Origin of the sequence: Frateuria sp. YIM B11624, from assembly GCF_049727805.1 — a bacterium.
GTDB lineage: Bacteria > Pseudomonadota > Gammaproteobacteria > Xanthomonadales > Rhodanobacteraceae > Frateuria_A.
This window is the reverse complement of record NZ_JBCNYA010000021.1, coordinates 1-56,253: the sequence shown is the minus strand read 5'-3', so window position 1 is coordinate 56,253 and position 56,253 is coordinate 1. Positions and strand designations below refer to the sequence as shown.

The window sequence follows — 56,253 nt, the reverse complement described above, 5'->3', positions numbered from 1 at the left end:
CCGAGTCCATCCGCGGCGCGATGATCTCGCTGTACCAGTTGATGATCACCATCGGCATCCTCGCCGCCTACCTGTCCGACCTCGGCTTCAGCTACACGGGCAACTGGCGCTGGATGCTGGGCGTGATCGCGATTCCCGGCGCGCTGTTCCTGGTGGGCGTATCGGTCCTGCCCGACAGCCCCCGCTGGCTGATGATGCGTGGCCGCCGCCCCGAGGCCGAGAGCGTGCTGCACAAGCTGCGCGGCAGCGTCGATGCGATCGCCCGGGAAATCGCCGACATCGAGGAGCAGTTGAAGATCCCGCAGCGCGGCGTGCACATGTTCTTCCAGAACGCCAACTTCCGCCGCTCGGTCGGCCTGGGCGTGCTGCTGCAGGTGATGCAGCAGCTGACCGGCATGAACGTGGTGATGTACTACGCGCCGCGCATCTTCCAGGGCATGGGCTACGCCACCGCCGCGCAGATGTGGTTCACCGTGCTGGTCGGCCTGGTCAACGTGCTGGCCACCTTCATCGCCATCGGCCTGGTCGACAGGCTCGGCCGCAAGCCCATCCTCTACATCGGCTTCGTGGTGATGACCGTCGGCCTGGGCGTGGTAGGCACGATGATGCACCTGGGCATCGACACGCATACCGAGCAGCTCTTCACCGTGGCGATGCTGCTGGTCTTCATCGTCGGCTTTGCGATGTCCGCCGGTCCGCTGATCTGGACGCTGTGTTCGGAGATCCAGCCGCTCAAGGGCCGCGACTTCGGCATCGGCTGCTCGACCTTCACCAACTGGGCCGCCAACTGGCTGGTCGGCGTGTCCTTCCTGCCGCTGCTCAACGGCATCGGCCAGGCGCAGACGTTCTGGCTGTACGCCGCCTTCAACGCGGTGTTCATCGTGCTGACGTTCTGGCTGGTGCCGGAGACCAAGGGCGTCACGCTCGAGCAGATCGAGCGCAACCTGATGCACGGCAAGCCGCTGCGCGAGATCGGTCGATAACGGATCCGTAGGGTGGGCTTCAGGCCCACCAGCCACCCCGCCGGAAGCGGTGGGCTGAAGCCTGCCCTACCGGGTTCCCTGCGCGGCCGCGTTCGCGGCCGTCACGGCGTCCACGAAGCCCCGAAACGGGATGTCGGTGATGCCGACAAGGCCGAAGTGCGCGTTCTCGCCGTCGAGCAGGCGGCCGGTGACCGGCTGGTCGGCGTACTGGAACCAGTGCGCGCCGACGATCGCCGGGTCGGCAGCCGCGGCCTGCACGAATCGCGCATAGGCCTCGCCGCGCTGGGCTTCGTTCCACACCGGCACCGGACCGGCGCCGAACGGGCCACGGTCGGTCGAGCCGAACGAGAACTCGCTGACCAGTACCGGCTTGTCGAGCCGGTGCAGTGCGGCGAGGTCCATGCCGTGCTGCGGCAGGTCGGCGTAGACGTTGATGCTCAGCACGTCGCACCACTGCGCACAGGCGGCCACCGCCTCGGGCGTGCGCACGGCGAAGCGGCCGCCGAGGAACAGGTGGTGCGGGTCGCGTCGGTGCAGCACCTGCGCGACGGTGCGAAAGTACTCATCGGCGTAGGCGCGCAGCCAGGCGCTGTAGTCCTGCGCGATCGCCGGGTGCGCCTCGTTCGGCGCGGGCGCCTGGAAGCCGGCCGGCTGCAGCGCCTCCCAGCGCGTCACGCCGATCCCCCAGGCCACCCCCAGGCGCAACGCGTCGCCGTACTTGCGCTCGAGCATGGCAAGGAAGGCTTGCTTGGCCGGGCTCTGCGGTTCGCCGCGCAGCGTGCCGATGGCCAGCGCCCAGCGACCCTGCGCATCGGGCGCGGCCCAGGCCAGCTCGTTGTCGGCGAAGTAGCCGAGCAGCCACGGATCGTCGCGTACGCCCTCGGTGGCCTTGGCGACCGCGCGTTCGGTGGCGGCCTCGAAACGCGGATCGAACGGGTCGGGCATGCGGCCCCACCAGTCGTAGCCGGTGGCGACGTTGGCGTAGTCGCCGGCGATGTTGATCGGGCGCGTGTAGGCCAGCCGGTGGCCGCGCGCGATGGCCTCGTCGCTCCAGTCGCCGAGCGTGTTGAAACCCCAGGCGCCCAGCCGCCGGCGCGTGCGCGTGCGCCAGGCCTCGTGCCAGCCGGCGCCGTCGACGCGATGGAGGTTGGCGGCGTAGAAGTCGAACCAGCGGCCGTGGTTGTAGCCCAGGCCCGCGGATGCGCCGGTGTCGCGGCGGCTGTCGCCCTGCCCGTAGAACGCCGCCCATGCGCCCGTCGGCGGCGGCAGGCCGGCGAACATCCACTCCCGGCCCTGCACGTAACTGCGCCCGTCGCCGGCCACCACGGCGTTGACGCCCAGCGAGAAGAACGGATGGCCGTCCGGCGTCACCAGTCGCCAGCGGCCGTCGAGCTTCTGCACGTGGAACCAGCCGGTGGCCCTGGCCTGGACGTCCAGGCGTCCGCCGTACGCGTCCCGTTGTTCGGGCTCGCGCGGTTGACTGCCTTCGCGCACATGCGCGCGCAGCTCGGCGTCGCTTTCGATCTTCTCCGGCCAGTGCCCGCGCGTGTACTGGCCGTAGCGGTCGACGATGCCGTCGTAGGCGGCGCGCAGGGTATCGCCCGGACCGGTACCGGACGTGCCGATCAGCAGCGCCTGCTCGGCCTGTGGCGCCGGAATGGAGAACTGCACCGAGCGTATTGTCTCGATCGACGCCGCGCCGTCGACCGTGGTCGCCACCACGATGCGCCGGCCGGCCTGCTCGAACGGCATCGGCGGGCCGGCCTGCATGCCGAAGTCACGCGGCGAGGTCGCATGCAGCGGCACGACGAGCGTCTGTGGCGGACCGGCGGGCAGGCCCACCGTCGCGTGCAGATGGGCGCCGGCGCTGCCTTCGATGTCGATCACCAGCGTGACCGCCCAGGGCATCGCATTCTGCATGCGTATGCGCAGCTCGCCGTTGCCATGCCAGGGCTGCGCGGGCGTCAGCCGCAGGCTCGGTTGCGCGGCCGGTTCGAAGGTATAGCGGCGCAGGGCCTCGCCGTCGGACAGGTGCTCGATCTCGCCACGCCGCACGTGCGCCAACGCCACGTCGGCCGGCGGCGTCGCGCCTTCGTCCGCGCGTGGCACCGCCTGTCCCGCCAGCGGCAGGACCAGGCAGGCCAGGGCCAGGGCGATCGCTCTCATCGGCCATCCTCGTCGCGGTGTGCGCGAAGTATGGCCGAGCCTCCCTGAAGATCAGGCGCCGCTGCGCTCCAGCCAGCGCCAGCCGTAGTAGGCGGGAATGCCGCAGGCGATGATCACCAGGCTCATGCCGGCATCGCCCGGGTTGTGGATGGCGGTGGCGCCGATCACGCACAGTACGGTGACCACGAAGATCATCGGCAGCCACGGATAGAACGGCACGCGGTAGGGCGAGGGCTCGCTCAGGTAGCGCCGGTACCAGAACAGCGTGGCGATGCTGCAGGCATGCGCCAGCCATTCGCCCACGGTGGTGTAGTCGAGCAGTTGGTTGAAGCTGCCCGACACCGCCAGCACGATCGCCCACGCGCCGAGCGTGGCCAGCGCCACCTGCGGCGCGCGGCTCTGCGGCTCGATACGGCCGACCGCGGAGAAGAACATGCCATCGGCGCCCATCGTCTGCAGCACGCGCGCGCCGCCGGCGATGGCGATGTTGCAGTAGCCAAACGTGGAGCAGGCGATACCCAGCGCGATCAGCGTGGCGCCGCGCTCGCCCAGCAGCCGGCGCATCACGTCGGCGGCCGGCGCGGTGCTGAACCCCAGGCCTGCGTGACCCAGGCCCGCCAGGTAGGCGAAGTTGGCCAGCACGTAGGCAATCATCACGCCGGCCATGCCCAGGCCCAGCGCGAGCGGTAGCGTGCGTTGCGGATTACGCACTTCGCCGGCCAGGTCGTTGAGGTAATGGAAGCCACCGTAGGTGAACAGCACCGGCAGCAGCGCCCCGAACAGCGCACCGGTCGGCACGTCGCGCACGGGATCGGTGGCCAGCGTCACGCCAAGGTGGCCATCGGCCAGCACCACGCCGACCACCACCAGCAGCGCGATGGCGGAGAGCTTGAGCAGGGTGAAGATGTTCTGCACCCAGGCGCTGGCGCGGATGCCGAACAGGTTTACGCCGACGATGAAGGCGATCGCGCCGGCGGCCACTGGCTTGATGTACAGCAGCGACAGGCCCAGTGCCGCACAGAAATACTGGGCGAAAATCGTCGCCACCGCGGCGACGCTGCCGGGGTAGTTGATCAGCGCCATCGTCCAGCCGAACAGGAACGCGGGCAGCTGGCCGAAAGCCTCGCGCAGGTAGATGTAGCTGCCGCCGGCCTGTGGCCGGCGTGCGCCGAGCTCGGCGTAGCTCAGCGCGCCGGTCAGGGTCAGCAGGCCGCCGACCACCCACAGGGCCAGCAGCGCCCAGCCCGAACCAGTGCGCTGGGCCAGCGTGGAGGGCGTACTGAAGATGCCCGCGCCGATCACGCCGCCGATGACGATCATCGCTCCGTCCCAGGTACCCAGGCGGCGCAGGTAGGTGTTCGATTCGGTGCTCATGCGTGGGTGGGCATCGTCGGCGGCGGAAGGGGCACACGATAGCGTGAGTTGGCGGCGGCTTCAGCCTGTGCGGTTCGCACCCCCGTCGCGGAAGGAAAGGATGGCGGCGGTCCAGCACTCGCATGTCGACGCGCATCCGGCGTAAGGTCGCGCGGATGTCAGCGCTCTCAACGTCCCTGCTCGATCCGACTCGCCGCCCGCGCACCCGCCGGATGCTGCGCATGCTTTCCTGGCTGGTCTCCGCCGCGCTGCTCGCGCTGGCGGCCTGGCTGCTGCACCGCTACCTGGGCGCGATGCGCTGGCGCGACGTGGCCGCGGCGCTGACGCAGTTGCCGCGCGCGCACGTGGCCGGTGCAGTGGCGGCGACGGCGGTCAGCTTCACGATGCTGGCCACGTTCGACGTGCTGGCCGCGCACCGCGTGGCGCCTGCGCGTGCATCGGCCGGACTGTCGGCCTTCGCCGGCTTCGCTGCGCACGCGTTGTCCAACACGCTCGGCTTCCATGCCTTCACCGGCGGCGCGGTGCGCTACCGGGTCTACGCCACCGCCGGGCTGGGCGCGGGCGACATCGCGCGCGTGGTCGGGCTGGCCAGCCTTGGCGTGGGCCTGGGCTATGCCGTGCTGGGCGCGGCCGGCCTGCTGATGGAACCGGCGATCGCGGCGGGTTGGGGGCGCATCGCGGGCGTCGTCATCGTGCTGCTGCTGGCCGGCCTGGTGCTGTGGCTGGCGCGACCGCGCAGCCTGCGCGTGGGCCGCTGGGCGATCGCCCTGCCGGGCTCGGCTTCGGCGCTGCTGCAGATGCTGGTCGGCGGCGTGGAGATGAGCGCGGCGATCGGCGCGATGTACCTGCTGCTGCCGCCGGCGATCGCTCCGCCGCTCGCCGACTTCGTGCCGATCTACCTCACCGCGCTCATCGCCGGCATCGTCAGTCACGCCCCCGGCGGACTGGGGGTGTTCGAGGCGATCCTGCTCGGCGCCTTCCCCGCGCAGGCGCGCGCGGACGTGTTGGCCGGCCTGCTGTGCTACCGGCTGGTCTACAACCTGCTGCCGTTCGGGCTGGCCGCACTGGGGCTGGCGCTGTTCGAGGCGCGCCGGCGCCGCGCCATCTCCGCGCCGCCGCCCGATGCCTCCTGACGGCGCGGCGCAGGGACGCCGCTAGAGCCCGAACGGCCAGGTCTCGGGTGCGCCGGTGCGCGGCTCCTCGCCCAGCGGCTCCACCGCATGGGTTTCGTCGAACCAGGTGTAGCCGTCGAACTGGCGCGGCATGGAGCATTCCACGTAGTGGCTCCAGCGCTCGGTGTCGGGCCGGTAGATCACGCCGATGAAGCGTTCCAGCCGGCCGCTGGCCAGGCGCCCGCACAGCTCGCGGTGGGCGCCCTCGCGCAGGTCGAGCAGGCAGCGGGGCTGGCCGGCGTCGTGGAACAGGCGCTCGTAGCTGTCCTTGCGCGAGGGATTGACCCGCATCACCTTCATCGGCTCGTCCCAGTCGTCCGCCGCGGCCACCGTGCCGGTGTGCGTGCCGAAGCCGAGCAGCGCCGCATCGGCGCCGAAGCGCTGGCGGCAGAGCTGGCCCAGGTTCAGTTCCTCGCGCACCTGGCCCATCTCGGTGTGGCGCGCGTCGCCGATGTGCGAGTTGTGCGCCCACACCACCGCCTTCGACCGTGGCCCGTTCGCGGCGAGCAGGTGCTCCAGCGTCTCGAACATGTGGCTGTCGCGCAGGTTCCAGGACTCGGCCGAGCCGTAGTACATCGCGCGGTAATAGGCCTCGGCGTTGCTCACCAGGCGCGCGTTCTGCGCCGCGTCCAGGAAGTGCTCGCCGTCGGCCTGGGCGTATTCCATGCGCCGCGAGAGCAGCTCGCGCAGCATCTGCACCACCGCCTTCTCGCACAGCGCGTAGCCGGCATTGAGCGCCATGCGGCCGTACTGTGCCGGCTCCTTGCTCCAGGGCATCAGGCAGCCGTAGCGGTGGCGGGCGACTTGTGCGGTCTCGGGATCGACCTTGTCCAGGTAGTCGATCACCGCGCGGATGGAACTGTCCAGGCTGTACAGGTCCAGCCCGTAGAAGCCGGCCTGCTTCGCCGGCGGCTTGTCGTCGTTGTAGTCGCGCAGCCAGTCGATGAATCGGGCGACGTCGCGGTTGCGCCACATCCAGGTGGGGAAGCGCTGGAAGATCGGTTCCTCGTGCGCCGCCGGGCGTCCGCGCACGTAGCGGTCCAGCACCGCCGCGTCCGGCCAGTCGCCCTCCACAGCAACGATGGTGAAGCCGTGTGCCTCGATCAGCCGCCGCGTGATCGCCGCGCGGGCGCGGTAGAACTCGCTGGTGCCGTGGCTGGCCTCGCCCAGCAGCACCACGCGCGCGTCGCCGTAGCGGTCGAACAGCTGTCCGAACGCCGGATCGTCCAGGTCCGGCAGCGGCTCGGCCGCTGCGCGGATCAGCGCCGGCAGGCCGCCGCCGTCGGCCGGCGCACGCGCGGCGACCGGCTCCGTCCGCGGCGAGGGCGAGGCATCCTGTTCGCTCCAGCCGTAGCTGCCGACCAGCGGCACGAAACGCACCTCGTCCAGTTCCTCTTCCTCGAAGCGGTCCTCGGCCACGCGGGTGACCTTCACCAGCCGCTGCCGATGCAACGTTTCGCCCACCGGCATCACCAGCCGCCCGCCGATCGCCAACTGCCGGCGCAACACGTCGGGCACGGCCGGCCCGCCGGCGGCGGCGAGGATGGCGTCGAACGGCGCCGCCTCCGGCCAGCCGCCGCTGCCGTCGCCCACGCGCAACCGGATGTTGCGGTAGCCCAGCGCATCGAAGCGCTGGCGCGCGAGATCGGCGAGCTCGCCGTGGCGTTCGATCGCATGCACGCTCGCGGCGATGGTGGCCATCACCGCCGCCGCATAGCCCGACCCGGCGCCGATCTCCAGCACGCTGTCGCTCTCGCGCAGGGCGGCCGCCTCGAGCATGCGCGCGACGATGAACGGCTGCGAGATGGTCTGTCCGGCCTCGATCGGCAGCGGTGAATCCTCGTAGGCGAACTCGTGCATGCTGCCGGCCACGAAGGCCTCGCGCGGCACCGTTCCCATCGCCTCGAGCACGCGTGGATCGCGAATGCCGCGTCCGGCCAGCTGGCGCTCGACCATGCGTTGGCGTTGCTGGGCGAAACCGGTCATGGCAAACCTCCCGCAAGTGCCACGCCACGCTAGTCCGGCCGCTATCAACCGCATGTCAAACCGTGCAACCGTCCGTTCCACGGCCGATTGCCGCTTGCCTGCGCCAGTCGCCTAGAATCCCCGGCCAGGCATCCCGGCTTTCCATCGTGTCCCCCACTCCGCGCAAGATCCTGCACATCGACATGGACGCGTTCTACGCGTCGGTCGAACAGCGCGACGATCCCTCGCTGCGCGGCAAGCCGGTGGTGGTGGCGTGGCGCGGGGCGCGCTCGGTGGTGTGCGCGGCCAGCTACGAGGCGCGCGTGTTCGGCGTGCGCTCGGCGATGCCCGCGGTGCGCGCGGAGCGGCTGTGCCCGCAGGCGATCTTCGTGCCGCCGGATTTCGTGCGGTACAAGGCGGTGTCGCGGCAGGTGCGGGCGATCTTCGCCAGGCATACGGACCTGATCGAGCCGCTGTCGCTGGACGAGGCCTACCTGGACGTGACGCAAGGCAAGAGCGGCCTGGCCTCGGCCACCGCGACGGCCGAGGCGATCCGCACCGCCATCCGCGAGGAAACGGCGCTGACCGCCTCGGCGGGCGTGGCTCCCAACAAGTTCCTGGCCAAGATCGCCTCGGACTGGCGCAAGCCCGACGGGCTGTTCGTGATCCGCCCGCATCAGGTCGAGGACTTCCTGGCGCCGCTGGCGGTGGGTCGGCTGCCGGGCGTGGGCAAGGTGATGGAGGGCAAGCTCGCGGCGATAGGCGTGGCCACGGCCGCCGACCTGCGCCGCCTGGGCCAGGCGGAACTGGAAGAGCGTTTCGGACGATGGGGCCGTCGCCTGCACGAGTTGTCCTGGGGTATCGACGAACACGCCGTGCAGCCGGACCGGCCGACCCTGCAGGTGTCCTCCGAGGACACCTTCGAACACGACCTCACGCTGGACGAGCTCGAACCGCACATCCGCCGGCTGGCCGAGAAGACCTGGGCCGGCCACCAGCGCGAGGCAGGGCGGGTGGCGCGCACGGTCGTGCTCAAGCTCAAGACCGCCGACTTCCACACGCTCACCCGCAGCTTCTCGCCGCCCACCCTACCCGGCACCGCACACGAACTGGCCGAACTCGCCTGCGCGCTGCGCGCACGCGTGGACCGCCCGACGGGCACGCGCTACCGGCTGGTCGGCGTGGGACTGGCCGGCTTCGTGGACCGCGACGGCTTCATGGCGCAGCGCGACCTGTTCGACACCGCACCCACGGATTGACCTACCGCACGAGGATTCCACGATGCACCTGGAACTGCCCAAGGCCCGGCTCGACTCGCTCAAGGATTTCCTCAAGCACTATCTGATGATCGTGCTCAGCATCCTCACCGCGCTGGGGCTGGAGGCATGGATCGAACACGCGCACCACCGGCACGCGGCCGAGACAGCGAGCGCCCAGATCGAAGGAGAGATCCGCGCCAACCTCGATGGCGTGCGCTCGGCGCTTGCGCAGGACACGCGACGGGCCAAGGCGCTTGCCACCGTCCGCGTCGCGCTGGAGGAGGACCTGAAGGCCGGCAAGCCCGATGCGGCGATGGCCGCGCACATACGTGAGCTGGTGGCCGCCGGCGGCTTCAACCTCAACCTGCGCTGGCCCACCCTGCGGCAGGAAGCCTGGGACGTGGCGGTCGCCAACCAGTCGGCAAGCTGGATGGACCCGGCGCGCATGCGCCGCTACTCCGTGGCTTACGCCAGCCAGCGCGACGTCATCGCCTCGCTGGGCGCGAACCTCTCGCTGGTGATGAACGGCCCGCGCATGATCGACACGATGACCGATCTGCGTACCGGCAACGTGCAGCCCCGCGAGTTTCTGCACGTGGTCAGCCAGATGGCGGTGATGCTCGACCAGGCCGAGGACAACCTGCGCACGCTCGAGCAGCATCTGCAGGCGGCCCTCGGGACTACGCCCGAGGCGTGATCCACGGCCTCGCTGCGGCGGCCATGCCCGGCCGCAGCCCACCGCCCGTCAATGCGCCACCGGTAGGTGGTAGGACGCTCCCAGCACACAACGGTACAGCGCCAGGGGCATCAGCCCCATGGCCGCACGGCGCGCATCCAGTCCAGCCCGATCCTCGACCGGTTGCATGGTCAGGGCGCCGTGCGCGTCAGGCTCGAACTGCGTGCCGTATCGCTGCGGCTGGCCCTGGGCCAGCAACACGCGGTCGGTCAGCATCGCCAGATCCTGCTTTCGCACGCCCGCCGCCTCGCCTCGCCCCTTTAGCGTGCGCAACATCTGGAGCTGGAACGCGCTGTCGCGATCGGCATGCTGGACCAGCAGCCACGCATCGGCCATGCCTTGCGCCCCTACCTGCGCAATGGTCGGAAAACCCTGCCGCGCGACCACGTCCTTGAGCCAGGCGAGATTGCCGGCGTCGACCTGGAGCACCGCCTGCATCGCAGCCTGGTCCGCCTTGCCCTTGGCCATCGCGGCGTCGCGTACCCGGGTATCCGCCGCCGCACGCTCAGTCAGCGCACTGCGCAACGCCGGCCGGGTGAACACACGGCCGGCGTCCGCCGCCGCAGCGGCGCCATCGCCATGCGGATGCGCTGCCGCCCACACCGCCAGTCCGGGGCAGGCCTTCATCAGGGCCGCGTCCTCGTCGGCCGTGGAGGCGCGGGCCGCCGGTGCCGCCAGAAGCATTGCCAGCAAGAGTCCCGCTCGTATCACGCCTCTTCCTCCATGAAGGCGGCCTTCGCCGCTACTTCTTCTTCGGGATGTACAGGTCGGTGATGGTGCCCTCGTAAACCTCGGCCGCCATCGCCACCGACTCGCTCAAGGTCGGGTGCGGGTGGATGGTCAGCGCGATGTCGGCCGCCTCGGCGCCCATCTCGATGGCCAGGGCCAGCTCGGAGATCAGGTCGCCCGCGTGCGGACCGACGATGCCGGCGCCGACCACGCGGTGCGTTTCCTCGTCGAACAGCAGCTTGGTGAAGCCTTCGGTGCGGTCGATGCCGATGGCGCGGCCGGAGGCCGCCCACGGGAACTTGCCCACGCCGATCTTCAGGCCCTTTTCCTTCGCCTCGCGCTCGGTCACGCCGACCCAGGCGATCTCCGGGTCGGTGTAGGCGACCGACGGGATCACGCGGGCGTCGAAATGGCTCTTCATGCCGGCCACCACCTCGGCCGCGACACGCGCCTCATGCGTGGCCTTGTGCGCCAGCATCGGCTGGCCGACCAGGTCGCCGATGGCGAAGATGTGCGGCACGTTGGTGCGCATCTGCGTGTCGACGTTGATGAAGCCGCGCTCGGTCACCGCCACGCCGGCCTTGTCGGCGCCGATCTTGCCGCCGTTGGGCGAGCGGCCCACCGCCACCAGCACGCGGTCGAACACCGTGGTCTCGGGCATGCTCTCGCCTTCGTAGCGGACCTCGATGCCCTTCTTGGTCGCCTTGGCCTCGACTACCTTCGTCTTGAGGTGCACGCCCTTGAGCTTGCTCCCCAGGCGCTTGGCCAGCGGCTTGACCAGGTCGGCATCGGCGCCGGGGATGAGCTGGTCCATGAACTCGACCACGGTCACTTCGCTGCCCAGGCCCGCGTACACCGTGGCCATCTCCAGGCCGATGATGCCGCCGCCGACGACCAGCAGCTTCTTCGGAATGTCCTTGAGTTCCAGCGCGCCGGTGGAATCCATCACGCGCTCGTCGTCCCACGGGAACATCGGCAGGCGCACGGCCTGCGAGCCGGCGGCGATGATCGCGTGCTCGAAACGGACGAGCTTCGTACCCTCGGCCGTCTTTACTTCCAGCTCGTGCGGCGAGACGAAGCTGCCGGTGCCTTGCACGGTACGCACCTTGCGCTGCCTGGCCATGCCGGCCAGGCCGCCGGTGAGCTTGCCGACCACCTGTTCCTTGAAGTGCCGCAGCTTGTCCAGCTCGATCTTGGGCTTGCCGAAGCTGACGCCGTGGGCCGCCATGGCCTCGGCTTCGTCGATCACCGCCGCGGCGTGCAGCAGCGCCTTGGAGGGAATGCAGCCGACGTTGAGGCAGACGCCGCCCAGGGAGGCGTAGCGCTCGACCAGCACGGTGTCGACGCCCAGGTCCGCGGCGCGGAAGGCGGCGGTGTAGCCGCCCGGGCCGGAGCCGAGGACGACGAGCTTGCATTCGATGTCGGGCTGGCGGCCGCTGGGGCTTGCCGGTTTTGCCTCCTCTCCCCTCCGGGGAGAGGACTGAGGTGAGGGGGCGGGGCTCGCGGGAACGTCTGTCTGTGCCTTCGCTCCGTTGCCAGTTTCGGGCGAGGGTGACCCCTCACCCCGACCCTCTCCTCCGGCCTTGTTTCCATTCGGGGGAGAGGGAGCAGAAGCCTCGGCTTCGAGCGTGAGGATCACCGCGCCTTCGGACACCTCGTCGCCCACCTTCACCTTCACGTCCCTGACCACGCCGGCGGCGCTGGAGGGCACCTCCATGGTGGCCTTGTCCGACTCCAGCGTGATCAGGCTCTGTTCCTTCTCCACGCGGTCGCCGGCCTTCACCAGCACCTCGATCACCGGCACGTTGTCGTGGCCGCCGATGTCGGGGACCTTCACTTCGATCATGTTCGCCATGGCCGCGCCTCCGTCAGAGCAGCAGCCGGCGGATGTCGCCGAGCTGGTTGGCGAGGAACGCGGCGAAGCGCGCGGCGAGCGCGCCGTCGATCACGCGGTGGTCGTAGGAGAGCGACAGCGGCAGCATCAGCCTCGGCGCGAACTCCTTGCCGTTCCACACCGGCTTCATGGACGCCTTGGACACGCCCAGGATCGCCACTTCCGGCGCGTTGACGATCGGCGTGAACGCGGTGCCGCCGATGCCGCCCAGCGAGGAGATCGAGAAGCAGCCGCCGGACATCTCGGCCGGGCCGAGCTTCTTCTCGCGCGCCTTCTTCGAGATTTCGCCGAGCTCGCGGGCGAGGTCGAGCAGGCCCTTCTGGTCGCAGTCGCGGATCACCGGCACCACCAGGCCGTCGGGCGTGTCCACCGCGATACCGATGTGGAAGTACTTCTTGAGGATCAGCTTCTCCCCGGTTTCGTCCAGCGAGGCGTTGAACTGCGGGAAGTGCTTGAGCGCAGCGACCACCGCCTTGATCTGGAACACCAGCGGGGTGACCTTCAGATCCTTGTTCTCGGCGCCGAGCTGCTTGCGGAAGGCCTCCAGCTCGGTGATGTCCGCGTCCTCATGCTGCGTGACGTGCGGGATCATCGCCCAGTTGCGCGCGAGGTTGGCGCCGGAAATCTTCTGGATGCGCGAGAGCGGCTTTTCCTCGACCGGGCCGAACTTGGCGAAGTCGACCTTCGGCCACGGCAGCAGGCTGAGCCCGCCGACCGCGCCGGCCGGGGCGCCGCCCTGCACCGGGCGCGCGCCGGAAGCCAACGCGTGCTTGACGTAGGCCGAGACGTCCTCGCGCTGGATGCGCCCGCCGCGGCCGGAACCCTTCACCTGCGCGATGTCCACGCCCAGCTCGCGTGCAAAGGCGCGGATCGCCGGGCTGGCGTAGGGCGCATCGCCGGGCATCACGATCTTCGCGTCGAACGGCGCGCGCGCCTGTGGGCGCACGTCGCCCTCGGGCACGTTGCCGGGCAGCACGCCGCGGCCGCCGACCGGCGCGGGCTTTCCCTCGCCCTTCGGCCCGCCGCTGCTGACCGGCAGGCCGGTGGCGGATTGGGCATCGGGCGAGGACGGCGCGGCTGCGGCCGGGGCGGGCGCCGCCGCACCGCTTTCGATCAGCGCAATCACCGCGCCCTCGGACACCTCGTCGCCGACCTTGAGCTTGAGCTCCTTCACCACGCCCTCGAACGGCGCCGGCACTTCCATGGTGGCCTTGTCCGATTCCAGCGTGATCAGGCTCTGGTCCTTGGCCACGGTATCGCCGACCTTCACCAGCACCTCGATCACCGGCACGTTGTCGTGCCCGCCGATGTCCGGCACACGCGCCTCGCGCACGCCACCGCCACCAGCCGGCGGCGCGGCGGGCGGCGGCTGCGGCGCGGCCTCGTCGACGGCGCCCTTGCCCGAGCGCGGCTCGGCCGCCCTGGCCTGCTGGCTGGATAGCGGCGCGGCCGCCGGCGATTGCTGCGAGGCCGGCCCCTCACCCCTGCCCTCTCCCCGGCGGGGAGAGGGGGACGCGGAGCCGGCTTCGCCGGCGGTTTCCAGGATGGCGATCAGCGCGCCCTCGGCCACCTCGTCGCCGACCTTGAGCTTGACCTCCTTCACCACGCCGGCGAACGGCGCGGGCACTTCCATGGTCGCCTTGTCCGACTCCAGCGTGATCAGGCTCTGCTCCTTCTCCACGCGGTCGCCGGCCTTCACCAGCACTTCGATCACCGGCACGTTGTCGTGGCCGCCGATGTCGGGGACGCGTGCTTCTTTGAGGTCGGCCATGGGGATCTCCTGCGATGTCGGGGACGCAGCGCCCGGGGGATGGCGCCGCGCAAGGCCTCCCATGATAGCGAACGGCCGCCCGCCGCGTCGTCCCGTCGCGCTCCCGGGCCCGAGGGACTGCCGCCCGCGGCGGGGCATGCATGACCTTGTGCCGATGTGCCCGCCCACCCCGGTGCCTATCCTGAGTCCCGGCGCGCCGCGCGGGGCGGCGCTCGAGGAGCCCGCATGCTGACCATCCGCCACCTGTCCAAGACCTACGCCAACGGCGTGCACGCGCTGCGTGGGATCGACCTGGACATCCCGCAGGGCATGTTCGGCCTGCTGGGCCCCAACGGGGCGGGCAAATCCTCGCTGATGCGCACCATTGCCACGCTGCAGGACCCCGACCAGGGCAGCGTCGAGCTGGACGGGCTGGACCTGCTGGCCGACAAGCCGGCCACCCGCCGCCTGCTCGGCTACCTGCCGCAGGAATTCGGCGTCTACCCGAAGGTTTCCGCGGAGGCGATGCTGGACCACTTCGCCGTGCTCAAGGGCGTCACCGCCCGCGGCGAGCGGCGCGACCTGACCGAGGCGCTGCTGCGCCAGGTCAACCTGTGGGACGTGCGCAAGCGCAAGCTCGGCACCTACTCCGGCGGCATGCGCCAGCGCTTCGGCATCGCCCAGGCGCTGATCGGCAGCCCGAAGCTGGTGATCGTCGACGAACCCACCGCGGGCCTGGATCCGGAGGAGCGCAACCGCTTTTTGAACCTGCTGGCGGAGATCGGCGAAAAGGTGGTGGTGATCCTGTCCACCCACATCGTCGCCGACGTGACCGACCTGTGCCCGCGCATGGCGATCATCGGCCAGGGCCAGGTGCTGCTCACCGGCGAGCCGCGCGAGGCGATCCGCAGCCTGGACGGGCGCGTGTGGCGCCGCTCGATCGACAAGGCGGAGCTGGACAACTACCGCGCCCGCATGACCATCCTCTCCACCCGCCTGGCCGGCGGCCGCACGCTGCTGCACGTGCTGGCCGACGCGCTGCCGGAGCCCGGCTTCGAACCGGTGGCGCCAGACCTGGAGGACGTCTACTTCGGCCGCCTGCGCGCGCAGGCCACGGCGCGGGCGGCCTGACGCCATGCTGGGAGAGATCTTCCGTTTCGAGTGGCGCCAGCAGTGGCGCGCGCCGCTGTTCTGGATCCTCGCGCTGACCTTCGGCGCGCTGGCCTTCGCGGTCGCCAGCACGGATGCGGTGATGATCGGCGGCGCCAGCGGCAACGTGCTGCGCAACGCGCCGATGGTGATCGTGCGGCTGGTCAACCAGTTCACCATCGTCGGCCTGCTGGCCGGCGGCGTGTTCGTCGCTGGTGCGGCGCTGCGCGACTTCGACCACAACACCGCCGAGCTGATGTTCGCCACGCCAGTCGGCCGCGGCGCCTACCTGGGCGGACGGCTGGCGGCCGGCTACGCCGCGACCGTGGCGGTGATGCTGACGGTGATGCTGGGCGTGGCGCTGGGCGGGGCGATGCCGTGGATCGACCCGGCGCGGCTGGGCCCCGCCGACTGGCGCGGCTACGGCTGGGCGTTCGGCGTGATCGTGCTGCCCGACATGCTGTTCGCGGCCTCGCTGCTGTTCCTGCTGGCCACGGTGACCCGTTCGCTGCTGGCCACCTACATCGGCATCATCGCCTTCATCGTGCTGCTGTCGCTCTCGGGCCTGCTCACCCGCGACGTCAACCACCACGTCATTGCGGCGATGCTCGATCCGTTCGGCCACCGCACGCTCGGCATCGTCACGCGCTACTGGTCGGCCGACGAGCTCAACCGCCGCCTGCCGCCGCTGGAAGGCCTGCTGCTGTGGAACCGGCTGCTCTGGCTGGGCGTGTCGGTGCTGCTGGCCGGCGCGGCGTTCGCGCTGTTTCGCACCAACCGCGAGGGCCTGCAACTGCCGCGGCGCAAGCCGCGCGCGGAACCGCCGCTGCTGCGGCCGGCAGCCGGCGCAGCGCGCATCGTTCTGCCACCGGTGGAGCTGGCGCACGACCGGCGCGCCCGCCTGACGCAACTGCGCGCCCTGCTGGCGTTCGACCTGGGCCAGGTGCTGCGCGGCGTGCCGTTCCTGGTGATGCTGGTGTTCGGGCTGGTCAACCTGCTGTTCGCGCTGGCCTTCTCGGGCGAGATCTACGGCACCGCGACCTATCCGGTCACGCACTCGGTGATCACCACGGTGCAGGGCAGCTTCCACTGGCTGCTGGCGATCATCGTGACCTTCTACGCCGGCGAGCTGGTCTGGCGCGAGCGCGACCGGCACACCGCCGAGGTGGTCGACGCTTTCCCGCTGCCGGACTGGCTGCCGCTCACCGCGCGCCTGCTGGCGCTGGTCGCGGTGGTGCTGGTGTACCTTCTGATCGGCGACCTGGTCGGCATCGGCTGGCAGCTCGGCCACGGCTACACGCGGCTGGAGCTCGGCCTGTACCTGGCGACGCTGGGGCTGGACGCGGCGCCGTTCGTGCTGCTGGCGGTGCTCATGCTGCTGTTCCAGACGCTGGCCGGCAGCAAGTTCATGGGCTACCTGCTGGGCATCGTGTGGCTGGTCGTCTCGCTGATCGGTTTCCCGCTGCTGCACTGGGAGCACAACCTGTTCATCTACGGCCACGCCTCGTCGGTGCCGTATTCGGACATGAACGGCTTCGGCCGCTACCTGGCTGGCGCGCTGTGGTTCGACCTGTACTGGGGCTTCGCCGCGGCGGCGCTGCTGGTGGTGGCCGCGCTGTTCAACGTGCGCGGCACCGGCCAGTCCTGGCGCGAGCGCCTGCACGAGGCGCGCGCGCGGCTGCGGCGGCCGGCGGCCATCGCGTTGGGCGTGGCGCTGGCCGGCTTCGTGCTGAGCGGCGCCTGGATCTTCTACAACACCAACGTGCTCAACCACTACGAGAGCAGCGAGCAGGCCACGCGCAAGCGCGCCGACTACGAGAAGGCCTACGCGAAGTACAAGGATCTGGCGCAGCCGCGCATCAGCGCGGTGAAGACCGACGTGGACATCTATCCCTACCAGCATCGGCTCGCGATCCGCGGGCACTACACGCTGGTCAACCGGACGGCCAGGCCGATCGACGCGCTGCACGTGAACTTCGATACGCATTTCACCGTCAAGTCGCTCTCCTTCGCGCCGCACGACACGGTCAACGACGACAAGCGGCTGGGTTACGCCATCTACCGGCTCAAGGCCCCGCTCGCGCCAGGCGCCTCGATGGCGTTCGATTTCGACCTCGAGTACGCCCAGCGTGGCTTCACCAACGAGCCGAGCGGGCAGTTCCTGGCCGGCAACGGCACGTTCTTCAACAGCCAGGTGCTGCCGCGCTTCGGCTACCAGAGCGACGTGCAGCTCACCGACCGCAGCGACCGGCGCAAGTACGGCCTGCCGCCTGACGTGCCACGCATGCCCAAGCTGGGCGACAAGACCGCGCTGGGCGACAACTACGTCAGCAACGACGCCGACTGGATCGACTTCAGCACCACCGTCTCCACCGCCGCCGACCAGATCGCGCTGGCGCCGGGATATCTGACGAAAACCTGGACCGCCAACGGCCGGCGCTACTTCACCTACACCGCCGACCGCCCGATGCTGGATTTCTTCGCCTGGCTGTCGGCGCGCTACGCGGTGAAGAAGGACAGCTTCGAGGGCATCGCCATCGAGGTCTACTACAACCCCGAGCACGCCTGGAACGTGGACCGCATGATCCAGGCGAGCAAGGATGCGCTGGCCTACTACCAGGCCCACTACACGCCCTACCAGTACCGCCAGTTGCGCATCCTGGAGTTCCCCAACTACGCAACCTTCGCGCAGTCGTTCGCCAACACGATCCCCTACTCCGAATCGCTCGGCTTCATCGCCGACCTGCGCGATCCTTCGAAGATCGACTACGTGTACTACGTCACCGCGCACGAGGTGGCGCACCAGTGGTGGGCGCACCAGGTGATCGGCGCGCACATGCAGGGCTCGACCATGTTGAGCGAGTCGCTCGCCCAGTACTCGGCGCTGATGGTCATGAAGCACAAGTACGGCGCCGACCAGATGCGCAAGTTCCTCAAGTACGAGCTGGACAAGTACCTGATGAGCCGCGCCACCGAAAAAGTGGCCGAGGAGCCGCTGGCGAAGGTCGAGAACCAGCAGTACATCCACTACAACAAGGGCTCGCTGGTGTTCTACGCGCTGCAGGACTACGTCGGCGAGGACACCTTCGACCGGCTGCTGAAACAGTTCCTGCTCGCCTGGCGGTTCCGCGGGCCGCCCTACCCGACCTCGCAGGATTTCATGGACACGCTCAGCGAAGGTCTCGATCCGAAGTGGAAGGGCCTGCTGGACGACCTGTTCTGGAAGATCACGCTGTTCGACAACCGCATAAACGATGCCACCGCGAAAAGGCTGCCGGGCGGCCGCTACGAGGTGACGATGAAGGTGCACGCGGGCAAGGTGCATGTCGACGGCACCGGCAGGGAGACGTCCGCCACGCCGGACGTGCCGATCGAGATCGGCGTGTTCGCTGCCTCGCCGGGCAAGGGCCGCGACGGCAAGCCGCTGTACCTGGAGAAGCGCCTGCTGCCGGCGGGCGACAGCACCATCACCGTGACGGTGGACGGCACGCCGGCCGAGGCGGGCATCGACCCGTTCAACGAGCTGATCGATCGTGTGTCGGGCGACAACCGGCGGCCGGTGGTGGTGCAGTAGCAGCGTTCAGCCTTGCCAGGGAACCCGCTCGCTCGCGGCGGGCGTCCCTTTGGGCGTGGCCGAAGCAGCGCCGGTCGATCGGCGGCGGCTGTTGGGCGTCAGCCCACCTGGCGGGTCCCGTCCGGCAGCGCGCCCTGCACCACGGTGAGCTCGCGCTGCGGGAAGGGGATGCTGATGCCCACGTCGGCGAAGCGCTCCTTGATCTTGCGCAGCAACTCGGTCTGGGCGCCCCAGAGGTCCTCGCTGCGCGTCCATGCGCGGACGATCAGCTCGACCGCGCTTTCGCCCAGCGTGCCGGTCACCACGGTGGCCGGCGGCTCCTTCAGGATGCGCACATCCGCCGCGAACAGCTTCTCGATCTCCGCGATCGCCTGGCCGATGTCGTCCTTGTAGCCGATGCCGATCTTCAGCTCGAAGCGGCGCGTGCCGCGGCGGTTGGCATTGATGATCGCATCGCCGCCGATCTTCGCATTCGGCACGATCGCCTCGCGGTTGTCCGGCAGCACCAACAGCGTGTACATCAGGTTGACCGTCTCCACCGTGCCGTCGACGCCGCCGGCATGGATGAAGTCGCCGGCGCGGAACGGCCGGAACACGATCAGCAGCACGCCCCAGGCCAGGTTGCTGAGCGAACCCTGCAGGGCCAACCCGATCGCCAGGCCACTGGCGCCCAGGGCCGCCACCAGTGGCGCGGAAGGTACGCCGGCGGTGATCAGCGCGGTGACCACCAGTACCGCCACCAGCACGCCGTAGATCAGGTTGCGCAGGAAGCCGACCAGCGTGGCGTCCACGCTTGCGCGGTGCATCGCGCGCTGCGTGAGGTTGGCGATGCGCGCGGCCAGCCATGTGCCGATCAACAGGATCAGCAGCGCGACCAGCACGTTGATGCCGAGCCGCGTGGCGTTCTCGGAGAAATGGATCCGGGTGAGCAGGTCGGGCATCGGGGCACTCCGTGTACGAACCGACCTGCAAACCTAGCAGAACCGCGGTGATTCCCGGCGCCCACGCAAAAAAAACACCGCGCCGGTCTGGGGGAAGCCGGCGCGGCGCATGGCCGCTTCGTAGGTGGTCGATATGGGAGAGCGGCCGGACCGCGAGCCGTGGGGGCGGCTAGCGGTCCTCGGGCTTCGTCTTGGCGGAAGCCTCTTGGTGATCCTGGGCCTGGTGGTCGACCAGCGCCAGGCGCGCGCCGTCCTTCAGGCGGAACTCGAACGCCTGCTGCAGCTCGTCGAGCCGCTGCATGCGCGGGCACAGCGCTTCGGCGCGTTCGCCCAGCTTGTCGGCGCGCGCGTCCACTTCCTTGTCGATGCTCTTGTCGAGCGAATCGGCGCGCGCTTCCAGCGCGGCGACCTGGCTTTCATCGCCGCTCAGCGCGGCCTTGACCGCCTTGGCGGTGACCGTGCCGACCAGGGTCGAAACGGCGCCGCCGACCTGGTTCTCCATCAGGTCCTGCATGCTGTGCTGGCGCCACACGCCATGGCCCAGGCCGCTGTCGACCTCGGCCAGCGCCTGCCGGTGCTGCTGGTTGAGTTCGGCGACGAGCCGGCTGCGTTCGGCCGGATCGTCGGCGAAGCTGGCCACCACCGTGGCGAGCGCGTCGAAGCCGATATCCACGCCTTCGCGCGCGATCGAGGCGACCTCGGGCAGCAGGCTGCGTACCTGGCTCTCGTACTCGCGCAGGCGCTTGGCGTCGCCGGCGGACACGGCAACGTCGCGGCCGTCGATGCGCAGCGCGCCGTCGTGCATGAAAACGCTGCCCGGCGTGCCGTCCTGGCGCTCGAAGGTGATGCCGTCGGGCTTGACCAGCACGTCATAGTCGGTGCCGAAGTTGCACTTCTGGTCGTTCACGTGCAGGCCGTGCGCCTGGGCCTGCGCGCCCAGCGTCATGCCGGCGGCAAGTGCGAGGGCGAGGATCAGCGGGCGCATGGTCGTCTCCAGGGTCGACGGGTACGGCACCAGCTTCCCGCGGCCCATACGCGCCGGCATGGGCCAGGCGTCATGCCGTGCCATCGGTCATGGCCGCGCTGCACTCACGGGCGCTGCTCGATCCCGGCCACCTCCCCGTCGACCAGCGTCACGGTGATCTCGCTGCCGTCGCGGCGGTAGAGCCAGCTTTCGCTGGCCGGCGCCAGCACGGCCACGCCGCGGCCGTGGCGGCGGCTGCGATGGTGCGTCACGCGGTCGGGCCGGCCGAGCAGCTCGCGCACCTGCGCGGCGCTGTCGCCGGCCACCAGCAGGCGGCTGCCGACGCGCAGCGTGTCCGAAGCGGAGGCGGTGCAAGCCAGCAGCCAGAGGCTGGCGATGAGGATCCTGCGCATGTCGTTCCCTCCCAAGGATGGAATCGACGACGCGCGGCGGATGCGCCGGCTAGAAGCCGCCGCCTTCGGCCAGGTAGGCCAGTTCGTCCGGCGAGCTGGGCCGGCCGAGCGCCGCGTTGCGGTGCGGGAAGCGGCCGTAGCGCGCGACCACTTCGCAGTGCCGGCGCGCGTAGTCGAGGAAGCCCTCATATTGCCCGCGCCCCTGCGGCGACGCCTGTAGGGAAAGCGCGCGGAACAGCGTCACCGAACGCCACTGCAAGCCGAGATCCTCGGCATGCTCCAGCGGCAGGTAGGCGAACACGCGCTCCAGCGGCGCGAGCGCCTCGTCGTCGCGGCGCTCCAGCCCCTCCAGCACCAGTGCCTGCGCCTTGGTGTCCTGCTCGAAGGCACGCGCCTCGCCGCGGTAGATGTTGCGGCTGAACTGGTCGAGCACGATCAGCAGCGCCAGCCAGCCGTGCGGCGTGACGGTCCAGCTGTCGAGCGCGTCGACGGCGGCGGCCTCCAGGGTGTCGCTGAAACGCTCGCGGATGACCTGGTCGAACCCGGGGTCGCGCACGAACCAGCGCACCGCGTTCTCGTCGGCAAACCAGAACTGAAGGACTTCCTGCGCGCTTGCGATCATGGCCGTTCCCCCACGGAGGCCTCGGGGCCCCAGGGCGCGTCGAGCTTAGCAGCGTCGGGCACGGGCCAGGCTGTGCATGTCCAGGTGGATGCCCTGCAGCCGCGGCAGCTGGCGGCGGAGCACGAGCGCGGCGTCGGGCGTGGCGCGCTGCAGGCCCTGCTCGAAGGCGTGCACCAGCGCCGCCTCGCCGTGCGCCAGCCGGGCGATCCAGGCGACGTCGCGGTGGGGCGTTTCCGGCAGCAGCCACTCGATCAACTGGCGCCGCGCCACGCCACCCAGGCGCCCGCGCCGCGCCGGCGTGCCACCCAGCTGGCTGACCTGGCGCTGCAGGTCGGCGATGACCTGGTCCAGCGCGCCCGCGTTCTCGCCCAGCACCACGCGCAGGCCGGGCTCGTTGGCCTGCGTGGAGGCGTCGCGGTACATCGCACGCAGGTCGATGCCGCGGCGGATCAGCGCGTTGAACAGCGTTTGCGGGCGTGGCGCCACGTGGGCGTTTCCTCGAGGAATCGAAGCGGTGTGCCCATGGTCGGGCTCCCGCACTTAGCCGCGGATTAACTCCGGGCAACGAGGCGGCCTGCGCCGGCACGCCCGTCAGGCGGCATTCGGGATGGTCTGCACCCGTTCACGCCCCTCGAAAACCCGGGACCGGAGCTAGGGGCCGACCTGCAGCAGGTCGATCGGCTGGCCACCGGCACCGCGCACGCCCTGTTGCAGATCCGCCAGGCGGCGAATCGCCGGGCACAGCGCCAGCACCTGCGGACGCAGCGCCTGCATGCGGCGCTGCAACCGCGGCTGCAGTTGCGTGGCCAGGTCCGCCGCCTGGTCGCGCAGGCGCGCGGCCTCGGCCAGGTCGCCGTTCATGGCGGCCGCGAGTGCCTGCTGCCCCAGGTCGGCGGCGACCAGCGGCGCCAGGTCGCCGCCGATGCGGTCGGCGAGTTGCTGCCCCGCATCACCCTGCCAGTCGTGGGTGCTGTTGCTCTGCGCGATGCGCTGCTTGAGTTCGGCCGCGTGCGCGGCGAGCCGGCGGTCGAGTTCGGCCAGCGTGGCGGGCGCCAGTTGCATGCCGGCAGCCTCCTCGTACACCGCGCGCACGGCCAGGTCCACGCCCGCGTCCGCCACTGAGCGCACGCGCGGCACCAGCGCACGCAGCTCGCGCTCGAACAGCACCAGGCGGTCCTGGTCCTCGGCGCGCAGCCGCACCACGGCGCCATCGGTGCGCAGGCTGCCGTCGGCGACCTGAACGTGGAAGGGCGCCGGCTGCGGGCGGTCGAACATCAGGCTGTCGGGCTTGACCGTCAGGTCGTAGCTGCTGCTGGCATGGCAGGTACCCGCCAGGTCCTGCGCATGCAGGACCGACAAGGAGACCAGCATCAGGCTGGCAAAGAGGAGCCGCAGGCGCATCGCATTCCGTCCCGGCATAGGGACGTCAAGCGATACCCGCCTGCGTGTCAACCGCGGCTGAACTGGGCGATCAGTCGTGGACGAGCGGGGTCAGCAGCGACAGGCTGGGCGCTCCGTACACGCCATCGCCGGGAAGGGCGTCGACACCGCCGGCGAGCATCTGGTCGGCATCGAACCACGGCACTGGTTCCAGCGGGCCGGGCACATAGGTTTCCCACTGGCCGTACACCGGCCTCTTCGCGACAGGCCCGCTGCTGAGTTCATAGGACACTGGCTCGATCGCGATGCGGTAAGGCGCATGGTCGGACGCGTCCGCAGGCGTGAAGGTCCATGCCCGCGCCGCATCCACGCTGGCCTCGGTGAACACGTCACGCCAATGCTTCATCTCGTTCTCATCCTCGGTCACCCGCAGGTCGACCTGCCGCGCAGCCACATCGGCGACGTTGCCCTGGCGGTCGATGCGAAGGGCCAGGTAGACCGTGCCCTCCACGCGGCCGCGGATGGCCTGCCTCGGATAGCGTGGCGGAGATGACTTTTCCTGGCGGATGCCCTGGGCCGGGTCGCCGAACCAGGCACTGCGTACGGCTATCTGGAACTTGCCATCGCCCGCGGGCCGGGCAACCAGGCGCAGGCTCATGTTGGCCTTGGCGGCGACCGGCTTGCCGTCGCGCAGCACCGGCTGGAAGGTCCAGCCGGGGATGCTCTTGCCGATCAGGTCGACGATCAGCGGCGGCAGCTTTTCAGGATGGTCGATCGCGTAGGCGTGTACCGTTCCCTGCGGGGTCACCCCGATCGACCCGGTCACCACCATGCTCGCTTCGACCTGCTTCTGCTCCGCACTCGGGCCGCCGGCGAGTGCCGCGCTCGCCAGCAGGCATCCCGCCATTCCTACCAACCAGCGCCTCATCCCTGTTCTCCCCTTGGGTTCGGTGCGCGGAGTGTGCGCCCGGGATCAGCGGTGCGCAACGAACTGCGCGCGCACTGCCGGCCGTCCCAGTTGCCAGGCCAGCCAGAGCAGCAGTGGCACCAGCAGCGCCTTGAGCACCAGGCCGAGCAGGAAGCTGCGGCGGGCCTGTTCGATCACCAGCAGCAGCAGTTCCGGCTGCGGCTGGGCGAGCGCGTGCGCGCGGGCGTCGGCGAACTGGCCCCAGTGCGCCAGCATCAGGCCGCCGGTGGCCAGCGCCCACAACGCCAGCAGCAGCGCGACCACGCGCAACGCCTGGCGCGCCCAGGGGTGGCGCAGGATGCAGCCGGCGCAGGCGACGATCACCGCGAACGCACCAGCCAGGTAGGGCCAGTCGCCGTGGCGCAGGTACAGCACGCCGCCCAAGGCCGCCAGGATCAGCACGATCCAGGTGAGCACCCGCCAGGCGGCGAAGCGTGAGCTTGCCGCAGGGTCGACCGCCACCATCAGGACGCCGCCTTCAGCGCGGCCAGGTCGGCCAGCACCTGGGCGGAGTTCTTCTCCGGATCGACGTCCTGGTAGACCTTGGCGATGTTCCCCTCGGGATCGATCAGGAAGGTGGTGCGCTTCGCATAGTGCATGTCGCCATGGCTCGCCAGCACACCGTAAGCCTCGGCCACCTTGCGGTCGGCGTCGGACAGCAGCGGGAACGGCACGTGGTATTTCTTCGCGAATTCCGCGTGCGACTTGACGTCGTCCAGGCTCACGCCGACCACGTCGGCACCCGCCTTGCGCAGCTTCAGCACGTCGTCGCGGAAGGTGCACACCTCGGTGGTGCAGCCGGGGGTGAAGTCCTTCGGATAGAAGTACAGCACCAGCCAGCGGCCGTGGTGGTCGGCCGGCGTCTGCCAGTGGCCGTGCTGGTCTTGCAAGTGGAAGGCCGGGGCCGGCTGGCCGGCCTGGGGCATGGCGGCGAACGCCGGCGCGAGCAGGCCGGCGAACAGCACGAACGCGAGGGACAGCGGGAAGTGGCGGCGCATGGCGGGAATCCTTGGGGAAGCCCGTCGAGTTTACGCCGCGTCCCTTCCGTAGGGTGGGCTTCAGCCCACCGCTTCCAGCGGATGGCCGGCGGGCTGAAGCCCGCCCTACGAAAAGCCTACTGGCGGGCGATGGTGAACTTGCCGACCGACACGCCCAGGTTGATGCCCTGGCCGGTGGCCGACAGCGCCAGCGAGGTGGTGCCCTTGGTCAGCACCTGCGCCTGCGCGCTCTTGACCACGCCGGCCTCGGCGCCGGCCTGCACGTAGTCGCCGAACACCTCGTCGATGCCATGCACCTTGCTGATCTCGCCCTTGCCGTTCTCGACGCGGTACTTGCCGGCGGTGAGGCCGCCGCCGACCACGGTGATCTTCACCGCCGCGCTCTGTCCGTTGTTGCAGGTGACCGTGCCGGCTCCCTCGGCATGCTTGTAGATGATCGACCAACCCTGCAGGTTGTAGTGGAGCTCGCACTTGACCATCGGCTCGTCGGCACGCGCCTGGCCCGCGGGCAGCGCCGCCAGCAGGGTGCCGGCCAGCGCCAGGCTCGCCAGGGCAGTCATTCGCTTGTTCATCGCTGTCTCCTTTCCCCCTTCCGGGGCGCCTGAAGCTGCGGTCGAGTCTGGCCCGGCAAAAGTGAAAGAAGCGCCAGCAAAGCCGGCGCCGCGCGTTCACGGTCGCCGCGCGGCTCGCTGGCCATGCTTGGGGCCAGGCCGACCCGGAGGCAGCGCATGCGCTCGTTGTGGCAATTCACCGTCAAGGTCGTCAAGGGCACCGCCAGCGGCGCGGCCAAGGACGACCTGATGACGCATGCCGCCGCGGTGGCCTTCTATTCGGCGCTGTCCTTCGCGCCGATGCTGGTGCTGCTGCTGTGGCTGGTGACCTCGCTGCAGCCGGACTGGCAGCAGCAGCTCATCGGCTCGATCAACAGCCTGGTCGGCACGCGCGCCTCCGATGCGGTGAAGCTGGTGATCAGCAATGCCGAGCAACGCCCGCAACTGGGCAACTGGGCCGGCATCCTGGGCCTGCTGGTCTCGCTGGTCGCCGCCTCCACCGTGTTCGCCCAGTTGCAGCTGGCGATCAACCGCGTGTGGAACCTGCAGGCGGCGCCGCGCAATGCGATCTTCAGCTGGCTGCTCACGCGCATGCACGCGCTGGGCCTGCTGCTGACGCTGGCCTTCCTGCTGATCATCTCGCTGGTGGCCAGTGCGGCGATCGCGGTATTCGTGCGCAACGACACCGTGGCGTGGGACGCGATCGAGGCGCTGGTTTCGCTGGCGCTGTTCGGACTGGTGTTCGCCTCGATCTACAAGGTGCTGCCGGACGCCCGCATCGACTGGCGCGACGCGTTGCTCGGCGGCGCCTTCACCGCGGTGCTGTTCGCCATCGGCAAGTTCGGCATCAGCCTCTATCTCGGCCACAGCAACGTGGGCGGCGCCTACGGCCCGGCCGGCAGCGTGGTGGTGCTGCTGGTGTGGGTGTACTACTCGGTGGTCATCCTGCTGCTCGGCGCGGAACTGACCCAGAACGTGGCCGAGGTGCGCGGCGTGCCGATCCGGCCCAACGCGCACGCCGAGGTGACGCAGCCGTGCGATCGATGACCGGCGCGGCATAATCGGGCCACCGCGCAACGGAGGAGCGCCATGTTCAAGCACATCCTGGTCGGCTACGACGGTTCGGCTTCCTCGCAGCAGGCGTTCCAGACGGCCGTCGCGTTCGCGCGCTGCGGCCAGGGCCGCGTGCGGGTGGTGTCGGTGCTGCAGGTGACCGAAGGCGGCGCCGACGCCTGCGCGCTGATGATGGCCGACTCCGGCGCCCACCGCGCCCAGGAACTGCTCGACGAACTGCTCGCCATGGAGCCGGACGCCCATTCGCTGGTGGACGTGGAAGTGACCCACGGCAGCCCCGGCGACGTGCTGCTCAGCCAGGTGCAGCAGCATGGCATCGACCACATCGTGATCGGCCATACCGAACGCGGCGCGCTCGCGCGCTGGCTGCTCGGCTCGGTCTCCGGCGACGTGCTGGCGCGCGCGCACGTGCCGGTGACGGTGGTGCGCTGAACGCGACCCTGGACCGCGGGGTCGGGCTGGGTTAATCCGTCCGCGTCACGAAGCCGTATGCTGTCCGTCATACCTTCGTCACGTGCGCGAACTGAAGCCGCGCCTCTGAAACAGGACTTCCGCGTGAGCTACGCCCCATCGCTGCCCTGGACGCTGGAGAGCCTCGACCTGTCGGGCATCGACCGCTCCCGCGTGCGGCACAACGAGGATCTGTTCCTGCTGCTGTGCAGCTCGTCCTTCGTCGAGAGCGGCTCGGACCTCTACACGCACAACCTGGTCGCGCACTTCAACGGCGACGAGGAACTGCAGACCTGGCTCAGCCAGCACTGGGAACACGAGGAGCTTCAGCACGGCCGCGCGCTGGCCGCGTACGTGCGCGCGGTGTGGCCGGAGTTCGACTGGGACAAGGGCTTCGCCGCGTTCTGGACCGAGTACGGCGCGGTGTGCACCGCCGAGGAACTGGAAGCCAGCCGCGGGCTGGAGCTGGCCGCGCGCTGCGTGGTCGAGACCGGCACCGCCAGCCTGTACCGCGCGCTGCACGAGATCACCGACGAGCCGGTGCTCAAGCAGCTCACCGGCTACATCAAGAGCGACGAGGTACGCCACTTCAAGTACTTCTACCAGCACTTCCGGCGCTACCGCGAGAACGAGGGGCTGGGGCGCTACAAGGTGTTCCGCGCGGTGCTCAAGCGGGTCAACGAGATCCGCAGCGAGGACAGCGACATCGCGCTGCGGCACGTGTTCGAGCAGTGCTACCCGCAGCACAAGGGCAACCGCGAGGCGTTCCGCCGCGTCGCCGGCAAGGCGCAGGACCTGTTGCGCCGGCACATCCCGGCGGAGATGACGGTGAAGATGCTGCTCAAGCCGCTGGACTTCCCGCCGCGGCTGCAGGGAGCGCTGGAGAAGCCGCTGGCGAAGCTGGCGGAGAAGCTGTTCCTCAACTGAGCGCGAAGCGTAGGGTGGGCTTCAGCCCACCGCTCGCCCGCGGGACAGGGGCTGGTGGGCTGAAGCCCACCCTACGGGGCGCAAGGTTTCAGGACGGGCGCGGTTCGGTCTTGATCTGGCGCTGTTGCTGCTGCACGGCCTTGAGCCTGCTGACGTCGACCGGGCGGATCCGCTGGATCGTGCAGGGGATGTTGTTGCGGCCGGTGATGACCTTGTCGAAGTTGATCGAGACCTGATTGAGGTTCGAGGTCAGCCCGATCGCGTTGGCGAACGGCAGCTCGAGGCAGCCGGGCACGTCGAGCAGCCAGGCCTCCTTCGGCTTGGTGTAGACGACCACCTGGTCCGGACCCAGGTCTTCCCAGGACCACAGCTGGGTGAAGAAACGGAAGCTGTTCACCGGCGCACCGGCGGCCGCCGCATAGGCCGCCTGGCGCTGCGACAGGCGTTCCGCGCGCGGCACGCTCGCGCAACCGGCCAGCAGCACCGCCGCGACGCCCGCCAACAGCATGGACTTGCACGACATGGGACTCTCCTTGCGGGGTGAGGGACATGCCCGGCAACGCGCCTGGCTCCGCGCGGTTTACCGCTACTTCTTCTTCGGCAGGGCTTTCCACTTGGCCGGATCGAAGCCGCCCACCTCGTACACCAGCGTGGCCTCCTTCTCGCCATCCGCGAAGGTCACGTCCATGGTGATTTTTTTGGTCTTCTGCAGGCGCGCGATGAAGTCCTTGTCGTCGCGGATCATCAGTGCCGGCTCGCCGGTGGAAGGCGCGAAGGCCTTGATGCCGTGCTCCTTGCCGTCGAAGGTGGCGTGGAGCGTGCAGTTGCCGCGGCAGACGAAGCCGTGACCGCCGCCGTACAGGAATGCGTTCTGGCCCCACTCGGTATGCCGGCGCAGCACCAGCCGCACGCGGTCGTTGCCGGAGGGCTGGCTGGAATAGATGGTGGCGGTCGACTGGGTGCCGCCCTGCATCGGCGAGACCTGGTAGCTCCACAACGCATCGAGGCGGCGCTTCTCGCTCTCGGTCTTCCAGCGCTTCTCGATCGCCGGCAGGGTCTGCTCGACTTCCTTCGCGGCGGCGCTGTCCGGGTAACGGTCGAGGATGTCGTGGCCCATGGTCACAGTCATCTCGTCGTTGTGGATGCGCTGCAACTGGCGGTAGGTATCGAGCTTGCGCGCGGCTTCGTCGTTCTGCGCCGTGGCCGCCGGCGCCGCTGCCTGCTCCTGGTCCTGCGAGTTGCAGCCGGCCAGCGCCAGCACGCCGCACAGCACGGCCACGGATGGGTGGAAAGTCAGCTTCATCGGCGCGCTCCTTGGCGAGGGAAAGGCCCTAGCGTGGAGCGGGCGGGCGGACCGTGCAAGCACAGGGCACCTTCGAGGGGAAACCGCTCAGGCCGTCGCCGGCGCCTCGCCGAAGCGTTCGCGCAATTGCGCGCGGTAGCGCCGGCTGCACGGGATGGCGGCACCGTCGCGCAGCTTCAGCCGTGCGTCGCCGGTGTCCAGCGGCTCGATCTCGGCCAGGAAGTCGAGGTTGACGAAATAGCTGCGGTGCACGCGCACGAAGCGCGCCGGATCCAGCCGCTCCTCGATCGCCGCCATGGTGGTGCGCAGCGGGTAGTCGCGCCCGTGCACGTGCAGGTTCACGTAGTTGCCCGCGGCCTGCAGCCACTCGATCTCGCGCGCGTTGAGCAGGAACTCCTTGCCGACCTTGCGCACCAGGAAGCGCTCGGGCCGCTCCACCGGTTCCACCGGCGGGCCCTCGTCGGGCGCCGACAGCAGCCGCGCCTCGCCCTGCCAGCGCACCAGCCACAGCCGTGACAGGCACAGGAGGGCGATGATGATGAAGTAGCTGCGGAAGTCCTTCAGGTATTCGTAGCCCAGGCTTTCCCACCACGGGCTGTAGTAGCGGTAGCGCCCGGCGCCGGCGAGGTCGTAGACCAGCGAGCGCAGCGCCACCATGCCGCCCACGTGCACCAGGCTGAACGGCACCGTCGCCAGCAGGTGCCAGGGCAGGCTGCGCCGCCAAGTGTCGAAGCGGAACGGCCAGCGCCGCTCCACGGCCAGGATCGCCGGCACCAGCGCGAGGATCGTCAGCGAGCTGGTCCACTCCCACACCCACGGCTCCCAGGCGGCGGTGTGCGCGTTGTCGATCTGCGCCACCATGCTGTTGAACACGGTGTTGAGCAGCGCCAGCAGCACCCAGAACGCGATCTCGGCCGGTTTGCGCCAGCGCTGGAAATCCCGGTAGTCGAGGCTGGCGGTGGGAGGCATCCGGTGATTCTAGTGACTCGACCCTCGGCTGGCGCGAGGCGGGCTGCCCACGCGGCTGGTCCCCGGCGACCCGCGATTCGTCCCGGCGTGCCGGCGGCCGGTCACTCTCCCTCTCGCGATGCCGGCCGGCGGGACGTACGGTGTCGCCCTTCCACGGAGGAGACGCCATGAAACGCCGCGACCTGCTGAAAGCCGCCCTCACCCTGCCGCTGCTGCCCCTGCTGGCGCGCGGCGCACAGGCCCTGCCCGCCACGGTGGCCGGCGCGCTGCGCGCACGGGTGCGCCCCGGCCAGGCCGGCTGGCCGGCGCCGGCCGAGTGGGAGGCGCTCAAGCGTGCAGTCGGCGGGCGGCTGCTCACCCCGGTATCGCCCTTTACCGGCGGACCGGGCACGGCGGCCTATGCGCAGGCGTCCCGGCAGTTGCGCAACCCCTTCGCGCTGGGCGACGACCCGGCACTGACCCAGACCAGCGGCTGGTCCGGCGCCTGGGCCTCCCGCCCCAGCGCGTACGCAGTTGCCGCCGAGTCGGCGGCCGACGTGGCCGCCGCGGTGGATTTCGCGCGCCGGCACCGGCTGCGGCTGGTGGTCAAGGGCGGCGGGCACAGCTACCAGGGCACCTCCAACGCGGCCGACTCGCTGCTGGTATGGCCGCGCCGGATGAACCGGGTGATCCTGCACGACGCCTTCGTGCCGCAGGGCGGCGAGGGCAAGGTGGCGCCGCTGCCAGCGGTCAGCGTGCAGGCCGGCGCGATGTGGATCGACGTCTACCACGCGGTGACCACGCTCGGCGGCCGCTACGTGCAGGGCGGCGGCTGCACCACGGTGGGCGTGGCGGGGCTGGTGCAGAGCGGCGGCTTCGGCAGCTTCTCCAAGGGCTTCGGCACGGCCGCGTCCAACCTGCTCGAAGCGGAGGTGGTCACCGCCGACGGCGCGGTGCTCGTGGTCAACGAGCATGCCCATCCGGAACTGTTCTGGGGCCTCAAGGGCGGTGGCGGCGGCAGCCTGGGGGTGGTCACCCGGCTGACCCTGCGCACGTTCGAGCTGCCGCCGTTCTTCGGCGCCATGTTCGGCACCATCAAGGCCTCGTCCGACCAGGCGTTCCGGGCACTGGTGGCGCGCGCGGTGGCGTTCTACCGGGACGCGCTGTTCAATCCGCACTGGGGCGAGCAGATGTCGTTCGCCCCGGACAACACGCTCTCGATCATGATGGTCTTCCAGGGCCTGACCCAGGCGCAGGCCGAGCAGGCATGGAAGCCGTTCTTCGACTGGGTGCGCGCCCGTGGCGACTACAGCTTCGCCGAGCCGCCGCGCACGCTGGCGTTGCCGGCGCGGCATTTCTGGGACGCGGACTTCTTCCGCCAGCACGCGCCGCAACTGATGGTCAACGACGACCGCCCCGGCACACCCTCCTACCACATGGTGTGGAAGGGCGACCGCGGCCAGGTCGGCTGGTTCATCCACGGCTACCAGTCGGCCTGGCTGCCGGCCGCGTTGCTGGCGCCCGGGCGGCAACCGGCCTTGGCCGACGCGCTGTTCGCCGCTTCGCGCCGGCATGCCTTCGAACTGCATTTCAACAAGGGCATGGCCGGCGGCGAACCCGGCGCGATCGCACGCACGCGCGACACCGCCATGAATCCGCAGGTGGCCGACGCCTTCGCACTGGCGATCTGCGCCGACGGCAGCGGCCCGGCCTTTCCGGGCATGCCCGCGCCCGACCTGGCGCAGGCGCGGCGCAACGCTGCCGCGATCGACCAGGCGATGGACGCGCTGCGCGCGGTAGCGCCCGACGCCGGTTCCTACGTGTCCGAGAGCGACTATTTCCTGCGCGACTGGCAACAGGGTTTCTGGGGGACGAACTATGCGCGCCTCCTGCGCGCCAAGCGCCGCTACGACCCGGAAGGCCTGTTCTTCGTGCACCACGGGGTGGGCAGCGAGGGCTGGGACGAGGGCGGCTTCACGCGCGCCGGATAGCTCAAGACCACGACGGCGCGTCCGCGTCGACGTGCTCGATCCGCTCGATCTGGTCGAACCACACGTAGCGCTTCCATTCGGAGATGCCTGGCCGTTCCAGATGCACCACGCCGTTGCTGCCCTCGTTGCCGTCGCCGTCGAAGTATTCCTGCACGGTCGGGCGGGCGGCCACCACGCCGTCGCAGGTGCTGCCGTCGGCCAGGTGCAGGCGCACCCGCGCGCCGTTCTGCAGGTGCTCGACCAGGCCGTTGAAGCGGGCGATGGTGGGCTGGTCGGTGTAGACGTGTTCGGCCTGGCGGCCCATGGCGCGTCTCCTGCTGCGGCGATGGGACGAACCTAGGGCGGCAATGGGCAAGCAGCCGTGAAACCCGCGACGGGCGGCTCGTGCGCCGATCCCGCCTGCGGCGATAATTCCGCCTTCACCCCCGGGAATCCCCATGCCCACCGATTCGCTGCTCAAGCACCGCGCGTTCGTGCAGTTCTGGTTCGCCCGCATCGCCTCGGGCTTCGGTTTCCAGATGCTCTCGGTGGCGGTGGCCTGGCAGATCTACGCGATCACCAGCCGTGCGCTGGACCTGGGCCTGATCGGCCTGGTGCAGTTCTTTCCCTCGGTGCTGCTGGCGCTGCCGGCCGGGCACGTGGCCGACCAGTTCGAGCGTCGCCGCGTGGTGCTGACCGGCCAGGTGGTCGAGTGGTGCGCGATCGTCCTGCTGGCGCTGCTGAGCTTCCTGCACCGCATCGACGAGCTGGGCATCCTGGCGCTGGTGTTCGTGATCAGCACGGCCAAGGCGTTCGAGTCGCCTTCGATGTCCTCGTTGCTGCCGGCGCTGGTGCCGCCGGCGATCCTGCCGCGCGCGGTGGCGGTGAGCGGCTCGGCCTTCCAGATGGCGATGGTGCTGGGGCCGGCGGTGGGCGGCCTGCTCTACGTGGCCGGCCCCGGCGCGGTGTACGCCACGGCCGCGGGACTGTACCTGGTCGCCGCCACGCTGATGGCGCTGCTGCGCTACGAGCAGAGCCCGCCGAAGCGCGAACCGGCCACGCTCAAGTCGCTGTTCGCCGGCGTGCACTTCATCCGCGAGCGCAAGGACGTACTCGGCGTGATCTCGCTGGACCTGTTCGCCGTGCTGTTCGGCGGGGCGACCGCGCTGCTGCCGATCTTTGCCAAGGACATCCTGCACACCGGCCCGTGGGGCCTGGGCCTGCTGCGCGCGGCGCCGGCGGTGGGCGCGCTCTTGATGTCGTTCGTCCTGGCGCGGCACGACCTTACCCGCCGCGTGGGCATGATCATGTTCGGCTCGGTGGCCGGCTTCGGCGTGGCCACGCTGGTGTTCGCGCTGTCCTCGTGGATGTGGCTGTCGCTCGTCGCTCTGTTTGCCGGCGGCGCGTTCGACATGGTGAGCATGGTGATCCGCGGCTCGATGGTGCAGCTGGACACGCCCGATGCCATGCGCGGGCGGGTCAATGCGGTCAACTCGATCTTCATCAACACCTCCAACCAGTTGGGCGAGTTCGAGTCGGGCCTGGTCGCGGCCTGGCTGGGCGCGGTGGGCGCCGCGGTGGTGGGCGGCGTCGGCACGCTGCTGGTGGTGGGGCTGTGGATGGGCATGTTCCCGGGCCTGCGCCGGCGCCAGCGGCTGCACGTCGAGCCGGAGGCGATCGGCGCAGCCGAGGAGACGGCCGCCAAGACGCTTTAACATGGAGCGTCCCCCCCCGGGAGCCTGTCGTGATCATCCGCTCGCCCGACGCTTTCCTCGACGCCTTCGCGGCCCTGCCGCCGCTGCCGGACGCCCGCGCCACGGCGCGTGCGGCTTTCCTGCTCGCGCCGGCGGAGTTCGCGCTGGCCGCCGAATCGGCCAGCGACAACCGCTACATGGACATGGACGAACGCGTCGACCCGCTGCGCGCACTGGCCCAGCACGCGGCGCTGGCGCAGGCGCTGCGCGCCGACTGCCCGGTGGTCACCTTTCCGGGCGACGCCACCACGCCCGACGCGGTGTTCCCCAACAACGTGTTCGCCACCGCGCCGGGCCGGCTGGTGGTGGGGCGCATGCGCCACGCGGTGCGCCGGCGCGAGGCGGAGCGCCGCGACGTGCGCGAGTTCTTCGCCCGGGTGCTGGGCTACGAGGAGATCGACCTGTCCTCGCGCAACGACTGCGTGGCCGAACTGACCGGCGCGCTGGTGATCGACCGCGCCCGCGGCATCGGCTACTGCGGCCTGTCCGAACGTTGCGACGAGGCCGGCGCGCGCGCCATGCACGAAGCGTTCGGCCTGCGCCTGACCTTCTGCTTCCCGCTGGCCACGGGCGAATACCACACCAACGTGGTGCTGGCGCTGCTGGCCGGCCGCGCGGCGATCCTCGCGCCCGACGGGTTCGCCGAGGCCGCCGTGCCGCGGGCGATCGCCCGGGCCTACGGCGAGCGCGCGCTGTGGCTCACGCCGGCGCAGAAACAGGCCTTCGCCGGCAACGCGATCGCGCTGGCCGACGACCGGGTGTGGATGAGCGCCGCGGCCGCGAATGCGTTGACCGACGCCCAACGCCAGGCGCTGGCCGGCTGGGGTTTCCGCCTCGGCGCGGTCGAGCTGGACGAGATCGAGAAAGCGGGTGGCAGCCTGCGCTGCTGCGTGGCGGAAATCTTCTAAGGACGACACCGATGACCCTGACCTTCCTGCGCCTTGCCGGCGCCAGCCTGCTCGCCCTCGCCGCCCTGCCCGCCGCGCGCGCGACGCAGGGGCCTTCCATCCAGGTCAGCTTCAGCGCCAGGGCGCATGCGCAGCCGATCACCGGGCGCGTCTACGTCGCGATCAGCCGCAGCAACGACAAGCCGCCGATCGAGCAGACCGACATCACCGGCGTGCCGCTGTTCGGCCACGACGTCAGCGCGCTGGCGCCCGGCCAGGCCGCGACCATCGACGCGGACGATTTCGGTGCTCCCCTCACCAGTCTTCGCCAGCTGCCGGCGGGCGACTACTGGATGCAGCCCTTCGTCAATGTCTATACCGAGTTCAAGCGCGCCGACGGGCATACCGTGTGGCTGCACATGGACCAGTGGGAAGGCCAGGACTTCAAGCGTTCGCCGGGCAACCTCTACGGCAAGCCGGTGAAGGTGCACTACGACCCGGCATCGCCGAAGCCGGTGGCGCTGGTCGCCGACCAGGTCATCCCGCCGATCGCGTTCCCGAAGGACACGCCCTACGTCAAGCGCTTCCGCATCAAGAGCAAGCTGCTGAGCGCCTGGTGGGGCCATCCGATCTATCTGGGCGCCACCGTGCTGCTGCCGAAGGACTACGACAAGCACCCGGGCGTGCGCTACCCGGTGATCTACGAGCAGGGTCATTTCTCCACCCGCGCGCCGGGCGGCTTCGATCGCCCGAAATCGGACTTCCGCGACTACTGGCTGGCCGACGGCACGCCGCGCTACATCATGGTCAGCCTGCAGCACCCCTCGCCCTACTACGACGATTCCTACGCGGTGAACTCGGCCAACGAGGGCCCCTACGACGACGCCATCCACCAGGAGCTGCTGCCGCAGGTGGAAAAGCGCTTCCGCATCATCGACCAGCCGTGGGCGCGCATCCTCGAAGGCGGCTCGACCGGCGGCTGGATCGCGATGGCGCAGATGATCTTCCACCCCGACTTCTACGGAGCCACCTTCGCCTCCTGCCCCGACGCGCTGGATTTCCGCCACCACCAGGTGGTGAACATCTACGACGACGCCAACGCCTACTGGCTGGACAAGGGCTGGGTGAAGGTCGAGCGCGTGGACACGCGCCAGCCCGACGGCAACGTCGAGGCGATGATGAAGGACGAGAACTGGTACGAGCTGGCCGTGGGCGACCACAGCCGTTCCGGCGGCCAGTGGGACATCTGGGAGGCGGCCTTTGGCCCGGTCGGCGCCGACGGCTACCCGCAGCGGCTTTGGGACAAGCGCACTGGCGTGATCGACCACGAAGTCGCGCAGTACTGGAAGGCGCACTTCGACCTGCGTCACCTGCTGCAGTCGCAGTGGGCTACGCTGGGGCCGAAGCTGACCGACAAGATCCACATCTACGTCGGCGACGCCGACACCTACAACCTCAACATGGGCGTGCGCGCGATGGACGCGTTCCTGAAGGACGCGCACAACCCGGCCTTCCGCGGGACGATCACCTACCAGCCGATGGCGCCGCACTGCTGGGGACCGCGCGGCAAGGAGCTGATCGATACGGTGACCCGCTACATCGACAGCCATGCGCCGGCCGGTGCGGACCGCAGCAGCTGGCGCTACTGAGTCTGCGGCCGCGCTCGCATGGCCGCGGGCGTGGCTGGCGCATCCTCGCGAAGCCAGCCAGCCGGAGGCGGCAGCAGCACGCCGGCGGACGGCTCCGCCCGGTGAGGCAAGCCTGAATCCCGCACCGCATTTTCGACGCCTCTCTCACGCCGCGGCCGTCAGGCTGGGGCCTCGACGCACAGGAGGCACCATGAACCGAACCCGCGATATCGAACAGCGCTTCGACGGCGCCAGCGAGCGCGTGCGCGACCGCGTGCGCCAGTACGCCAACGGCACGGCCGACACGGCCAACAACCTGATCGAGCGTGGCCGCCGCATGACCACGCGCCTGGGCCGCCGCGGCACCGGCTACGGCAAGCAGCTCTCGCACATGGCCGAGGACCTGGCCGACGAGGCCAGCTACCAGTACCGCCGCATGCGCCGCCATGCCAGCCGGCATCCGGTGGCCACGGTCGCGGTGGTGGCCGGCACGGTCGGCGCGTTCCTGCTGCTGCGCAGGCTGCTGCGCAGCGACGAGGACTAGGCGCAAGCCGGGACGCACTCTGGCTACCCTCGCCCTTTCGGGCGAGGGTCAGGGTGAGGGCCGTTCCTGCGAAAGACCCTCCCGGTTCATGCCCACATGTGCGGCTCCGGCACCGTCGGCGTGTGCGGATCGATCGGCGGCACCTCCGGCTGCTGCGGACGGCCCGGATCGATGGGATCGCGAGGCGGCGGAGGTGGCGGATCCTGCTGCGGATGTTCCGGCTCGCCGGGCGGACCGTTGAGGAACCAGTCCGCGCGTTCGCGGAGCGCATCGGTAATGGGCGCGCCGGCGCCCTTGATCGACGAAAACATATGAACCTGCGTCTGGCTGCGTGTGCCCGCAGTATCGAAAGACCGCCGTACGCGGCGCGCGAAAGGCCCGTTCACTTTGCGCGTGCGCCCCGAAGCCTCGTGCCTGCGCCTTGAAGCCTACTCCCTTGCGGAGAGAGGGTTTGGGTGAGGGGCCGGGGCTCGCCGAGAGATGGTCCCTGCCTCCACGCCGCAAAAAGGCGGCACGCACACGGTAGTCCGTCGCCCGAGCGCCCCTCGCCCGAGCCTCCTGGAGGGGAGAATGAGAGGTCATCTCGCAGCATGGCGTCGGGTGCGGGGTAAGCTTGGGCGTTCGTCGCCACCTCTCTGCCCATGTCCTCCAACAGCGTCACCTTCCACCACCCGGTCGCCTTCTGGTCCGGCTGCGCCTGCGTGATCGCCGGCGTGCTGGCGCACCTGCCGATGCTGGCGATGGCCGCGCCGATGCACTACCGCCTGGCCGGCATGCCGATGGACAACCTGATGCTCACCGGCATGGCGCTGGTGCCGCTGGGCGTGCTGCTGGCCGGCTACGGCCTGATGCCGCGGCTGGCGCAGATGCGCCGCACGCTGCACGCCGATACCAGCCCGCTGCCGTTTCACGTGGCCGACCACGTGCCGCTCAACCGCGAGCACTGGAAGCTGGTGGGCGTGCTGACCATGGCGCTGGCGGTGGACGTGATGAAGCCGGCGACGATCGGCTTCGTGATGCCGGGCATGTCGGCCGAGTACGGCATCAGCGCGGCCACCGGTGGACTGCTGGCGCTCTCGGCGCTGATCGGCACCACGGTCGGTTCGGTCGTGTGGGGGCGCCTGGGCGACCTGTTCGGCCGGCGCGCCACCATCCTGCTCTCGGCGCTGATGTTCATGGGCACCTCGATCTGCGGCGCGATGCCCTCGTTCGGCTGGAACCTGGTGATGTGCTTCATGATGGGCGCGGCCGCCGGCGGCATGCTGCCGATCACCTTCACGCTGATGGCCGAGACCATTCCGACCGCGCATCGCGGCTGGCTGCTGGTGGCGCTCGGCGGCGTCGGCACCTCGGCCGGCTACCTGCTCGCCTCGGGCGCGGCGACGCTGTTCGAACCGGCCTACAGCTGGCGCGCGCTGTGGCTGCTCAACCTGCCTACCGGCGCACTGATCGTGCTGCTCAACCGCTACATTCCCGAGTCGCCGCGCTTCCTGGCCCTGGCCGGGCTGGAAGCGCAGGCGCGCGAGGTGCTGCGCAGGTTTTCCGGCGACCAGCCGCCGGTGCGCGAGGCGGCGCCGTTGCCGGCGGAGGCGCACGCGCACGGCGCCGCGCGCATCGGCATGCGCCAGTTGCTGCGCGGGCGGCATGCGGCGATCACCTGGGGCCTGATGGTCTGCGCGGTGGCCTGGGGATTGGCCAACTTCGGCTTCCTGCTGTGGCTGCCGGCCAACCTGGTCACGCTCGGCGTCGATGCGCAGGCCAGCGCCGCGTTGCTGGCACGCTCGGCGGTACTCGCGCTGCCGGGCATCGCGGTTGTTGTGGCCTGCTACCAGCGCTGGAGCAGCATCCGCACGCTGGTGCTGTTCATCGCGCTGACGGCGGCATCGCTGCTGCTGTTCTTCGCGATCGGCTGGATGGGGCTGCGTTCGAATGGGCTGACCACCGCCGCTACGGTGGCGCTGCTGCTCAGCATCAGCGGCGTGATCGCGACGCTGATCCCGTATGCCGCGGAGATCTACCCGGTGCACCTGCGCAGCACCGGGTCCGGGTTGATCGCCGGCAGCTCCAAGCTGGGCGGCATCCTCGGCGCGCTGCTGGGCGTGTTCGGACTGTTCGAGCACTTCATGCTGTCGGCGCTGCTGATCGCGCTGCCGATGGGGCTGGCGGCCTGGCTGCTGGCGCGGCGCGGGATCGAAACGCGCGGGCATGGGCTGGAGGCGATCCAGCAGGTGCTGTCCGAGTAGGGGTCGGCAGGCCCCTTCGGTTCCGCTGCGCTACGCTCAGGGCGAGCAGCGGCTTCTTCCAACGTTCTGCTGGCGTTGAGACATCGCGTTGTCCGTCGCTCTTGCGGGACGCCTCCGCGAGCCCCGGCCCCTCACCCCAACCCTCTCCCCGCAGGGGAGAGGGAGCTGTTCGAGGCGGTCAGACCGTCAGCGGGTTGGGCTTGGCCGGATCGAGCTTGTACTCCTTGATCGCGCGCGCCACGTCCTTGGCGTTGACCAGGCCGTCCTTCGCCAGCGAGGCGAGCGCGGCGTGAGCGATCCAGTAGCGGTCGACCTCGAAGAAGTCGCGCAGGTGCGCGCGGGTGTCCGAGCGGCCGTAGCCGTCGGTGCCCAGCACCGCGTAACGCATGCCGTCGGGCATGAAGGCGCGGATCTGGTCGGCGTACTCGCGCACGTAGTCGGTCGCCGCGATCGCCGGGCCGGAGCGGCCCTGCAGCAGCTGCGTCACGTACGGCAGGCGCTGTTCGGCTTCCGGATGCAGGCGGTTCCAGCGTTCGGCGTCGAAGCCATCCCGACGCAGTTCCGAGAAGCTCGGGCACGACCAGATGTCGGCGGCGACGCCGAAGTCCTTCTCCAGCAGCTCGGCCGCCGCGATCACCTCGCGCAGGATGGTGCCGGAGCCGAGCAGTTGCACGCACGGGGCCTTGGCCTTCTTGCCCTTGCCGTTGCCCTGGCCGACGCCGGAGTCGCGGAACAGGTACATGCCCTTGATGACGCCTTCCTCGCATCCCTTCGGCAGCTCCGGGTGCTCGTAGTTCTCGTTCATCACGGTGATGTAGTAGTACACGTCCTCCTGCTCCTGCAGCATGCGGCGGGTGCCGTCCTGCAGGATGACCGCGATCTCGTAGGAGAAGGTCGGGTCGTACGACTTCACGTTCGGGATCGCGCCGGAGAGCAGGTGCGACTGGCCGTCCTCGTGCTGCAGGCCTTCGCCGTTGAGCGTGGTGCGGCCGGAGGTGCCGCCGATCAGGAAGCCGCGCGCGCGCATGTCGCCGGCGGCCCAGGCCAGGTCGCCGATGCGCTGGAAGCCGAACATCGAGTAGTAGATGAAGAACGGCAGCATCGGCTGGTTGCTGATCGAGTAGCTGCTGGCCGCGGCCATCCACGAGGCCATGCCGCCGGCCTCGCTGATGCCCTGCTGCAGCACCTGGCCCTTCTGGTCCTCGCGGTAATACAGCAGCTGGTCGGCATCCTGCGGCCGGTACTTCTGGCCGAACGGCGCGTAGATGCCGATCTGGCGGAACATGCCTTCCATGCCGAAGGTGCGCGCCTCGTCGGCCACGATCGGCACCACGCGCGGGCCGATCGCCTTGTCGCGCAGCAACAGGTTCATGCCGCGCACCAGCGCCATGGTGGTGGAGATCTCGCGCTCGCCGGTACCGGCGGTGATCTGCGCGAAGGCCGACAGATCCGGCGCCTTCAACTGCACGTCGGTCTTGCGCCGGCGCTGCGGCAGGAAGCCGCCCAGCGCGCGGCGGCGCTCGAGCATGTACTCGACTTCCGGCGAGTCCTTGCCCGGATGGAAGTACGGCACCTCGTCCAGCTTGTCGTCCGCCACCGGGATGTTGAAGCGGTCGCGGAAGGCGCGGATCGAGTCGGTATCGAGCTTCTTCTGCTGGTGGGTCGGGTTCTGCGATTCGCCCGAACCCAGGCCCATGCCGTAGCCCTTGACCGTCTTGGCCAGGATCACCGTGGGCATGCCCTTGGTGTTCACCGCCGCGTGGTAGGCCGCGTAGACCTTGTGCGGGTCATGGCCGCCGCGGTTGAGGCGCCAGATGTCGTCGTCGGACAGGTTGGCGACCATCTCGCGCGTCTGCGGGTACTTGCCGAAGAAATGCTCGCGCGTGTAGGCGCCGCCGAAGGCCTTGCAGGCCTGGTACTCGCCGTCGAGCGTTTCCATCATCAGCTTGCGCAGCACGCCGTCGTTGTCGCGCGCCAGGAGCGGATCCCAGTAGGAACCCCAGATCAGCTTGATCGCGTTCCAGCCGGCGCCGCGGAAGACGCCCTCCAGCTCCTGGATGATCTTGCCGTTGCCGCGCACCGGGCCGTCCAGGCGCTGCAGGTTGCAGTTGATCACGAACACCAGGTTGTCCAGACCTTCGCGGCCGGCCAGCGAGATGGCGCCCAGCGACTCGGGCTCGTCGCACTCGCCGTCGCCCATGAAGCACCAGATCTTGCGGTCGGTCTTGGGGATCAGCCCGCGGTGCTCGAGGTACTTCCAGAACTGCGCCTGGTAGATCGCCTGGATGGGACCTAAGCCCATCGACACCGTCGGTACCTGCCAGTAGTCGGGCATCAGCCACGGGTGCGGGTAGGAGGACAGCGCGCGGCCCTTGCCGACCACTTCCATGCGGAACAGGTCGAGCTGGTCTTCGGCCAGGCGCCCTTCGAGGAACGAGCGGGCGTAGATGCCCGGGCTGGAGTGGCCCTGATGGAACACCAGGTCGCCCGGGTGCTCGGCCGAGGGCGCGCGCCAGAAATGGTTGAAGCCCACGTCGTAGAGCGTGGCCGACGAGGCGAAACTCGCGATGTGCCCGCCCAGCTCGCCCGGCTTGCGGTTGGCGCGCACCACCATCGCCATCGCGTTCCAGCGGATCAGCGAGCGGATGCGCCACTCCATCGCCGCGTCGCCCGGGCTCTTGGCCTCGTTGGCGGGGGCGATGGTGTTGACGTACTCGGTGGTCGGGTCGAACGGCAGGTAGCCGCCGGAACGGCGGGTGGAATCGACCATGCGCTCGAGCAGGTAATGCGCGCGCTCGGTGCCGTCGTGCTGGATGACCGCGTTGAGCGATTCGACCCATTCGCGGGTTTCGGTGGGGTCGAGATCCTGATTCAGGACGTCATCGAGCTGATCCATGAAGCTTCTCCGCGGCGCGCCATCGGCGCCTTTCTATTCGACGTGTGGGGACTCCCGATTCTAGCCCCGCCGCGGGTGGGGTCGCCATACGGCAGCCGCGACAGGCATGGCCGGAGCTCCGCCGCGCACGCCGCGGATGGCCCTGGACACCGGAAGAGGGATCGATCGAGCGGCCTGCCGCGTGGCGTGAGCTGTCGTCGGCCCGCTGGGGCAAGCCGCGGCGCGCGACGCCCCGGGCCTAGCGGCCGTAGAGCCCGAACCAGCGCCGCGGCACGAACAGCTTGAGCGCGCGCTCGGCGCTCTTGCGGCGCAGGCCCAGGTGCAGCAGGCCGCGGCCGATCGGTTTGAGCCAGTGGTGGCGGGCCTTGTGCAGCAGCGCCTCGCGCGCGTCCGCCTCGATCCGGTACATCGCCACCACGTCGCGCGCCAGCGCGCGCCGGCGCGGCGACAGTTCCGGCAGCCGCGCCAGGCAGTGTTCCAGGTCGTCGGCGGTGCCGCGATAGAAGCGGATGGTGCGTTCGTAGCGGCGCTGCATGCGCAGCTTCGGCGGCTCGTGGCGCGCGAACACGCCGGCGCTGACGCTCTCGGCATGCTGGCGGTACTGGATCAGCGGCTGGCGCAGGTTGAGGCATTCGCCGAGCAGCGCACCGCGCAGGCTCAACGCGTTGTCCTCGATCGGCCCGAGCAGGGGCCCGAAGCGCTCGAACACCTCGCGGCGGAACGCCAGGGTGGCGCCCAGCAGCCCGATCAGGCGGCCGATGCTTATGTAGTAGTCCAGCCCGAACACCTCGGGGCGCGGGCGGAACGAGACCTCGCGGGCATGGCCGTCCTCGTCGATGCCGTCGAAGTCGCTGCCGAGCACGGTCGCGCGTGGCCGGCTGCGGAACGCCTCGAGGATGGTCGCCACGCGGTGCGGGTAGGAGATGTCGTCGCCCGCCATCATCACGACGATATTGCCGGTGGTCAGCGGCACGGTGGCGTTGACGTGCGCCGCCACGCCCAGGTTGCGCTCGTTGCGGCGCACGCTGACGCGGTGCGGGCCGCGGTAGTTGGCCACCATCTCCTGCGCCAACTCGAAGGTGCCGTCGTCGGAACAGTCGTTGGAGACGATGATCTCGCACGGCACCGTCTGCGCCAGCGCCGACTCCAGCGCAGCACGGATGTAGGGCGCATCCCGGTAGCAGAGCAGCAGGATGCTGACGGACAGTGCGGTATCAGACATGGTTCACCCGACCCAACGATGCGTTCCCGACGCCGCTCCGTGGCCGCTTACCTGCCTTCCCATTGCCGGATCGCCAACGGCGGCAGCGCCGCCTGCGCCTGTGCGCCTGCCGGGTCCGTGCCGCCCGCAGGTGCTTGTCATGTGCTACGGATCGACAACATCCGCGTTCGTCCAGGCCTCTTCATCCTCCGGGTGGACGCCCCGCGTCCGCCCCGCAAGCCGGGCGCGCGACGCGGAGCATACGCCCTACCGGGCGGGGATGCTCGGATCCATGCTGCACGGGCGCTGCGCGAACGCCAGAGCCAAAAAAGACGCTGATGTCCGCCCGCGGCGCCGGCCTACCCCTGGCGCATGCTCCGCCAGGCTTCGGCGCCGGTGGTGCGGCCGCTGCCGCGCAACTGCGCGTCCACTGCCGCGATCGCGGTCATGTTGACCGTGCGGCGCACGGTGGAGGCCGGGGTGAGGATGTGCGCGCTCTTGTCCACGCCCATCAGGATCGGGCCGATCGCCACGCCGCCGGTCATCACCTTGACCATGTTGTAGACGATGTTGGCCGCGTCCAGGTTGGGCAGCACGAACAGGTTGGCGCGCCCGGCAAGCGTGCTGTTGGGAAAGATGCGCTGGCGCAGCGCGGCGTCCCAGGCGGTGTCGGCCTGCATCTCGCCGTCCACTTCCAGCCGCGGTGCGCGTTCGCGGATCAGCTGGTAGGCCTTGCGCATCTTCGCCGCGCTGGCGTTGTCGTGGCTGCCAAAGTTCGAATGCGAGAGCAGCGCGACCTTCGGCTCGATGCCGAACAGCTTCAGGCGGTAGCTCGCCTGCAGGGTGGCCTCGGCGATCTGCTCGGCGGTGGGATCGACCTGCACGTGGGTATCGACGAAGAACCAGGCGCCCAAGTCGTTGATCACGCCGGTCATCGCCGAGGTGCACTGCACGCCCGGATCCAGCCCGAACACGCTGCGCAGGTAGCCGAGCTTCTTGTGGTAGCGCCCGACCAGGCCGCAGATCATCGCGTCGGCTTCGCCGCGCTCGACCATCAGCGCGGCGATCAGCGTGGGCCGCGAGCGCAAGAGGTTCTTGGCCGCCGCCGGGGTGACGCCGCGGCGCTCGGTCAGCGTGTGGTACTGCTGCCAGTAGTCGTTGAAGCGCGGATCGTCGTTGATGTTGGTGAGCTCGAAATCCACGCCCTCGCGCATGCGCAGGCCGAGGCGCTCGATGCGTTGGGCGATCACCTCCGGCCGGCCGATCAGGATCGGGAAGGCGAGCTTCTCGTCGATCACCGTCTGCACCGCGCGCAGCACGGTCTCTTCCTCGCCCTCGGCGTAGACCACGCGCTTGACGTCCGAGCGGGCGCGCTCGTACACCGGCTTCATCAGCAGGCTGGTGCGGTAGATGAACTGGCCGAGCTTCTCGCGGTAGGCGTCCATGTCCGCGATGGGTCGGGCGGCCACGCCCGAATCCATCGCCGCCTGCGCCACCGCCGGCGCCAGCATCACCAGCAGGCGCGGGTCGAACGGGCGCGGGATCAGGTACTCGGCGCCGAACGACGGCACCTCGCCGCCGTAGGCGCCGGCGAGGTCGGAGGCTTCCATGCGCGCCAGTTCCGCGATCGCGCGCACGCAGGCGAGTTTCATCGCCTCGTTGATGCCGGTGGCGCCCACGTCCAGCGCGCCGCGGAAGATGTACGGGAAGCACAGCGCGTTGTTGACCTGGTTCGGATAGTCCGAACGGCCGGTGGCGACGATGCAGTCGGGCCGCACGCGCCTTGCGTCCTCCGGCAGGATCTCCGGGTTGGGATTGGCCAGCGCCAGGATGATCGGCCGCTCGGCCATGGTCGCGACCATCTCGGCCTTGAGGATGCCGCCGGCGGAGAGGCCCAGGAACACGTCGGCGCCGGCCACGATGTCGGCCAGCGTGCGCTTGTCGGTGTCGCGCGCGTAGCGCGCCTTGTCAGGGTCCAGGCCCTGGCGGCCGCTGTGGATCACGCCCTCGCGGTCGAACGCCAGGATGTTCTCCGGCTTCACGCCGAGCGCCACCAGCATGTCCAGGCAGGCGATGCCGGCCGCGCCGGCACCGGTGGTGGCCAGCCGGATGTCGCCGATCTGCTTGCCGACCACTTCCAGCGCATTGAGCACGGCGGCGCCGACGATGATCGCGGTGCCGTGCTGGTCGTCGTGGAAGACCGGGATGTTCATCCGCTCGCGCAGCTTGCGCTCGACGATGAAGCACTCCGGCGCCTTGATGTCCTCCAGGTTGATGCCGCCGAAGGTCGGCTCCATCGCCGCGATGATGTCGACCAGTTTGTCCGGGTCGCGTTCGTTCAACTCGATGTCGAACACGTCGATGCCGGCGAACTTCTGGAACAGCACGCCCTTGCCTTCCATCACCGGCTTGCCGGCGAGCGGGCCGATGTCGCCCAGGCCCAGCACCGCGGTGCCGTTGGTGATCACCGCCACCAGGTTGCCGCGCGCGGTCATCTCGCTGGCGGCGTGCGGGTTCTCGACGATCGCCTCGCAGGCATAGGCCACGCCCGGCGAATACGCCAGCGCCAGGTCGCGCTGGGTCACCATCGCCTTGGTCGCGGTGACCTTGATCTTTCCGGGCCGGGGGCAGCGGTGGTATTCGAGCGCGGCGTGGCGCAGGTCGTCGGGATGGGCCATGGGTGGCGGCTTTGTACGAGCGGAAGCGGCCTTACATGGTAGCGCAGCCGGGCGGGTAAACCCGCGACCGGGCCCCACGCGGCACGCCGCGAGCCGCCCCGGGCTAGGGCGGCACCGCCTGTTTGGTGGCCATGCCGCCGCCGCTTGCCGGCGTTCGGGCCAGTGCCAGCGACAGCTTCGCGAACACCCCGTCGAACGCCGGCGAGAGGTAGTCGGAGCCGAAAGTGGAGAGATGGTCATCGTCGCGGTACATGGGGTGGCCGGAGCGCACGACCAGGCAGTGCGTGCCGCACAGGTAGCGCGACGGGTCCACGAAGGCGACCCGCCCGTGCCGCGACAGGCGATCGAAGATCACGGTCACCTCGCGGGTGCGGTCGCGATAGGCGCCGAGGGTCGGCGACACCAGCGCATTGGTGTCGCGGCCGGTGAGCCGCGCGACCATGTAGGCCGCCGGCACGTCGTAGCCGATCTCGGGGATCGTGCGGACCAGCACGACCTGCTTGCCCAGCCGTTGCAACTGGCTGATCGTGCGCCGCAGACCGGTCTCGAAGATGGCGGCATTGCAACGATGCCCGTCGCCCTTGGCCTTCAGGTCCACCAGTCGCACCGCATGCCCCGACTCGTTGGTGTACCGCGTTCCGTCGGCCGACAGCGTCCAGCGCGCGGTGAGCAGCACGGTCCTGATCTGCGGCGCCTGCGACAGCATCCGCAGCACCGCCTGGTTGAAGGCATTGCACGAGGTGCGCCCGGCCCGGTCGACGCCCAGCAGCGGCGGGCAGGCGGAACGCGCGATGAACTTGCCGCGCAGGCCATGCCTGGCGGCGCTCTGGTTGACGCCGGCGGCAAGCGCGCGGGCGTGCGAGTCCCCCCACAGCATGAAGCTGGCCGCACCGCGGGAAACGCCCAGGTCGCAGAGACCATGCAGGCCGGCGCGGCTGTCGCGGCCATCTTCGCACTCGCCCCAGTGGTCCCAGGACGGATCGACGTCGGTCACGGCGCTGGCGAAGGGCCGCTGCGGCAGCCCGCGGCTCATCCACAAGGCGAGCCCGGTGCACAGCAGGATCGCAAGCGTACTGGCTGCCGCACCCAGCATCGGCGTGGTGCGCGCGAACAACTTCTTGGTGCGGAACGGCGCCTCGACGTATCTCCACGACAATACCGCCAGGGCGAAACTGGCCGCGATCATCAACGCCTGCCCAGCGGCGTCCGGCGCCCTGACCAGGTAGAGCCGGACGAACACGATCACCGGCCAGTGCCACAGGTACAGCGAATAGGACACCAGGCCGATGAAGACCACCGGCCGCAGGCTGAGGAGCCGCGAAACGGTCGGCGTGCCGCCGGTGCCGGCATGGATGATCAGGGCCGCGCCCAACGTCGGCACGGCCGCGGCCACGCCAGGGAAGTCCGTGTCCGGCGTATACAGGCATATCGCCCAGGCGATCAGAGCAGCGCCGAGCGCCGCGACGGCTTCCCGCGTACGGCGGGTGGTCGGCTCGGGCACCACCTTGAGCGACAGCACGCTGCCGATGAACAGCTCCCAGGCGCGCGTCGGAATCAGATAGAACGCCGCCGAGGCGTCTATGCGAGTGACCAACGCGCACGCGAGGAAGGAAAGCAGGCCCAGGCCAAGCAGCCAGCGCAGGTAACGGCGCGCGCCGAAGCGCGCGATCAGCAACACCAGCAGCGGGAAGAAGATGTAGTACTGCTCCTCCACCGCCAGCGACCAGGTATGCAGCAGCGGCTTGGTCTCGGCCGGACCATCGAAATAGCCCGACGTCAGGTAGAACAGCACGTTCGACGAGAACAGCGCGGTCGCCACGGCGCTGCCGCCCAGCTCCTCGAGGTCATGCGGCGTCAGCAGGAAGGCACCGGCCACCAGGGTGGCGAGCACGACCACCGCGAGCGCCGGCAGGATCCTTCGCGCACGCCGCTCGTAGAAGCTGGCGATGGAAAACCCGCCAGCCTCGACCTCGCGCACGATGATGGTCGTGATCAGGTAGCCGGAGATCACGAAGAAGATGTCGACGCCGACATAGCCGCCGCTGAAGAATCCGCTTCCCGCGTGGTAGAGCAGCACTGAGAGGACAGCCACCGCTCGCAGGCCGTCGATGTCGGCTCGGTATTTTGGAATCATCCCTCGCTACGCTCGCTCGGGCGGTGACGGGCGAAGCGGGTGATGTAGCGGGCCGGTTGTCGTGTCGCGGTGAAAGCGGCACCGACCATTCCGCCGCAATCGCGGGCCTGGCTCAGAGACGCAACGACAATTCGTCGGCCTGCACCTGGCCCATGTGGATGCCGTTGACGAACAGCGAGAACGCCAGTTTTCCCGCCAGGCCATGCACGTGCTGCATCCACGGCGGCAGCCAGCGCGGCGGCTTGAGCGTGCCGGTCGCGAAGTGCGGTTGCAGCGCGATCACGTCGTGCAGTGCCAGCTTGCCGGCGAACAGGTAGCGCAGCAGATCCATGCGCTGCTGCTTGAACGCCCAGCGGAAGAAGGTGTGCACGGTGAGCAGGCCGGACAGGTAGACATTGTCCTTCGCAAACGCCGCGCCGCCGGTCACCGGCACGCCGCGGAAGACCCGCTGCGCCGAGTGGAAACTGTCGGCCGCGCCCTGGCCGCAATGGCGGAAGTACTTGTAGACCTCGACGAAGTCGGCGCCGTTGAGCGCCATGTCGATGGCCAGGATGCGCAGGCTGATGCGCTTCAGGCGCGCGATGTCGATGGCACCGGACATCAGCTCGGCGAATACCGCCAGCCCTTCCTGCGTGGCGGTGACGCGCGGCGAGGTGCGCGCCAGCGAGGCCAGCCACGGCTGCTCGCGGCCGTTCAGCGCGGTCAGCGAATGCACGAAGGCCTCGTGCGCCAGCAACTGGTGGCGGTCGTACTCGCTGAAGCAGGCGCCGCCGCGCAGTCGGATGCGGGTGGCGCCGGCGGCGGCCTTGGCGGTCAGTTCCGGGTCCACCAGCACCGCGATCCGGCCGGGGCCGAAGAAGTCGTCCAGCGTGCGCACCAGGTCGGCGCGCAACGCCTCGGCCGGGATGTCGGTGGTGACGTCGTCGGCGAGCAGGTCGGCGCCCAGCTCGTCGGACAGCTCGACGAAATAGCGCGCGGCATCCAGGTTGCTGTTCTGGCTGCCCGGTATCGCGTCGCCGGGCCGGCCGTACAGCGCGATCGAGGGCGCGGTGACGCCGGCGCTGCCGACCGCTTCCAGCATTTCGGTGGCAACGCGCCAGGAGGCGGCGGTGCGGCACAGGTAATCGCCGATCGGATCGCCGGCCAGCAGGGTCTCGGCCTCGCGCTCGATCGCCACCAGTTCGCTGCGCACCTGGGAGAGCTCCGGGCGCACGTAGCTCACTTCCGGCAGCGCGTAGTCGCCGCGTTCGTAGGCCGCGATCATGCGCTGCTCCAGCGAGGCCGGCCAGGCGACCGTGGGCAGGATGTTGATGGCGCGCGTGGCAGCCAGCAGGCGCCGGTCGAGCGCGGCGTAGTGCCTGCACTCCGGCGCCATCGCCTCGTTCACGTGTCCGCTCCGCCACTCGGGCGCCGGGCCCGCAGGGCACCGAAGACCACCAGCACCGCCAACGGCAGGCCCAGCAGCAGGAACCCGTCGTGGTGCCGGATCACCCGCCAGGCGCCGATGGCCGCCAGCAGCCCGGCCAGCAGGAAGGCGGCGCCGTACCAGGCGCCAGGCCGGTCCTTCGTCAGCGCGTGTCGCTCCATCTCCGGCCTCCCGCTTGCCATGGGTTCACTCCCGTTCGCGCCGCCCGCGATGCCCGTGCGGCCGTTCCGCCGGCCGGCCGCCGCGCTGGCGGCGCAGGCGCGCTTCCAGCGTGGCCGCCTGCTCCTCGCGTTCGTCGCGCAGCTTCAGGTAGCTGCGCCAGCGCTCGGCCGCCAGCTCGCCCGAATCCAGCGCCGACTGCACCGCGCAGCCCGGCTCGCTGCCGTGGCCGCAGTCGGCGAAGCGGCAGGTTTCGGCCAGCGCCTCGATGTCCGCGAACAGGTCGAGGTTTTCCTCGCCGGTGAGCTTGAGCTCGCGCATGCCCGGCGTGTCGATCAGGCAGCCGCCCGAGGGCAGCATCAGCAGCGCGCGATGGGTGGTGGTGTGGCGGCCGCGGCTGTCGTGCGCACGCACTTCGCCGGTGGCCATGCGTTCGCTGCCGAGCAGCGTGTTGGTCAGGGTCGACTTGCCGGCGCCGGAGGAACCGACCAGCACCGCGCTGTCGCCCGGGCCGAGGTAGCGTGCCAGCAGTGCGGCGCTGGCCGGATCCTTGCCGTTGATGGCATGGATCGGGGTGGCCTCGGGCAGGCGTTCGCGCAGCGCGGCGCGGCGCGCGTCGGCATCCTCGTGCAGGTCGAGCTTGCTCAGCAGCACGACCGGCTGCGCGCCGGAGTCCTCGATCAGCGAGAGGTAGCGCTCGATGCGCGCCGGATTGAAGTCGTTGTCCAGCCCGGTAAGGACGAGGACGTAATCGATGTTCGTGGCGATCAGCTGGCGCTCGTAGCGTTCGCCCGCGGCGGCGCGCGAGAGCACGCTGCGTCGCGGCAGCACGGCGACGATGTGCGGCGGGCGGCCGTCCTCCACCTCGACGAAGTCGCCCACCGCCGGCCGTTCGGCCGGATCCAGCGCACGCTTGAGGAAATGTCCGGCCGGCTGCGCGCCGAACACGCCCTGGCCGTCGTGCAGCTCGTAGCCGGCACGGTGCTGCGCGACCACGCGCGCGATGCGGCGGCCACCGGGCGGCAGCTCGCCTCTCCAGCCGATGTGGCGCAGGCGTTCGATCGTCGCGGCATCGCTCATAAGTGCCCGATTATGCCCTGCCCCGGTGGCGCCCGCGCGGGCCTCACGCGGGCGGCCTTGCTGCTAGCATCGGCGGCTTTACGCAGGCTCTTGATGAGGATGCCCGTGCCGGTTCCGTCCCTTTCCGCGTCGATCACCCCGAGTCCCCACCTGGGCGATGTCCGCTACGAGATCCGCGGCGCGCTGACCCGGCGCGCCCGCGAGCTGGAGGCGGCCGGCCACGCCATCGTCAAGCTCAACATCGGCAACCCGGCGCGCTACGGCTTCGAGACGCCGGCGCACCTGCGCCAGGCGATCGCCGCGCACCTGGCCGACAGCGAAGGCTACGGCCACGAGCAGGGTTTGGAGGAAGCCCGCGAAGCGATCGCCGCGCAACAGCGCGCGCGGGGCGCGCGCGGCGTTTCGGTCGAGCGCATCTTCGTCGGCAACGGCGTCAGCGAGCTGATCGACCTGTCGCTGCGCGCGCTGCTGCAGCCGGGCGACGAGGTGCTGCTGCCCAGCCCCGACTATCCGCTGTGGAGCGCCGCGACGATCTTGAACGGCGGCCGTCCGCGCTACTACCGCTGCCTGGCGCAGGACGCGCACCTGCCCGATCCGGACGAGATCGAGGCGCTCGTCACGCCGCGCACGCGTGCGCTGGTGCTGATCAACCCGAACAACCCCACCGGCGCGGTATACCCGCGCGCGCTGCTCGAACGGCTGGTGGCGGTGGCGCAGCGGCACGGCCTGCTGCTGCTCACCGACGAGATCTATGACGAGATCCTCTACGACGATGTGCCGTTCCAGCCGCTGGCCGAGGTGGCCGGCGAGCATCCGTGCCTGAGCTTCGGCGGGCTGTCCAAGGTGCACCGCGCCTGCGGCTACCGCGTCGGCTGGCTGAGCCTGTCCGGCGATCCGGCGCGCACCGGAGCCTACCGCGACGCCCTGCAGCTGCTGGCGGCCCTGCGCCTGTGCGCCAACGTCACCGCGCAGTGGGCAGTGGAGCCGGCGCTGACCGGCCGCGCCACCATCGCCGCGCTCACCGCACCGGGCGGGCGCCTGCACGAGGCACGGCGCGCGGTGCTGGACGGCGTGGCGGCGAGCGCCTATCTCGACCTGGTCGCCCCGGCCGGCGCGCTGTACGCCTTCCCGCAGGTACGCGCCGAGCGCCTGCCGCAGTTCGACGACAACACCTTCGCCCTGCGCCTGCTCGAGGAGGAGGCGGTGCTGGTGGTGCCCGGCTCCAGCTTCAACGTACCGGCCAGCCGGCACCTGCGCCTGACCCTGCTGCCGCCGCCGGCGCAGCTCGCCGAGGTGTTCGTGCGGATGGAGCGGGTGCTCGAGCGGATGGCGCAGGAGCAGGCGCGCGAGTCGGCCGTCGCCTGATGCCGGTCTCCGCTCGCGGCGACATCGGCATGCAGGCCGGCAGGTGGTTTTTCCCGCTGCCACAGACATTCGGTTCGGCTCCGGCGTAGAGGCATCGCGCCGCCGTCGAAGAATCCCACCCGGAGCCCGCCATGCCCCTGCATTACCTCGCGCTCGGCGATTCCTACACCATCGGCGAAGCCGTGCCCGCCGCCGGGCGCTGGCCGGCGCAACTGGCCGAACGGTTGCGCGCGCGCGGCGTGGCGATCGACGAACCGCAGATCGTCGCCACCACCGGCTGGACCACCGACGAGCTCTCCGCCGCCATGGATGCGGCGAGCTTCTCCCCGCGCTACGACCTGGTCACCCTGCTGATCGGCGTCAACAACCAGTACCGCGGCCGCGGCGCGGACGAGTATCGCCACGAATTCACCGGGCTGCTCCAGCGCGCCATCGGCCTGGCCGGCGACCGCGCTTCGCGCGTGGTGGTGGTTTCGATACCCGACTGGGGCGTCACCCGCTTCGCGCGCGAGCAGGGCCGCGATCCGGCGCAGATCGCCCATGCACTGGACACCTACAACGCCATCGCGCGTGACGAGGCCGCGCGCGCCGGCGCGCGCTGGGTGGACATCACGCCGATCTCGCGCCGCCATCCGGAACTGGTCGCCGACGATGGCCTGCATCCGTCCGCCGCCCAGTACACGCTGTGGACCGAGGCGATCGAGCCGGCCGCCGCCGCTGCGGTGAAATAGCGCGCCGGTTGGGATCGGCCGCATCCGGCCCCACCTGCGGGCGTATCATTGGCCCTCTTTGCCGGAGCTCTCCCATGTCCCTCGACCCTGCCACCCGCGAACGCATCGAAACCCTGCTCAAGGACCACCGCGTGGTGCTGTTCATGAAGGGCGACCGACGCCAGCCGATGTGCGGCTTCTCCGCCGCGGCAACGAACACGCTCAACGAGCTTTTGCCCGACTACCACACGGTCAACGTGCTGGAGGACCCGGAGATCCGCGAGGGCATCAAGGTGTTCGGCGACTGGCCGACGATTCCGCAGTTGTACGTCGAGGGCGAGCTGGTCGGCGGCGCCGACATCATCCGGCAGATGTACGCCAGCGGCGAGCTGCACGCGCTGTTCGGCGCCGCGGCGCCGGACCGCACGCCGCCGGAGATCACGATTACCGACAAGGCCGCCGAAGCCATCCGCAACGGCATCGCCAACGCGCAGGGGCTGGCGCTGCACCTGGAGATCGGCCCCGACCACAGCGCCGGCTTCCAGCTCGCGCCGGCGGGCGACCACGACATCGTGGTCAGCGCCAACGGCATCGAGGTGCACTTCGATCCGGGCAGCGCGCAGCGCGCCAAGGGCATCGTGATCGACTGGGTGTCCACCGTGCAGGGCGAGGGCCTGAGCCTGAAGTTCCCCGGCGCGCAGGAGATCAAGTCGATGAGCGTGCAGGAGCTCAAGACACGCCTGGCCGACGGCAGCGTGCTGCTGGTCGACGTGCGCCCGGCCGCCGGCCGTGCCCAGGCGGCGCCGCTGGCGCTGGCGCGCGTGCTGGAGGACGAGGGCTACGACGCGCTCGCCGCGTTGCCCAAGGACACCGCGATCGCCTTCATCTGCCACCACGGCAACTCCAGCCGCGGCGTGGCCGAACGCTTCGCGGCGCACGGTTTCACGAACGTGTTCAACGTCGAGGGCGGCATGGACGCGTGGTCGCGCGAGATCGATCCGACCGTGCCGCGTTACTGAGCGGCTCCTCGCCAAAGGCGCCCCCATCCGCCCTTCGGGCACCTTCCCCCGCGGCGCGGGGGAAGGGTCGACTTGCGGGAGCGCGCGTCCGTGAGCCTTCCCCGCTCCGCCGGGGAAGGTGCCGACAGGCGGATGGGGGCGACTGGAGCGCGTGCCGCCGCTTCCGCGCGACCACCCTAGCGCCGCGACCCCACCCGCAGGCCACGCGCGCCCGCCCATAGCAAGGCCCCGACCACCAGCGCACCCGCCGCGACCAGGCCGCGGTGCGTGGTCACCCACAGCTGCAGGCTGTACGCCTTCGAGCGCGCGTCGAAGCGTCCGTGCGTGCCGTAATCCTCGGGCACCGCCTCGAACAGGTTGTCCGGCCGGTCCTCCGGTACCGGCAACTTGCCCATCTGGCCGGCGTAGCCGAGCCTGACCAGGCGCCGGTCGGCCAGCTTCGGGAACAGCTTGTTGCCGAGGATCGCCTTGACCGCCGGGAAGCCCACGTTGAGCTCGCGCCGGCGATGGTGCGCGGCCCAGTGGATGCCCTGCGCCGCCACCTCCGGCTGGAAGATCGGCGGCACCGGCTGCGGCCGGCGCGGCAGCCTGGTGCGGCCCCACTGGAACTGCGGCGTGTTGAAGGCCGATAGCTGCACCATGGTGATGTGGACGTCGATCCCCTCGTGCATCAGCTCCACGCGCAGCGCGTCGGTGAAGCCGCGGATGGCGAACTTCGCCCCGCAGTACGGCGCCTGCAGGGGGATCGCCCGGTAGGCCAGCGCGGAGCCGACCTGCACGATGGTGCCGCGGTTGCGCTCGCGCATGCGCTTGAGCGCCGCCATGGTGCCGTACACGGTGCCCAGGTAGGTGACCTCGGTGGCGCGGCGGAACTCGGCCGGGCTTATTTCGTGGACGGGCGCAAAAATCGTCGCCATGGCGTCGTTGATCCAGATGTCGATCGGGCCGAGCTCCCGTTCGATGCGTTCGGCGGCCGCCTCGACCGCGTCGGCGTCGGACACGTCCAACGGAATCGGCAGCGCTTCGCCGCCCAGCCTGCGTACCTCGGCGGCAGCCATGTCCAGGCCGTCGCTGCTGCGCGCGATGAGCGCGACGCGCGCACCGTCGCGCGCGAAGCGATGGGCGGTGGCACGGCCGACGCCGGCGGAAGCGCCGGTGACGACCACGACTTCGGGCCTGCTCATGCGGATGTCCTCGGGCGTCGGTGCAGGAACCGTGGCGCGCGGCCGTCTCGCAGTCGCGCATGCACAGCGGACCTAGCTGTAGGCGATGGTGGAAAGCACCGCGAGCGCCGCCTGGCGGGAGTCCAGCCGCGTGTGCTGCACGACGATGGGAACGTCGGATTCGATCACGCTGGAGTAGTCGGTGTCGCGCGGGATCGGCTCGGGATCGCTCAGGTCGTTGAAGCGCAGGTGCAGCGTGCGGCGCGCCGGCACGGTGACGCGGTAGGGCCCGGCCGGGTCGCGGTCCTTGAAATAGATGGTGATGGCCACGTGCGCGTCCTGCGCATTGGTGTTGAGCAGGCAGGCCGTTTCGTGGCTTTCGAAGCGGCGGTCGTCGGCATGCGTGCCGCCCGGCGGGATGTAGCCCTCGGCGATGGCCCAGCGGCGCTGGCCGATCGGTTCTGGGGTGGTCATGGCAGCTCCTTGTCGAGGTGGATCAGGGCGAGCCCGGATTGGGGGTCGTGGAGGCGGTGCAGGTGCGCGGGCGACTCGGTGACGATCACTTCCAGCGTGGGCCGCACGTGGCCTTCGAGCAGGTGGCCGCCGAGTGCCTGGCCGTCGGACCGGCCCAGCACCGCGTGCATGTGCAGCTTGGGCTCGTCGCCCTTCAGGGCCACGTCGCCGATCAGCGAAACGACCTCGACCTGCTCGTCGACGGCGATGCGCCGATAGTCCTTCCTCTGCCAGTCGAAGTAGCCGAGCACTGCGCGCTGGAATGCGCCGATGGCGGTGAGGTGGGCGGCGGACAGATGCTGCTCCCTGGCGAATGCGAGCAGGCAGGCGCCGGCTTCGTCGCCGGTCTCGAGCACGACGGCCCAGGTCTTGGTCTCGCCCTGGTGGATCAGTTGGTAGTGCATGGGTTGGCGCTCCTGCGTTGTCGCCCGCTTCCGGAGGCCGGATCGACGGGCGTGGGGGCTGCGCTTCGGCCCCCATCCGCCTGTCGGCACCTTCCCCCGTGGAACGGGGGAAGACTCACGAACGCGCGCTCCCGCAAGGTCGACCCTTCCCCCGTTCCACGGGGGAAGGTGCCCGAAGGGCGGATGGGGG

At 70.1% G+C, this 56,253-nt stretch carries 48 protein-coding genes and 1 pseudogene (1 of these 49 only partly in view); 18 read left to right on the top strand and 31 right to left on the bottom strand.

Features of this window, described 5'->3' with window-relative positions:
- On the top strand, window positions 1-983 hold the 3' portion of the coding sequence (locus AAIL17_RS11995; protein WP_424683075.1) for a sugar porter family MFS transporter. 409 nt of this gene lie to the left of the window's left edge; 983 of the gene's 1,392 nt are visible here — the last part of the coding sequence; its start codon lies beyond the left edge, outside the window; the stop codon is at window positions 981-983.
- A 66-nt stretch (window positions 984-1,049) separates the two neighbouring features.
- On the opposite strand, the gene AAIL17_RS11990 is transcribed toward AAIL17_RS11995, so the two are convergent.
- Both AAIL17_RS11990 and AAIL17_RS11985 read right to left on the bottom strand, forming a co-directional pair.
- Window positions 1,050-3,149, bottom strand: a complete 2,100-nt coding sequence (locus AAIL17_RS11990; RefSeq protein ID WP_424683074.1) for a beta-agarase — start codon at window positions 3,147-3,149, stop codon at window positions 1,050-1,052.
- Window positions 3,150-3,200: 51 nt separating this feature from the next.
- Window positions 3,201-4,523 (bottom strand): APC family permease, encoded by a 1,323-nt coding sequence (locus tag AAIL17_RS11985; protein WP_424683073.1) that lies wholly within the window; start codon window positions 4,521-4,523, stop codon window positions 3,201-3,203.
- 221 nt (window positions 4,524-4,744) lie between these two features.
- Between AAIL17_RS11985 and AAIL17_RS11980 the strand changes: the two genes are divergently transcribed.
- A complete protein-coding gene (locus AAIL17_RS11980) occupies window positions 4,745-5,656 on the top strand; it encodes a UPF0104 family protein (protein WP_424683072.1) in 912 nt (303 codons plus the stop codon).
- Window positions 5,657-5,677: 21 nt separating this feature from the next.
- Here AAIL17_RS11980 and AAIL17_RS11975 read toward each other — a convergent pair whose 3' ends face one another.
- Window positions 5,678-7,681 carry a protein-L-isoaspartate(D-aspartate) O-methyltransferase gene (locus tag AAIL17_RS11975; protein WP_424683071.1) on the bottom strand — a complete coding sequence of 668 codons (2,004 nt, stop codon included), beginning with the start codon at window positions 7,679-7,681 and terminating at the stop codon, window positions 5,678-5,680.
- A gap of 146 nt (window positions 7,682-7,827) precedes the next feature.
- Here AAIL17_RS11975 and dinB point away from each other — a divergent pair, with 146 nt between their 5' ends.
- Complete coding sequence (dinB, locus tag AAIL17_RS11970) at window positions 7,828-8,919, top strand: DNA polymerase IV (RefSeq protein WP_424683070.1); 1,092 nt, start codon at window positions 7,828-7,830, stop codon at window positions 8,917-8,919.
- Window positions 8,920-8,941: 22 nt separating this feature from the next.
- Window positions 8,942-9,616, top strand: coding sequence for a hypothetical protein (locus AAIL17_RS11965; protein WP_424683069.1), 675 nt, complete (start codon window positions 8,942-8,944; stop codon window positions 9,614-9,616).
- Between the two features lie 48 nt (window positions 9,617-9,664).
- On the opposite strand, the gene AAIL17_RS11960 is transcribed toward AAIL17_RS11965, so the two are convergent.
- The 3 genes from AAIL17_RS11960 to aceF are packed head-to-tail and all read right to left on the bottom strand — an operon-like array spanning window position 9,665 to window position 14,049.
- Window positions 9,665-10,339 carry a DUF6624 domain-containing protein gene (locus AAIL17_RS11960; protein WP_424683091.1) on the bottom strand — a complete coding sequence of 225 codons (675 nt, stop codon included), beginning with the start codon at window positions 10,337-10,339 and terminating at the stop codon, window positions 9,665-9,667.
- Between the two features lie 58 nt (window positions 10,340-10,397).
- Window positions 10,398-12,239: a dihydrolipoyl dehydrogenase gene (gene lpdA, locus AAIL17_RS11955; RefSeq protein ID WP_424683068.1), complete on the bottom strand. Its 1,842-nt coding sequence runs from the start codon at window positions 12,237-12,239 to the stop codon at window positions 10,398-10,400.
- A gap of 13 nt (window positions 12,240-12,252) precedes the next feature.
- Window positions 12,253-14,049: a dihydrolipoyllysine-residue acetyltransferase gene (aceF, locus tag AAIL17_RS11950; protein WP_424683067.1), complete on the bottom strand. Its 1,797-nt coding sequence runs from the start codon at window positions 14,047-14,049 to the stop codon at window positions 12,253-12,255.
- A 225-nt stretch (window positions 14,050-14,274) separates the two neighbouring features.
- Here aceF and AAIL17_RS11945 point away from each other — a divergent pair.
- Together AAIL17_RS11945 and AAIL17_RS11940 are read left to right on the top strand one after the other, a co-directional pair.
- Window positions 14,275-14,748, top strand: a pseudogene (locus AAIL17_RS11945) (ATP-binding cassette domain-containing protein); the annotation flags it as partial.
- A 415-nt stretch (window positions 14,749-15,163) separates the two neighbouring features.
- On the top strand, window positions 15,164-18,751 hold the full coding sequence (locus AAIL17_RS11940; RefSeq protein ID WP_424683090.1) for an ABC transporter permease/M1 family aminopeptidase: 3,588 nt from the start codon (window positions 15,164-15,166) through the stop codon (window positions 18,749-18,751).
- A gap of 98 nt (window positions 18,752-18,849) precedes the next feature.
- Here AAIL17_RS11940 and AAIL17_RS11935 read toward each other — a convergent pair whose 3' ends face one another.
- From AAIL17_RS11935 to AAIL17_RS11890, 10 genes are all read right to left on the bottom strand, one after another.
- Entirely contained in the window at window positions 18,850-19,692 is an 843-nt protein-coding gene (locus AAIL17_RS11935; RefSeq protein WP_424683066.1) for a mechanosensitive ion channel family protein, read from the bottom strand.
- 169 nt (window positions 19,693-19,861) lie between these two features.
- Window positions 19,862-20,677: a DUF2884 family protein gene (locus tag AAIL17_RS11930; protein ID WP_424683065.1), complete on the bottom strand. Its 816-nt coding sequence runs from the start codon at window positions 20,675-20,677 to the stop codon at window positions 19,862-19,864.
- Between the two features lie 104 nt (window positions 20,678-20,781).
- Window positions 20,782-21,069 carry a hypothetical protein gene (locus AAIL17_RS11925; RefSeq protein ID WP_424683064.1) on the bottom strand — a complete coding sequence of 96 codons (288 nt, stop codon included), beginning with the start codon at window positions 21,067-21,069 and terminating at the stop codon, window positions 20,782-20,784.
- Between the two features lie 49 nt (window positions 21,070-21,118).
- On the bottom strand, window positions 21,119-21,691 hold the full coding sequence (locus tag AAIL17_RS11920) for a DUF924 family protein (protein ID WP_424683063.1): 573 nt from the start codon (window positions 21,689-21,691) through the stop codon (window positions 21,119-21,121).
- Window positions 21,692-21,736: 45 nt separating this feature from the next.
- Window positions 21,737-22,177, bottom strand: a complete 441-nt coding sequence (locus AAIL17_RS11915; RefSeq protein WP_424683062.1) for a PA2169 family four-helix-bundle protein — start codon at window positions 22,175-22,177, stop codon at window positions 21,737-21,739.
- A gap of 165 nt (window positions 22,178-22,342) precedes the next feature.
- Window positions 22,343-23,092 carry a DUF2884 family protein gene (locus tag AAIL17_RS11910; RefSeq protein WP_424683061.1) on the bottom strand — a complete coding sequence of 250 codons (750 nt, stop codon included), beginning with the start codon at window positions 23,090-23,092 and terminating at the stop codon, window positions 22,343-22,345.
- 70 nt (window positions 23,093-23,162) lie between these two features.
- On the bottom strand, window positions 23,163-23,978 hold the full coding sequence (locus AAIL17_RS11905) for an energy transducer TonB (protein WP_424683060.1): 816 nt from the start codon (window positions 23,976-23,978) through the stop codon (window positions 23,163-23,165).
- A gap of 66 nt (window positions 23,979-24,044) precedes the next feature.
- Window positions 24,045-24,503: a hypothetical protein gene (locus tag AAIL17_RS11900; protein ID WP_424683059.1), complete on the bottom strand. Its 459-nt coding sequence runs from the start codon at window positions 24,501-24,503 to the stop codon at window positions 24,045-24,047.
- Window positions 24,503-25,036, bottom strand: coding sequence for a peroxiredoxin (locus AAIL17_RS11895; protein ID WP_424683058.1), 534 nt, complete (start codon window positions 25,034-25,036; stop codon window positions 24,503-24,505). The genes AAIL17_RS11900 and AAIL17_RS11895 overlap by 1 nt, the downstream gene beginning before the upstream one ends.
- Window positions 25,037-25,152: 116 nt before the next feature.
- Complete coding sequence (locus AAIL17_RS11890) at window positions 25,153-25,608, bottom strand: hypothetical protein (protein WP_424683057.1); 456 nt, start codon at window positions 25,606-25,608, stop codon at window positions 25,153-25,155.
- Window positions 25,609-25,764: 156 nt separating this feature from the next.
- Between AAIL17_RS11890 and AAIL17_RS11885 the strand changes: the two genes are divergently transcribed.
- From AAIL17_RS11885 to AAIL17_RS11875, 3 genes are all read left to right on the top strand, one after another.
- Window positions 25,765-26,634, top strand: coding sequence for a YihY/virulence factor BrkB family protein (locus AAIL17_RS11885; protein ID WP_424683056.1), 870 nt, complete (start codon window positions 25,765-25,767; stop codon window positions 26,632-26,634).
- Between the two features lie 42 nt (window positions 26,635-26,676).
- Window positions 26,677-27,093, top strand: a complete 417-nt coding sequence (locus tag AAIL17_RS11880; RefSeq protein WP_424683055.1) for a universal stress protein — start codon at window positions 26,677-26,679, stop codon at window positions 27,091-27,093.
- A gap of 123 nt (window positions 27,094-27,216) precedes the next feature.
- Entirely contained in the window at window positions 27,217-28,038 is an 822-nt protein-coding gene (locus AAIL17_RS11875; RefSeq protein ID WP_424683054.1) for a ferritin-like domain-containing protein, read from the top strand.
- Between the two features lie 88 nt (window positions 28,039-28,126).
- Here AAIL17_RS11875 and AAIL17_RS11870 read toward each other — a convergent pair whose 3' ends face one another.
- The 3 genes from AAIL17_RS11870 to AAIL17_RS11860 all read right to left on the bottom strand — a co-directional run bounded on the left by AAIL17_RS11870 (window position 28,127) and on the right by AAIL17_RS11860 (window position 30,310).
- On the bottom strand, window positions 28,127-28,561 hold the full coding sequence (locus AAIL17_RS11870; protein ID WP_424683053.1) for a DUF6491 family protein: 435 nt from the start codon (window positions 28,559-28,561) through the stop codon (window positions 28,127-28,129).
- Between the two features lie 63 nt (window positions 28,562-28,624).
- The gene (locus tag AAIL17_RS11865; RefSeq protein WP_424683052.1) at window positions 28,625-29,341 is read right to left on the bottom strand and encodes a hypothetical protein; all 717 of its coding nucleotides are present in this window, start codon (window positions 29,339-29,341) and stop codon (window positions 28,625-28,627) included.
- A gap of 87 nt (window positions 29,342-29,428) precedes the next feature.
- Window positions 29,429-30,310, bottom strand: coding sequence for a LytTR family DNA-binding domain-containing protein (locus tag AAIL17_RS11860; protein ID WP_424683051.1), 882 nt, complete (start codon window positions 30,308-30,310; stop codon window positions 29,429-29,431).
- A 167-nt stretch (window positions 30,311-30,477) separates the two neighbouring features.
- Between AAIL17_RS11860 and AAIL17_RS11855 the strand changes: the two genes are divergently transcribed.
- Window positions 30,478-32,280: an FAD-dependent oxidoreductase gene (locus tag AAIL17_RS11855; protein ID WP_424683050.1), complete on the top strand. Its 1,803-nt coding sequence runs from the start codon at window positions 30,478-30,480 to the stop codon at window positions 32,278-32,280.
- Between the two features lies 1 nt (window position 32,281).
- Here AAIL17_RS11855 and AAIL17_RS11850 read toward each other — a convergent pair whose 3' ends face one another.
- Window positions 32,282-32,584 (bottom strand): DUF3247 family protein, encoded by a 303-nt coding sequence (locus AAIL17_RS11850; protein ID WP_424683049.1) that lies wholly within the window; start codon window positions 32,582-32,584, stop codon window positions 32,282-32,284.
- A gap of 133 nt (window positions 32,585-32,717) precedes the next feature.
- Here AAIL17_RS11850 and AAIL17_RS11845 point away from each other — a divergent pair, with 133 nt between their 5' ends.
- From AAIL17_RS11845 to AAIL17_RS11830, 4 genes are all read left to right on the top strand, one after another.
- Window positions 32,718-33,974, top strand: coding sequence for an MFS transporter (locus AAIL17_RS11845; protein ID WP_424683048.1), 1,257 nt, complete (start codon window positions 32,718-32,720; stop codon window positions 33,972-33,974).
- Window positions 33,975-34,003: 29 nt separating this feature from the next.
- A complete protein-coding gene (locus AAIL17_RS11840; protein ID WP_424683047.1) occupies window positions 34,004-34,921 on the top strand; it encodes an arginine deiminase-related protein in 918 nt (305 codons plus the stop codon).
- Window positions 34,922-34,932: 11 nt separating this feature from the next.
- Complete coding sequence (locus AAIL17_RS11835; protein ID WP_424683046.1) at window positions 34,933-36,549, top strand: alpha/beta hydrolase-fold protein; 1,617 nt, start codon at window positions 34,933-34,935, stop codon at window positions 36,547-36,549.
- A 190-nt stretch (window positions 36,550-36,739) separates the two neighbouring features.
- Window positions 36,740-37,072: a hypothetical protein gene (locus tag AAIL17_RS11830; protein WP_424683045.1), complete on the top strand. Its 333-nt coding sequence runs from the start codon at window positions 36,740-36,742 to the stop codon at window positions 37,070-37,072.
- Between the two features lie 86 nt (window positions 37,073-37,158).
- On the opposite strand, the gene AAIL17_RS11825 is transcribed toward AAIL17_RS11830, so the two are convergent.
- Window positions 37,159-37,383 (bottom strand): hypothetical protein, encoded by a 225-nt coding sequence (locus AAIL17_RS11825; RefSeq protein ID WP_424683044.1) that lies wholly within the window; start codon window positions 37,381-37,383, stop codon window positions 37,159-37,161.
- 330 nt (window positions 37,384-37,713) lie between these two features.
- On the opposite strand from AAIL17_RS11825, the gene AAIL17_RS11820 reads away from it, so the two are divergent.
- Window positions 37,714-39,315: an MFS transporter gene (locus AAIL17_RS11820; protein ID WP_424683043.1), complete on the top strand. Its 1,602-nt coding sequence runs from the start codon at window positions 37,714-37,716 to the stop codon at window positions 39,313-39,315.
- 178 nt (window positions 39,316-39,493) lie between these two features.
- On the opposite strand, the gene aceE is transcribed toward AAIL17_RS11820, so the two are convergent.
- From aceE to rsgA, 7 genes are all read right to left on the bottom strand, one after another.
- On the bottom strand, window positions 39,494-42,211 hold the full coding sequence (aceE, locus tag AAIL17_RS11815; RefSeq protein ID WP_424683042.1) for a pyruvate dehydrogenase (acetyl-transferring), homodimeric type: 2,718 nt from the start codon (window positions 42,209-42,211) through the stop codon (window positions 39,494-39,496).
- A gap of 238 nt (window positions 42,212-42,449) precedes the next feature.
- Window positions 42,450-43,433, bottom strand: a complete 984-nt coding sequence (locus tag AAIL17_RS11810; RefSeq protein WP_424683041.1) for a glycosyltransferase — start codon at window positions 43,431-43,433, stop codon at window positions 42,450-42,452.
- 338 nt (window positions 43,434-43,771) lie between these two features.
- Complete coding sequence (locus tag AAIL17_RS11805) at window positions 43,772-46,090, bottom strand: NADP-dependent malic enzyme (protein WP_424683040.1); 2,319 nt, start codon at window positions 46,088-46,090, stop codon at window positions 43,772-43,774.
- A 103-nt stretch (window positions 46,091-46,193) separates the two neighbouring features.
- Complete coding sequence (locus tag AAIL17_RS11800) at window positions 46,194-48,224, bottom strand: acyltransferase family protein (RefSeq protein ID WP_424683039.1); 2,031 nt, start codon at window positions 48,222-48,224, stop codon at window positions 46,194-46,196.
- Between the two features lie 112 nt (window positions 48,225-48,336).
- On the bottom strand, window positions 48,337-49,599 hold the full coding sequence (locus AAIL17_RS11795) for a flavohemoglobin expression-modulating QEGLA motif protein (protein WP_424683089.1): 1,263 nt from the start codon (window positions 49,597-49,599) through the stop codon (window positions 48,337-48,339).
- A gap of 8 nt (window positions 49,600-49,607) precedes the next feature.
- On the bottom strand, window positions 49,608-49,832 hold the full coding sequence (locus AAIL17_RS11790) for a hypothetical protein (protein ID WP_424683038.1): 225 nt from the start codon (window positions 49,830-49,832) through the stop codon (window positions 49,608-49,610).
- Window positions 49,833-49,836: 4 nt separating this feature from the next.
- Window positions 49,837-50,889: a ribosome small subunit-dependent GTPase A gene (gene rsgA, locus AAIL17_RS11785; RefSeq protein WP_424683037.1), complete on the bottom strand. Its 1,053-nt coding sequence runs from the start codon at window positions 50,887-50,889 to the stop codon at window positions 49,837-49,839.
- A 99-nt stretch (window positions 50,890-50,988) separates the two neighbouring features.
- Here rsgA and AAIL17_RS11780 point away from each other — a divergent pair, with 99 nt between their 5' ends.
- From AAIL17_RS11780 to grxD, 3 genes are all read left to right on the top strand, one after another.
- Complete coding sequence (locus tag AAIL17_RS11780; RefSeq protein ID WP_424683088.1) at window positions 50,989-52,254, top strand: aminotransferase class I/II-fold pyridoxal phosphate-dependent enzyme; 1,266 nt, start codon at window positions 50,989-50,991, stop codon at window positions 52,252-52,254.
- Between the two features lie 131 nt (window positions 52,255-52,385).
- Window positions 52,386-52,985, top strand: a complete 600-nt coding sequence (locus tag AAIL17_RS11775; protein WP_424683036.1) for an SGNH/GDSL hydrolase family protein — start codon at window positions 52,386-52,388, stop codon at window positions 52,983-52,985.
- Window positions 52,986-53,059: 74 nt separating this feature from the next.
- A complete protein-coding gene (gene grxD / locus AAIL17_RS11770; RefSeq protein ID WP_424683035.1) occupies window positions 53,060-53,983 on the top strand; it encodes a Grx4 family monothiol glutaredoxin in 924 nt (307 codons plus the stop codon).
- A 176-nt stretch (window positions 53,984-54,159) separates the two neighbouring features.
- Here grxD and AAIL17_RS11765 read toward each other — a convergent pair whose 3' ends face one another.
- The 3 genes from AAIL17_RS11765 to AAIL17_RS11755 all read right to left on the bottom strand — a co-directional run bounded on the left by AAIL17_RS11765 (window position 54,160) and on the right by AAIL17_RS11755 (window position 56,063).
- The gene (locus tag AAIL17_RS11765; RefSeq protein WP_424683034.1) at window positions 54,160-55,167 is read right to left on the bottom strand and encodes an SDR family oxidoreductase; all 1,008 of its coding nucleotides are present in this window, start codon (window positions 55,165-55,167) and stop codon (window positions 54,160-54,162) included.
- Window positions 55,168-55,239: 72 nt separating this feature from the next.
- Window positions 55,240-55,620: a sensory rhodopsin transducer gene (locus tag AAIL17_RS11760; RefSeq protein WP_424683033.1), complete on the bottom strand. Its 381-nt coding sequence runs from the start codon at window positions 55,618-55,620 to the stop codon at window positions 55,240-55,242.
- Window positions 55,617-56,063 carry a PPC domain-containing DNA-binding protein gene (locus tag AAIL17_RS11755; RefSeq protein ID WP_424683032.1) on the bottom strand — a complete coding sequence of 149 codons (447 nt, stop codon included), beginning with the start codon at window positions 56,061-56,063 and terminating at the stop codon, window positions 55,617-55,619. Before AAIL17_RS11755 ends, AAIL17_RS11760 begins: the two co-directional genes overlap by 4 nt.
- Between the last annotated feature and the right edge of the window lie 190 nt (window positions 56,064-56,253).

Coding starts and splice junctions, on each gene's coding strand:
- AAIL17_RS11760 (WP_424683033.1), bottom strand. CDS start 55,620: ATGACCACCCCAGAACCGATCGGCCAGCGCCGCTGGGCCATCGCCGAG.
- AAIL17_RS11895 (WP_424683058.1), bottom strand. CDS start 25,036: ATGCGCCGCCACTTCCCGCTGTCCCTCGCGTTCGTGCTGTTCGCCGGC.
- AAIL17_RS11800 (WP_424683039.1), bottom strand. CDS start 48,224: ATGATTCCAAAATACCGAGCCGACATCGACGGCCTGCGAGCGGTGGCT.
- aceE (WP_424683042.1), bottom strand. CDS start 42,211: ATGGATCAGCTCGATGACGTCCTGAATCAGGATCTCGACCCCACCGAA.
- AAIL17_RS11810 (WP_424683041.1), bottom strand. CDS start 43,433: ATGTCTGATACCGCACTGTCCGTCAGCATCCTGCTGCTCTGCTACCGG.
- grxD (WP_424683035.1), top strand. CDS start 53,060: ATGTCCCTCGACCCTGCCACCCGCGAACGCATCGAAACCCTGCTCAAG.
- AAIL17_RS11925 (WP_424683064.1), bottom strand. CDS start 21,069: ATGCGCAGGATCCTCATCGCCAGCCTCTGGCTGCTGGCTTGCACCGCC.
- AAIL17_RS11935 (WP_424683066.1), bottom strand. CDS start 19,692: ATGCCCGACCTGCTCACCCGGATCCATTTCTCCGAGAACGCCACGCGG.
- AAIL17_RS11805 (WP_424683040.1), bottom strand. CDS start 46,090: ATGGCCCATCCCGACGACCTGCGCCACGCCGCGCTCGAATACCACCGC.
- AAIL17_RS11780 (WP_424683088.1), top strand. CDS start 50,989: ATGCCCGTGCCGGTTCCGTCCCTTTCCGCGTCGATCACCCCGAGTCCC.
- AAIL17_RS11940 (WP_424683090.1), top strand. CDS start 15,164: ATGCTGGGAGAGATCTTCCGTTTCGAGTGGCGCCAGCAGTGGCGCGCG.
- lpdA (WP_424683068.1), bottom strand. CDS start 12,239: ATGGCGAACATGATCGAAGTGAAGGTCCCCGACATCGGCGGCCACGAC.
- AAIL17_RS11825 (WP_424683044.1), bottom strand. CDS start 37,383: ATGTTTTCGTCGATCAAGGGCGCCGGCGCGCCCATTACCGATGCGCTC.
- AAIL17_RS11890 (WP_424683057.1), bottom strand. CDS start 25,608: ATGAACAAGCGAATGACTGCCCTGGCGAGCCTGGCGCTGGCCGGCACC.
- AAIL17_RS11960 (WP_424683091.1), bottom strand. CDS start 10,339: ATGCTTCTGGCGGCACCGGCGGCCCGCGCCTCCACGGCCGACGAGGAC.
- AAIL17_RS11980 (WP_424683072.1), top strand. CDS start 4,745: ATGCTTTCCTGGCTGGTCTCCGCCGCGCTGCTCGCGCTGGCGGCCTGG.
- AAIL17_RS11820 (WP_424683043.1), top strand. CDS start 37,714: ATGTCCTCCAACAGCGTCACCTTCCACCACCCGGTCGCCTTCTGGTCC.
- AAIL17_RS11860 (WP_424683051.1), bottom strand. CDS start 30,310: ATGCCTCCCACCGCCAGCCTCGACTACCGGGATTTCCAGCGCTGGCGC.
- AAIL17_RS11870 (WP_424683053.1), bottom strand. CDS start 28,561: ATGTCGTGCAAGTCCATGCTGTTGGCGGGCGTCGCGGCGGTGCTGCTG.
- AAIL17_RS11885 (WP_424683056.1), top strand. CDS start 25,765: ATGCGCTCGTTGTGGCAATTCACCGTCAAGGTCGTCAAGGGCACCGCC.
- AAIL17_RS11920 (WP_424683063.1), bottom strand. CDS start 21,691: ATGATCGCAAGCGCGCAGGAAGTCCTTCAGTTCTGGTTTGCCGACGAG.
- AAIL17_RS11975 (WP_424683071.1), bottom strand. CDS start 7,681: ATGACCGGTTTCGCCCAGCAACGCCAACGCATGGTCGAGCGCCAGCTG.
- AAIL17_RS11835 (WP_424683046.1), top strand. CDS start 34,933: ATGACCCTGACCTTCCTGCGCCTTGCCGGCGCCAGCCTGCTCGCCCTC.
- AAIL17_RS11910 (WP_424683061.1), bottom strand. CDS start 23,092: ATGCGCCTGCGGCTCCTCTTTGCCAGCCTGATGCTGGTCTCCTTGTCG.
- AAIL17_RS11865 (WP_424683052.1), bottom strand. CDS start 29,341: ATGAAGCTGACTTTCCACCCATCCGTGGCCGTGCTGTGCGGCGTGCTG.
- AAIL17_RS11765 (WP_424683034.1), bottom strand. CDS start 55,167: ATGAGCAGGCCCGAAGTCGTGGTCGTCACCGGCGCTTCCGCCGGCGTC.
- AAIL17_RS11900 (WP_424683059.1), bottom strand. CDS start 24,503: ATGGTGGCGGTCGACCCTGCGGCAAGCTCACGCTTCGCCGCCTGGCGG.
- AAIL17_RS11855 (WP_424683050.1), top strand. CDS start 30,478: ATGAAACGCCGCGACCTGCTGAAAGCCGCCCTCACCCTGCCGCTGCTG.
- AAIL17_RS11965 (WP_424683069.1), top strand. CDS start 8,942: ATGCACCTGGAACTGCCCAAGGCCCGGCTCGACTCGCTCAAGGATTTC.
- AAIL17_RS11845 (WP_424683048.1), top strand. CDS start 32,718: ATGCCCACCGATTCGCTGCTCAAGCACCGCGCGTTCGTGCAGTTCTGG.
- AAIL17_RS11985 (WP_424683073.1), bottom strand. CDS start 4,523: ATGAGCACCGAATCGAACACCTACCTGCGCCGCCTGGGTACCTGGGAC.
- AAIL17_RS11795 (WP_424683089.1), bottom strand. CDS start 49,599: ATGGCGCCGGAGTGCAGGCACTACGCCGCGCTCGACCGGCGCCTGCTG.
- AAIL17_RS11930 (WP_424683065.1), bottom strand. CDS start 20,677: ATGCGCCCGCTGATCCTCGCCCTCGCACTTGCCGCCGGCATGACGCTG.
- AAIL17_RS11775 (WP_424683036.1), top strand. CDS start 52,386: ATGCCCCTGCATTACCTCGCGCTCGGCGATTCCTACACCATCGGCGAA.
- AAIL17_RS11880 (WP_424683055.1), top strand. CDS start 26,677: ATGTTCAAGCACATCCTGGTCGGCTACGACGGTTCGGCTTCCTCGCAG.
- AAIL17_RS11790 (WP_424683038.1), bottom strand. CDS start 49,832: ATGGCAAGCGGGAGGCCGGAGATGGAGCGACACGCGCTGACGAAGGAC.
- AAIL17_RS11830 (WP_424683045.1), top strand. CDS start 36,740: ATGAACCGAACCCGCGATATCGAACAGCGCTTCGACGGCGCCAGCGAG.
- aceF (WP_424683067.1), bottom strand. CDS start 14,049: ATGGCCGACCTCAAAGAAGCACGCGTCCCCGACATCGGCGGCCACGAC.
- AAIL17_RS11755 (WP_424683032.1), bottom strand. CDS start 56,063: ATGCACTACCAACTGATCCACCAGGGCGAGACCAAGACCTGGGCCGTC.
- AAIL17_RS11850 (WP_424683049.1), bottom strand. CDS start 32,584: ATGGGCCGCCAGGCCGAACACGTCTACACCGACCAGCCCACCATCGCC.
- AAIL17_RS11905 (WP_424683060.1), bottom strand. CDS start 23,978: ATGGCGGGATGCCTGCTGGCGAGCGCGGCACTCGCCGGCGGCCCGAGT.
- AAIL17_RS11990 (WP_424683074.1), bottom strand. CDS start 3,149: ATGAGAGCGATCGCCCTGGCCCTGGCCTGCCTGGTCCTGCCGCTGGCG.
- rsgA (WP_424683037.1), bottom strand. CDS start 50,889: ATGAGCGATGCCGCGACGATCGAACGCCTGCGCCACATCGGCTGGAGA.